Consider the following 56,485-nt stretch of genomic DNA (forward strand, 5'->3'; position numbering starts at 1 on the left):
AAAGTGCGTAACCGTTGCGCCGCTCGGTCAATTCAAAGAAAAAGCGTCCGGCAGAAAATGGGCGGGTATAAAGATGCAGGAACTCCCCGCCGTCTCCATCGCGGTCATAAAGAATCTGATGATTCTTCAAAAGGTTAACCTGAGCGTCTTCGCCAAACCGGGCCAGCAGATCGTCATAATAGTTCGCCGGGATGGGCAGCGCCTCGACCGCAATCTGCGGCAGGCTGGCGAGCGTGGCGGGTAAATCGCGGCAGGCAAACGCCGCGTGCTGTAAACCGGCGCCCTGATAACAGGCGACCGAACGGGCAATTTGCGTGGCGCGGCTTTGCGAAATATTGAGCGCGAGGCGAATGTCGCCCTGCGGACTGCGTACCGCCAGGCTGCGCACCAGCCCGTACGGATCGGGTAGCGTTTGTTCATGCTCGAGGATAAAGCCGAAAACGCTGCGGAAAAAAATGATCCAGTTATCGCGGCTGTCCGCTTCCATGCCGAGAGCCAGATGATCGATACCCTGATAATCGTCGCGCGGCGTGAGGTTCGCGCGCAGATGAAAATCGCGGGTATAGATGTCATCCCCCACCTCAATCAGATAAATAAGGCTGCCGTCCGGCGCGCAAACCGCCGGGATCGGGCTTTCATTCGGCCCGGCATCGCCCTGCCAGGTGGCGTAGCCGTATGCGCGGGCGCGTTCCACGATCGCCGCGCTCTGGCTGACGCGCAGCGCCATGGCGCAGAGGGAAACCCCATGACGCTGGTGAAAATGGTCGGCCCAGCTGTGCGGCTGGGCGTTGACTACCACCCGCGCCCCGCCGTTGCGCCAGAGGGAGACCCGTTTTGAGCGATGGCTCCCCTCCTCTGCAAAGCCGAGCTGCGCCAGTCTTTGTCCGAGCTCGCCCGCCTGCGCCGGCGCGGCGGCAAACTCGATAAACTCCAGCCCGGCGTAGAGGGGCAGTTCAACGGGAGCAAAAAGCGGCGCCCGGCTTTCCGGTAGCCGCTGACGGACCTGCTCTTCCAGCCACAGCAGCGAGCGATAGCCATCTTTCGCCGTCGCGCCGTTGGGCGACGCCCGGAAGCTGTCGTTGAAAATTTCCAGCGACCAGGGACCGCGATAGCCGCAGCGGGTAAGATCGCAGGCAAAATCCACCAGCGGCAGCTGCCCCTGAGCGGGAAAGCAGCGGAAGTGCCGGCTCCACTCCAGAATATCCATTTTCATCAGCGGCGCATCGGCCATCTGCACAAAGGTGATTTTCTCCGGCGGTACTTCCCCTAGCCGCTGCAGCGTGTCGCCGCGCGCCAGCACGTGGAAGCTATCGAGCACAATGCCCAGCGCCGGACTGTTGACGCTTTTGACCCGTGACCAGGCCTGATGCCAACGGTTGACGTGGGTGCCCCAGGCCAGCGCCTCGTAGCCGATGCGGATTTGTTCCTGCTCCGCCAGTTCAGCCAGGGCGCGCAAATCCGCGATCTGCAGCTCGACGTCGGCGGAACAGTCCGGCTGAACGTTGCTGCACAGCAGCATGGTGTCGCAGCCCAACTCATGCATAAGCGCAAATTTGCGCCTGGCGCGTTCCATATTGGCGGCGAACTGGCTGCGGCTGGCGCCTTCAAAATCACGAAACGGTTGAAAAAGCGTGATTTTTAGCCCTAAATCTGCCGCCAGGTGGCGGATATCAGCCGGGGTACCGGTATAATAGAGCAGATCGTTTTCGAAGATTTCGACGCCCTGATAGCCTGCCGCCGCGATGGCATGGAGCTTTTCGGGTAAGGTACCGGAGATCGAGACGGTGGCGATGGAGCGCAACATAGTGTCCTCGGGTCATTGGCTGAGGTAATGACCTGAATATGTATCATTTGGTTCAATCGCGCCATGGTTGGTTGCTAAATTGTGATCAATATGTGTATTTTTTGCATCTCAAGAAAAGGAGCCGTTATGTCCGTCGTTGCTCATGATGAAGCGCAGTCTCTGAAAGAGCGGATCTTCGCCGCCGCCATTACCGTTTTCGCCGAGCATGGACTGTCGGGGGCGCGGATGGAGCAAATCGCCACCGAAGCGCAGACCACCAAACGCATGGTGGTCTATTACTTCAAGACCAAAGAGCAGCTTTATCAGGCCGTGCTGCAGCACGTCTACGCAAGGATCCGCGAAACCGAGCAGCAGCTTGGGCTGGAAAACGTGCCGCCGGTCGAGGCGCTGGTGCAGCTGGTGAAGTGGAGCGTGCGCTATCACGCCACCCACGCCGACTATATGCGGGTCATCTGTATGGAAAACATGCAGCGCGGGAAGTGGCTGAAAAGCTCGGGCCAGCTGAAACCGCTAAACCGCACCGCCCTGTCGATTCTGGAAGATATTCTTCAGCGCGGTCAGCGGCAAGGCGTGTTTCAGGCGGGGCTGGAAGCGCGCGATGTGCATCGATTGATCAGCAGCTTTAGCTTCTATCAGGTGTCGAACTTTTATACCTTTAGCAGCCTGTACCTGGACGATCCGATGCCGGCGATCGATGATGAGGCCATGGTCGCCCACCACTGCGATATAGCGGTAAAAGCGGTGATCCGCTTCGTGATTTCCTGAAGCGCGCGGGTAGTGCCCTGAGGCGGCTAGCTTCCGGAAAGCGCGTGGACCACCTTCTCCATCGCTTCCTGCGTCAGGGCGGAACGTTTGACCTTTGGGTTCGCGAGGGCGGTACGCACCACGCCGGCGATAACGATATGCTTCGGCTCCTGGCCCAGGTCGCGCATCTCCAGCACGACTTTACCGACCACCCGGCACATTTCCTGATACAACGCCTCATCTTTGGCTGTGTTTCCCATCGTATTCTGCTCTCAAATTTTCATTATCAATCAAATCATTATTGATATATTTCCCGCTTAAAGCAAACCAGCGCGCCGTTTTCGCCTCAGAGACCGCTTTTCCCGGCCAAACTTGTGAATAAACCCGCGTTTCCACCCTCTTTATCTTGTCAGGTGATGAAAAAATGTGTTGCGCATAAGCATAGGATTAGTTTGCATTTTGTTAAGTATGTAACTATAGAAATGAAACATGGTTTTCATTTTCTTTTTTGGATTGGGCAACGTATAATGCCCAACAAATTCTTATTGAATGGTTTCAGCGCATTGGATTGCATGACTAAACGCATAACACGTTGCCTCTTTTCATGGGCTGAACCGCCAGCACACATTCTTCTGCACGCTCTTTTGTTGTCACCTATCCTTAGAGCGTGGCATAGCAACTTTCGTAATACAGGTTTAACTCTGCGGCAGTGCGCCCACGGAGTCAGATTCCCCATCCCTATCCTTCACAACTTAAAGATTAAACTGTCATGAAAAAGACCAAAATTGTTTGCACCATCGGTCCGAAAACCGAATCCGAAGAGATGTTGACCAAAATGCTGGACGCGGGCATGAACGTTATGCGTCTGAACTTCTCTCACGGTGACTATGCGGAACACGGTCAGCGCATCCAGAATCTGCGCAATGTGATGAGTAAAACCGGTAAGAAAGCGGCAATCCTGCTGGACACCAAAGGTCCGGAAATCCGTACCATTAAGCTGGAAGGCGGCAACGACGTCTCCCTGAAAGCGGGCCAGACCTTCACCTTCACCACCGATAAATCCGTTGTCGGTAATAACGAAATCGTTGCGGTGACCTATGAAGGCTTCACCAGCGACCTGAGCGTTGGCAACACGGTACTGGTTGACGATGGTCTGATCGGTATGGAAGTGACCGCTATCGAAGGCAACAAAGTTGTTTGTAAAGTGCTGAACAACGGCGACCTCGGCGAGAACAAAGGCGTTAACCTGCCGGGCGTATCTATCGCGCTGCCGGCGCTGGCTGAAAAAGACAAACAGGACCTGATCTTCGGTTGCGAACAGGGCGTTGACTTTGTTGCGGCATCCTTTATCCGTAAGCGTTCTGACGTTGTTGAAATCCGTGAGCACCTGAAAGCCCACGGCGGCGAGAAGATCCAGATCATCTCCAAAATCGAAAACCAGGAAGGCCTGAACAACTTCGACGAAATCCTCGAAGCCTCTGACGGCATCATGGTAGCCCGTGGCGACCTGGGCGTTGAAATCCCGGTTGAAGAAGTTATTTTCGCGCAGAAGATGATGATCGAGAAATGTATCCGCGCGCGTAAAGTCGTAATCACCGCGACCCAGATGCTGGATTCCATGATCAAAAACCCGCGTCCGACCCGTGCGGAAGCAGGCGACGTGGCCAACGCCATCCTCGACGGCACCGACGCAGTTATGCTGTCCGGCGAATCCGCGAAAGGTAAATACCCGCTGGAAGCGGTCACCATCATGGCGACCATCTGCGAACGTACCGACCGCGTCATGACCAGCCGTCTTGAGTACAACAACGACAACCGTAAGCTGCGCATCACCGAAGCGGTGTGCCGCGGTGCGGTAGAAACGGCTGAAAAACTGGAAGCGCCGCTGATCGTTGTGGCAACCCAGGGCGGTAAATCCGCGCGCGCCGTACGTAAATACTTCCCGGATGCCACTATCCTGGCACTGACCACCAACGAAACCACCGCGCGTCAGCTAGTGCTGAGCAAAGGCGTTGTGGCGCAGCTGGTTGAAGATATCTCCTCTACCGATGCGTTCTACATCCAGGGTAAAGAACTGGCGCTGCAGAGCGGCCTGGCGCGTAAAGGCGACGTGGTTGTTATGGTTTCCGGCGCGTTAGTCCCGAGCGGAACCACCAATACCGCTTCCGTGCACGTGCTGTAATAATTTACAGGTTAATTAGTATTTCCTTTAAAAGCGCCTCTCGGGGCGCTTTTTTTTATTCCGGCACTAGCCGCTATTAATAAAAATGCAAATCGGAATTTACTATTTAACGCGAGATTATCTAAGATGAATCCGATGGAAGCGCGCTGTTTTCACTCGCCTTTTTAAAGTTACGTGATGATTTCGATGCTTCTTTGAGCGAACGATCAAAAATAAGCGTATTCAGGTAAAAAAATATTCTCATCACAAAAAAGTTTGTGTAATACTTGTAACGCTACATGGAGATTAACTCAATCTAGAGGGTATTAATAATGAATCGTACTAAACTGGTACTGGGCGCGGTAATCCTGGGTTCTACTCTGCTGGCTGGTTGCTCCAGCAATGCTAAAATCGATCAGCTGTCTTCTGACGTTCAGACTCTGAACGCTAAAGTTGACCAGCTGAGCAACGACGTGAACGCAATGCGTTCCGACGTTCAGGCTGCTAAAGATGACGCAGCTCGCGCTAACCAGCGTCTGGACAACGCAGCTACTAAATACCGTAAGTAATAGTATCTGTGTAATAAAAATGGCGCACATTGTGCGCCATTTTTTTTGTCTTCCGCATCCCCGCCTACTGCACGCTTTTCGCTTCATCCAGCGGCGTATTCTGTACCGACAGGCCCGACGCGGCGCTTTCACCCGCGGAGATCGCCACCGGATAGCCTGCTCGTCTGGTCAGCGCGCGTTTAAGCTGCGCCTCATCAACCGCTTTATCCCCCGCAAACTGATGAAACTCCGCCGGAAGCGTATAGGCCATGGTCTGGGCGTTGCTGCTCTCATCCGGCGTCAGCGGGCGATGAACTTCAACATAGCGCTTACCGTCCGGCTCCACGGCGAATTTGACCGGCTGGTTGATTATCCGCACCGGGGTGCCGCTTTTCACCTGATTGAATAACGCCTGGATGTCCGCCGCGTTCATGCGCATGCAGCCGGAGCTTACGCGCAGACCGACGCTGTCCGGCGCGCTGGTGCCATGAATAAGATATTCACCGTTGCCGTACGCCAGACGCAGCGCATAGCGACCTAGCGGGTTATTCGGCCCTGCGGGCACCACCGGCGGCAGTTTAATCCCCTTCTCCAGCGAGCGGGCGCGGATGCCCGCCGTCGGCGTCCAGGTGGGGTTCGGGATTTTCTGCCCGATACGGGTGGTCATCTCCGGCGTCTCCAGCCCCTGCTGACCAATCCCCAGGGGATAAACCTGCACCTGATTCATTCCCGGCGGGAAGTAGTAGAGGCGCAGTTCCGCCAGGTTGACGACGATGCCCTCACGCGGCACGTCCGGTAGCAGCATCTGCGAGGGTATCAGCACCTGTGTACCCGGTTTAGGCTGCACCGGCGCAATGGTATCGTTCGCTTCGAGGATCAGCATCGCCGCCGTATCAAAACGACGGGCAATCGCCTGCAGGTTGCGGTCGCCCTCCTGTACCGTCCAGAACTGGTTCTCACCAATCAGACGACTATTGGCAGGAGGAAGGGGGTAATCAACGGCCCAGGCTGCGTGTGACGCGCTGAGGGCGCTCAGAAGAGCCAGGGTGATAAGAGAAGCGCGTTTCATACTGAGATTCCTTCTTTCGCTGATAAAACGCCAGGCCTGTTATGCACGACGGGAGGCTAGCCTCCCGTCGTGCATAACAGAATGAAATCTACTGTTTTATTCTAGCTAAGATTTGCAGCTTTCGCGCGAATTGCGCGGATCATGGCTTCCAGCCCTTGCGAGCGCGAGGGGGTAAGATGCTGCGTCAAGGCCATTTTTTCAAACCACGGGCGCACGTCAAAAGCGGTGATATCCTTAGCCGTCATCTGGTCATAAAGGATAAATACCACCGCGATAAGTCCTTTCACGATGGCCGCGTCGCTGTCGCCGCGAAGCGCAATAGCCCCACCCGGCTCCTGCGCCATCACGATCCACACCTGACTCTGGCAGCCCTGAATGATGTTCTGCGCGCTGTGTTCCTCCGGGCTCAGCGGCGCCAGGCGCTGTCCCAGTTCAATAATATAGAGATATTTCTCTTCCCAGTTCGCGCAACGGCTAAAGTTGCGCAGCAGTTTGTCTCTGTCCGGTAACGCCGCCATAGTCACTTCCTTTAGCTTAATAATTTGTGGATCCGCTGCAGGCCCGCTACCAGCCGGTCCACCTCTTCCGTGGTATTGTACATCGCCAGCGATGCCCGGCACATGGCAGGGACGCCGTAGAACGCCATGAGCGGCATGGCGCAGTGGTGCCCGGTCCGCACCGCGATGCCGTAGTTATCCAGGAAGCTGCCGACATCGTAGGCATGATGTTTGCCGAGATTAAAGGCAATCACTCCCAGGCGATTTGGCGGGCCGTACAGGGTTAAATCCGCCACGCTCTCCAGCGCCTGCAGCGCGTAGCGCATCAGAGTTTGTTCATATTCCGCGATTTGCGTCAGCCCCAGCGCGCTGACGTAATCCAGCGCCGCGCCCAGTCCAATGATGCCGCCGGTATTCGGCGTTCCCGCCTCGAAGCGCCACGGCGCTTTTGCCCAGGTGGTGCCTTCCGTCAGGCTGACGGTGGCGATCATCGATCCGCCCCCTTCCCACGGCGGCATCGCCTGCAAAATGTCCTGTTTGACGTAGAGTACGCCGATCCCGGTGGGGCCATACAGCTTGTGCGCGGAGAAGGCGTAAAAATCGCAGTCCAGCGCCTGAACATCAACCGGATGGTGCATGACCGCCTGCGCGCCGTCCACCAGCACCTTCGCGCCATGCTGATGGGCTAAAGCGGCCAGGGCGGCGATCGGGTTTTCGGTTCCCAGCACGTTAGACACCTGGGTGATGGCCAGCAGGCGGGTGCGATCGTCAAACAGGCCGGGGATCGCATCCAGCTGCAGGGTACCGTCCTGATTCAGCGGGATCACCCTCAGCTGCGCGCCTACTCTGGCGCACAGCATCTGCCATGGCACAATATTAGCGTGATGTTCCATCGCGCTGACGATGATATTGTCGCCGGCGCCGACGTTGGCGTTCCCCCAGCTGTTGGCCACGAGGTTAATGCCTTCCGTAGTGCCGCGAACAAACACTACCTCTTCCGCCGAGCTGGCGTTGAGGAACGTCGCCGCCTGCTGGCGCACCTGCTCCATGCGCGCCGTGGCTTCCGCGCTGAGCGTATGAATGCCGCGATGCACCGCCGCATAGCCGTGGCGGTAAAATCCCGCCTCGGCGTTAATTACCGCTTCCGGCTTCTGCGCGCTGGCGGCGCTATCGAGATAGGCTAGCGGCTGGCCGTTCACCTCGCGGTGGAGTAGCGGAAAATCCGCGCGCACGCGTTCCACTGAAAATGTCATAGGTTACCTCCCGGCAGACGCTGGCCGATACGCGCCAGTATCTGCTGCCTGAGCGCCTCATCGCCGATCGCTTCGGTGAGCTCGGCGGCAAAGGCGTAAAGAATCATCTGCTGCGCCGCCTGCTGCGTAATGCCGCGCGAGCGCAGATAAAACAGCTGTTCATCATCGATGCGCCCAATGGTCGCGCCGTGGCTGCACTTCACGTCATCAGCGTAAATCTCCAGCTGCGGTTTGGTATCCACTTCCGATAAGCGGCCAAGCAGCAGGTTGTTGTTGGTCATCTGGCCATCGGTTTTGATCGCATGCGGCGCGACGTTAATCAGGCCGTTAAACACCGCCCGCCCTTTGTCGTTGACGATGGTTTTATGCAGCTGGCGGCTGTTGCAGTATCCGACTTTATGATCGAGCCAGGTGCGGCTGTCGCAGACTTCGCCGTTGACCGGCATCGCCAGCGAGTTAATCCGCAGGTTACTGTTTTCCCCATTCAGCCGCGTGCTGGTGTGGTGGCGGAGCACCGCGCTCCCGAGGAGAAAACTGCTGCTGAAGGCGGAGCTGTCGCGCCCGAGCGCCAGGTCGTTGTGGGCAAAGTGGTAGCTTTGCGCATTCTCAAACGCCAGCTTGATATGCTGCAGGTGGGCGTTATCCGCCACGGTCATCGTCAGCCTTGCGCCGGTAAAGTGGCGCTGGTCGTTGAGGCTCAGATAGTGTTCGATGATGGTCGCCTGCGCGCCGCTCTCCAGCTCCAGATGATGGCGATAGTGGGCGGTATTCATTTCATCGCTCGCCAGCCCGCGCGTCAGGTGCATAATCAGCAGCGGTTTTTGCGGGCGCTGGTTGCGCCTGACCCGGATGTGGGTGACGGTGGTTGCCAGGCTTTCGGTCAAATGCAGAAAGACTTCGGGCTGAACGGCGTCAGGCAGATGCTGACGCTCGTTATCCACCTGCACTTCATAGCCGCTGGCGGCCAGATCGTCGCTCAGGCTGTCGCTAAACTGACCGTCGACAAACACCAGGCGCCATGCCTCCACCGTTAGCGCCTGCGCGTCTCGCTGGGCCGCCGTCAGCGCCTGCGGCTGAGCGGCGACAAAGGTCTGATTCAGTAACGCGTCCAGCGGCGTATATTTCCAGTTTTCATTTTTACGCGTCGGCAGGCCCAGCCGCAGCAGCTGTTGCAGATGCTGATGCGCCTGCGGGCTGCGCTGCCCGCTTTGCGACTCAAACAGATGGTGCCACTGCTGCAGCGCGTTACTGCTGTTCGGTAAGCCAGCCATAGCCCTGCTCCTCCAGTTGTTTGACCAGAGTAAAGTCGCCGGATTTGACGATCCGCCCCTGGTACAGCACGTGGACGTAATCCGGCTTGATATAGTCGAGAATGCGCTGATAGTGGGTGACGATAATAAACGCGCGCTTGCCGTCGCGCAGGGCGTTAACGCCGTCAGAGACAATCTTCAGCGCGTCGATATCCAGCCCGGAGTCGGACTCGTCGAGGATGCACAGCTCCGGTTCCAGTACCGCCATCTGCAGGATATCGTTGCGCTTTTTCTCGCCGCCGGAGAAGCCGACGTTAACCGAACGGGTCAGCAGATCCTCGGGCATTTTCAGCAGCTTAATTTTCTCTTCCATCAGGTCCTGGAAGTCAAAGCGGTCAAGCTGCTCCTGGCCGCGGTAGCGGCGCACGGCGTTGAGCGCGGTTTGCAGGAAAAACTGATTGCTGACGCCGGGAATTTCCACCGGATACTGGAAGGCCATAAAGATGCCTTCGCCGGCGCGATCCTCCGGGGCGAGCTCCAGCAGATCTTTGCCTTTAAACGCCACGCTACCGCCGGTCACTTCATAGTCTTCGCGTCCGGCCAGGGTGGCGGAGAGCGTACTTTTCCCGGAGCCGTTCGGCCCCATAATGGCGTGCACTTCGCCGGGGCGAACGTCCAGATTCAGTCCGCGCAGGATCTCTTTGTCTTCGACGGCGACCTGCAAATTTTTAATACTTAACATCTTATTTCCTTTGTTATCAGCCGACGCTGTGTTCAAGACTAATCGCCAGTAATTTCTGCGCTTCTACGGCAAACTCCAGCGGCAGCTCTGAGAAAACGTCCTTACAGAAACCGTTGACGATCATCGAAATCGCATCATCCTCGCTGATGCCGCGCTGCAGGCAGTAAAACAGCTGATCTTCGCCGATCCGCGACGTGGTCGCTTCATGCTCCAGCTGCGCGCTGTTGTTCCGGCATTCCACATAAGGGAAGGTATGCGCCCCGCTGTCCGGACCAATCAGCATCGAATCACACTGGGTGAAGTTGCGCGCGTTGGTTGCGGTGGGCATGATTTTGACCAGCCCGCGATAGCTGTTCTGGCTGTGGCCGGCAGAAATCCCCTTCGAGATAATCGTCGAGCGGGTGTTTTTACCGATATGGATCATCTTGGTCCCCGTATCCGCCTGCTGATGGCCGCTGGTCAGCGCCACCGAGAAGAACTCGCCGATGGAGTTATCCCCGCGCAGAATACAGCTTGGATATTTCCAGGTGATCGCCGAGCCGGTTTCCGACTGGGTCCACGACATTTTGCTGTTCTCGCCCTCGCACAGCGCGCGCTTGGTGACGAAGTTAAGGATCCCGCCGGTGTTGTTGTCGCCGGGGAACCAGTTTTGCACCGTGGAGTACTTCACCTCGGCGTCCTTATGAATGATCACTTCAACCACCGCCGCGTGCAGCTGGTAGCTATCGCGTACCGGCGCCGAGCAGCCTTCAATGTAGCTTACATAGCTGCCTTCGTCGGCGACCAGAATGGTGCGCTCGAACTGGCCGGTTTTTTCCGCGTTGATGCGGAAATAGGTCGACAGCTCCATCGGGCAGCGTACGCCTTTAGGAACATAGATAAAGGTCCCGTCGGAGGCCACCGCCGCGTTGAGGGCGGCAAAGAAGTTGTCGTTGCCCGGCACCACGGTGCCGAGGTATTTCTGCACCAGTTCCGGGTGCTCGTGGATCGCCTCGCCGAACGAACAGAAGATAATCCCCTGCTCCGCCAGCTTTTCGCGATAGGTGGTGGCGACGGAAACCGAGTCAAAAATGGCGTCGACCGCCACTTCCCGCCCCTCGCGCACCGGCACGCCGAGGAGATTGAACGCCTCTTCAACTTCATTGGTCAAAAACGCGCTGGAGCCCGTCTGCTGCAAAGCGCCAGGCTCAGAGGCGCAGGCGTCATCGCAGTTGCCGCAGGAAGGCGCCGAGTAATAGCTGTAATCCTGATAGTTCAGCTTGTCGTAGTGCGCCTTCAGCCAGTGCGGCTCTTCCATCGCCTGCCAGGCCTTAAACGCGTTCAGACGAAACTCCAGCATCCATTCCGGCTCATTGCGGCGCGCGGAAATCGCCCGAACCACCTCTTCGTTTATGCCTTTCGCCAGCTCATCGGTCTGCAGCTGCGTGAAAAAGCCTTCTTTATAGTTGAGTGGCCCGCCGCTCCAGGTTTTGACATCGTCGGTTGCTTCAGTATTACGAGACATAGTTACTCCGCCTGAACGCCAAAACTTTCGCCGCAGCCGCATTCGTGCTGGGCTTTTGGATTATGGAATTTGAAGATTTGATTTAAGCCTTCGCGAACGTAATCGAGTTCGGTGCCATCAATAAACGGCATGGCCTGCAGCGGCGCCCATAGCTTCGCGCCGTCGCGCTCAAAGAGCAGGTCGTCTTTCGCCGGTTCAGCGATTAATTCGAGAACGTAGCCAAAACCGGCGCAGCCGCTGGTTTTAACCCCCAGGCGCAGCCCCTGCATATCAGGCTGTTTGCGGACCAGATCGCGAATATGGGCGGCGGCGGCTGGAGTCATGACCAGCCCACGCCAGCTAAAATCTTCGGGATTGAAAGTTCCTGCATGTAAATTCATCGCTCTACCTCATAGGTTGACGCCATCGGGACATACCGCTATGTTAGTGATAATGATTATCACTTCAACCCATCCGAAGAAGGGGTATTCCCCCATCAGGCTCTTTTTATAAGCATAGACCCTGACAGGAGAGATATCGGAGATGGAATAAATTGTTCAATACTTTGATTAATAATGTATTTTATGGGGTGGAAGGCAGAAGTTGCTGGAAAATTAAAATATGCATCGAAAATACCTATTTTTGAGATAGATGATTTGCCTTGCATACAACCCGCCGTGAAGGCAACAGACTGACCGTCACCTCTTACGGGTAGAAAAGTGGGAGCTTTACCGGCTATGAGGCCGAAAAGGCCTGACTAACGGCGGGAATAGAACGACGCAGCGTCACGACGATTGCATAAAAAAATACGTAACCGGCGTCGCGCTGACACGGTTGCCGGTTTAATTGTACTGTAGCGTCATGACCACAACGGCACTCACGCTGCCGGGCGTCGCGCCCCCTGACATCGATTTAACCGAGGCCTGCATGGCCAGGGTGGCGGTTCTGTCTGCCGCGATGTTGCGCATAATACTGGAACCCGTCCCCTTTAGCGCGCCGCTGCCCGCTTCGCTCATCGCGATCGCCACGTTTGTTGCGGTACCGCTATTCATATAATAGTCAGGGCCGGCAACCGGATCCGGGTTTCCGGTGAAGGAGGCCGTTACGCTGCGCGTTCCCGCCGGGCAGTTGGTAAACAGCAAATTAAAGGCCACCGGGTCGGAGGATGACCCTGGCGTAACCATATTTGTTGCCTGAATATCGCCAAGATTGACATTGAGGTTGCTATTTCCGCCATTAAATATACAGGGCGAGGCAACAATATTTCCCGTTACGCCTACGCTCACGCTGTCGGCAGAAAACGCTTTCCAGCACAGAAAAGCCAGAAGAAGCATTTTTTTGTGGGGTATTTTCATTTTTTCACCTGTTACTGGTACGTCAAATTCAGCGTGGCGGTCGCGTTTGCCGAGCCTGACTCAACGGACGTTAAGGTCTGGTAATAACGGGCCGTCAACGGCAGCGTTTCCTGGCCGCCCGCAGAGCGTTTTAATAACAGCGGGCTATTGATAGCCAACGGAGCGCCGTTATATAAAAGCTGGACTCCCACGCCTTTTGCCGTCCCGGCGCTGCCCTGCCCCGTTAATGCCATGACGCTGGTATCGGCAACGTCCGGATGCTGTACGCCGCTCAGCGATACATTAATATTGGTTCCGGCGCTGCAGCTTAATCCCAGATTCTGCGTATTCTGCGCGCCCGCAGGCGTGGTGCCGACGGCCGAGCCGAACGTTGCCGCTGAAATATCGCCAATCGGGAAGGTCAGTTGAGACGTCGTGATATTGCAGGCCAGCGCGTTAATGGTCCCATCGGTGAGTTTGGTGGTCAGGCCGTCACGGTAGACGCCGTCGCTGCCCTGTAGCGTCACCACGCCGATCGTTCCCGGCGTTAATGCGCCCGACGACACCTGGCCGGTGACCACCAGCTCAATTTTTCCGCCCCACCACTCCACGTAGGAGGACTGCGCTTCATAAGAAAAGGTATTACTCGGGTTTTCAAAGTAATTCCCGGAAGAGAAGCGAATACCAATCCCCGCGACATTGGTGGCGTAAACATGATTACCGTAGCTACTCGGCGTCGCGCTAAGGTAGCGCATGCTAAACCCAAGCATTAATGGGTTGGTGCATCCGGTTAAATAAGAGCTGGTTATCGTCGCGTTACGAGAAAAAATAACCGTTCCGACCGGCGCATCACGCTGTACGGTAAGGGTTCCCACAGACAGCGTGGAGAGCTGCGGGATAATTGTCGTGCAGGTTCCGGCACGCGCGCTATTCCATCCGGCCATTAAGCCGAGCAAAATAACAGAATAAATCAATCTCATTTTTAACGTTCCTGATGACAACTGGCGCTAACTTCGGTTATTCCAGCGTAGGTTGATTGTTGCGGCAGGCTGAAATCAGCACGGCACTGTTGGCTGGACTGGCGGCCCCATGTTGCGACTATCGCCCCCTGTTCGGGCATTCCGCTTAAAAAAACCTGGCCGCGATCGCCGACGATAAAGCTGCTTTGATTACCATCAGCAAGCGTCACCACGGCGCCAAACGGCACAAAGTGGTTATTGTCCGTTAAGGTCATGAGTACCCGGCGCCCCACTTTTGCAAGGTAATCGGCCCTCACCACCGCGCCTCGCGTCGGCGTGACCGTATCGGTGTTGATCTCCAGCTCGACATCATCAGGCATACTTTGCGGGTCGAGCGTCAGGTCGTTTTTCCGATAGACGGAAATATTGCTGACCACCGTATATCCCCGGTAGTCGGTGCGCGCGCCGGGTTGATTGCGAATATTCAGGCCGTACGCGCCGGGAGCTTTGATTAAGACGTTGGTTTCACCGAGCGGTTGAGAAAGCGTGATGCCGTCGGCGTGGGCGATAACGCCGCCCTGTAGACGATAATTAAGCCGCTCGCTATTTCTGTCGTAGCTATAGCCCGCCGTCACTTCGCCGTACGTGGCTTTATAGTCACCGTTCATATTGCCGATGTAACCCACGCCATTCGTACCGTAACCCTGCTGTACGTTCCAGTTCAGCGAGTTGTTTTCCAGCGCGACGCCGTTGATGCCGATGTTGTGCGTCGTTCCGTTATTCTTGCTGGCGTTCATGCCATAGCTGGCCCACGTTTGCGGGAGGAATTTCTCCAGCGGTACGCTGACGTTAAACGCCAACTGCTGGTCATGGTCGCTCTTTCGCCCGCGCCCGCCGTCGTATGACGCAGCGCTGCCATTTCTGCTGTATGTCCAGGTCAGGCCGTAGCTAATATTGCGCCAGTAGTTGTTGTATCCGACGCTCCAGGAAGCCATCGACCTGGCGGAATTCCAGTAGTCTTCCCGCGCCGCGCTGAGGGTAAGCGACCCCAGCTCACGACTCAGAGTCTGGCTCATCGTCAGCTCCGCGCGGTTGCGCCTGCGCTCCTGCAGCGCGCTGCTGTCGCCATATGAATCGAGGACTTCCTGCATCCCGTAATAGCCGCTGGTCGAATAGCGGTAGCCCGCAATGGAAAAGTGGGTCCCGGTCCCGGCGAAGTTTTTGCTATAACGCGCTCGCCAGGATTGGCCCTGTGATTTTTCCGTTTTATCCGGCGTTGACCAGCCCTGAGTAACGTCGGCGGAGATAGCGCCTAACGCTCCCATATTTTTGCCCACGCCAAAGGCAAGCGACTGGTATTTGCTTGACTCTTGCAGGCCGCCATAGAGGGTAATGCCGTGCTGCAGACCATAAATTGCGGTGGCTTGCCCGAAAGGAATCTTATCCACGCTGCTGTTATAGGAGCGGTATTGCCCGCCGGTGATGGCGTATTTTAAGCGCCCTTCCCGCTGCAATACCGGCAGCGAGGCGTAGGGCAGCGTGAAGTGCTGTTCGCTGCCATCGGCTTCTTTAATCGTCACGTCGAGGTCGCCCGCGCCGCCGGTGGGATACATATCCCTAATCTCAAACGCCCCCGGCGCAACGTAGCTTTGGTAGATCTGATAGCCGTTCTGGCGCACCACGACCTGCGCATTGGTTCGAGCAATACCGCGCACCACGGGCGCATAGCCCTTAAGAGAATCCGGTAACATATCGTCATCTGACGCCAGCTGGCCGCCGCGAAACGGCATACTGTCAAACACATCGGCAGGCGCGGAGCTGTCCCCGACGGTAAGCTGGCCTTTCAGCGGAATAATGGCGCGCTGTGCGTAGGTATAAACGGTATCCCATTTATCCTGGCCGGAGGATTCCCGTGACCAGGTGGTGTAGTTGCGAAAACGCCACGGCCCGATATTGATACCCGGACGCAGGTTCGCATACTGGCTGTCGCTGCTGGCGCCTTGACCCGTTTTCGCCCAATTGTTTGCTCCGCTCAGGCTGTAATTGAGCATGGCCGCAGTAATCCCCTCATCCCACATTTCCGGCGGCACATAGCCCCTTGCCGGCAGGTCGATCGCCGCCTGGGGAATGCTGATGACCAGCCGCTGGGCGCCAAACTGAAAATCGGCGCTGGCCTGCGGAATCGCCTGGAGATTGGCGCAATCACTTTCTTCTACCGCCAACTGGGGAAAAAGATCGGTTTTCACGCCCCACTGTTTTAAGAGTTCAATGCTCAAACAGGGCTGTAATGCTTCACTACCGTCAGCGGTCTTTGCCATCGCAAATGGAATATCCCGGGTATCCATTAGCTGGTCATCAAGAATAATATCCACGTGGTATGTTCCCGGCGCCTGGGAGCCAGACTCGAAAGCCGATAAATCCGCTTTGCCCACCCCGGGGTTATCCAGTTCTACCAGCGCCGTATTAAACGAATCACTGGCATACAGCTCCTGTGAAATACCGGTAAACGCGAAGGCGATAAGCGTCGCCAGACGCGCAGGTCGCAATTTATTATTTTTTATTGTCATCGCTATTAACCTATTTAACGCAGGACGGGCCATGTGTTCAGGGGTTACAAGTTGGCTTGATGTGATGCTCCGGGGCTACCATAGTCATTAATGATTTTAAATGTCAGGGCATTACCGGCGGCCCCCTCCGGCAATGGGAACCGGGCTGTCGAAGCAGGCAAAACATACGACACCTGCGCCAGCGCTTTCCCGCCCACGCTAATTTCATTGAAGTTAATGACGTAAGGCGTTGGGTTATTCACCTGAAGTTCATCGCCGCTTCTTTGCCAGGTGAGCTTATTCGCCTGTTCTTCCGGCGTTGACCCACGAAGAGTGACGGGTCGGTAAATCAGTTTGATCCGCGTTTTCACGGCAATTTGCAGGGAGTTCATCTGCTTTGATGCCGAGGGAATTGCTTTAATATTCACCCAGAACAAGCTTTCTTGCGTTTGAGGCAGTGAACCTGTCGCGACAATTCGTTCAATATTTTTTTGTCCGCTATCCAGACGGTACAGCGGAGGCGTAATAATAAAAGGCGTTTTACCAGCCCCCCCGTCTCGCTCATCTATCCATGATTGAATTAAATAAGGCGTCGGGTCAGGATTATTAACGCTGATGGAGGCTTCTTTTTTCGCACCATCGAAAATGATCCGCGTGCCGCCAATAATAACTCCGGCGATAGCGCTCGCCTGCATCAGCGTTAATATTGTCATCGCCAGGCCAAATGTTCTGATAAAACGCATTGTATACCTCTTAAAACAAAGGGGCCGGGCCGGCCCCCTACTGATTACTGCAAAAAACTTAGTTATAAACTACGGAGAAGTTAGCGACCGAGTTAGCTGGACCGGCGACCACCGCCGCATTAGTCGATTGATATTGAGCATAAAAATTCAGCGTATTATCAGCGGTGCTGCTGAGAGTATAAGAATAACCGTTGCTGCCGTGCAGAGGCAGGTCGGCTTTATCCGCCGTCATTAGGTTAATTGCGACGCCGGTGGCAGCGCCAGGAACCGACGAATCAATTGCCAGCAGGCTGGAATTGCTTAAATCGGGGGTTCCATCGAAGCGCACTTTGGCATTGATAACAGTTGCCGGACAGTTTTTCAAAATAATATCGAATTTCGTCGCGGCGGTTCTGGAACCGGCTGCCGGGAATTCAGTTTTATAATAATCGCCCAACACCACGACCTGATTTTTAGACGCGACATCGACGTCGCAGGCGGCATCCAAAATATTGCCATTAAAATTAACGGTACCCGCTGCTGCGAAAGCATGACTCATAGATAATGCAGAACCTGCTGCAAGCATAGCAATAACAATTGTCTTTTTCATAACGCCATATCCTGTTTTACTTTATTGACATTCAGGCAAAACACTTAATGTCCGCATCTTGCCATTGCTTTAATATATTGCCGGGAACCAGTGGTATATCACTCACCACTGAAACGCTTTATTCAAACCGGATTACCCCTGCCGACGAGACAAAATTTATACAACTATTTTTCAGCACACAATCTATTTCGCGGTCTACCAGTAGACTCAAAGTTAACAAAAATAAAACAATTAAATTAAGGAACTCCTTAATCAAACATCTCCCAGTCTATTTTTGGACCAAAACACAAAAACAATTAAATCAATTAGTTAAGAGAAAATTCATGATCGGTCTATTAATAGACCTGACGTAAACATTCCCTGAAATGATGTTTTTTAAGATAATTCCCAACATCGATCAAAAAACGATCGCATAAGTTAGTGAGGTATCTTATGAATACGCGAATTATTCCTGAACTCTGCAATGAGCCTGCTGAGGTTCTGAGTATAAAACCCTTTAAGCACATTGAAAGGTTAATCGATAATATTCTGCCGCATGCCGAGAGGCGAATTGTATCAAAAGGCGATATCGTCCATTATTACGATAATGAAGTTCGGCAGTGTTTTTTACTTATCCACGGCAGCGTTGCTTTGCATCGTCGTGGCGATGGTATTGTTTTAAACTCCGAGTCATCGCCCTTTCTTCTCGGCGTATGTAGCCAGTTTTCCTCCGAACGCCTGTATGTCAGAGTTCTGGAAACATCGGAAATCGCGGCCGTTTCGCTGGACTGTTTTAATCGCGTGGTGGCGCAGCAAAATCTATGGGAGCATTTTTCAAAGCTGCTGATCTATACCGCATCACGGGTCTATGAACATTGCGCCCAGATATCGCAAATGTCGGCCTACGATATCATCCGCTTTCAACTTGTTGAATTAATGCAAGAGCCCGAAGCTATCAGGAAAAATACCACCGCGGCGGCCTATATCAAAAGCCGAACCTATCTTTCCCGCAGCGGCGTGATGCGCATTCTGGCGGAGCTAAGAACGGGTAAATACATAACGATGGAACGCGGCGTACTGATCGACATCCACCACCTACCGCGGAAATACTGATTGTGCAATTAACTGCGGGGGTGGCAAGAGATAAGCGCAAGGTTATAATAAGTCCGATCCTCTTCAGGAATTTCTGACTATGTCATCGGCAAAGCAAGCATTTCGCGGCTCACCTTACGCACAGGAGTTTATTTCTCATTTACAGCCATACTGCACTCCGTACAGTACAGGGCGTGGTGAGCGATTTGACCTTCAGGTGAAGGGTCAAGGGATGTGTTATCTCATTCTTGAAGGGACAATAGCGTTATACCGCAGAAGTGACGATATGATGCTTTCCACTTCGCGCAGCCCCGCGATTTTCGGCCTCGCTAACCTGACGGACATTTACTTCAATGATTATTTTAAAACCGTCACGCCGTGCCTGATTGGCGTTCTTACCACCGATCGCGTCGAGGAAATTATTAAAGAGAAGGCGCTATGGGGATTACTTTCTAAACAGCTGATGTTTGTCTATAACCGCCTCTATCACAACGTCATGCCCCAGGGGGCGCCAACGGCCTACGAGATGATTCGCCAGCAGTTGCTCAGGCTAATGGAGGAAGAAGCGGATTATCGGCACAGCGTGACGGCTGAACGTTATATCCGGGAGAAAACCCAGCTTTCCCGTAGCGGCGTTATGCGCATTCTGGCCGATCTAAAAACCGGCGGCTTCATCGAAATGGAAGAGGGAAAACTGATAAAAATCAACAAGCTTCCTGCTAAGTACTGATTAACAGGATTGAGCATGCGCTCTTCTCTCAATCCGGTCGCCAGCCCAATGCATTCATGAAACGAATTCTATTCGTTTTCATTATAAGTATTGCCGTTTCACAAAAATAAAGATTTATTCACTACTGGCTGGCTCATGTAGAATGCGCTGCTAAATTTCCTTCATCTTTTAACGCAATGTCGCAACGGCGACCGTTCGGGAACCTGTGTAGTACTGAATTATGGAAATAGAAACAGATGTCATGTCGATGTGTATGGTCGTATTGTTAATTATTAGCGTTTTGCTCGATTAACCTCTTCCCTCGAAAAAACCGTGAGCCTCGCCGTCGCCGGACAGATCTTTATATTGATGAAGGAACAGGCCCCGGCCGACGTCGTACCAGGCCGGTGAGCGCATATTGGGTCAAGGATTCAGAGAGGCGATATTGCCCGGACAGGCATTGGCAGGATATTAAAAAAGGCTGCCGACAATGGCGGCAGCCTCTTCACTTTATGGCATAGCTGATACGGAGCGCGAATTAGCTCCTGATCTTTCTGTAGATAAACAGGACCACCAGCGCGCCAATCACCGCCACGACAAAGCTGCCGAAATTAAAACCATCTACACGGCCAAAGCCGAAGAAAGTACTAATCCAACCCCCGACAACTGCACCGATGACACCGAGAATTACGGTAACGATAAATCCGCCGCCGTCTTTCCCCGGCATAATCCACTTGGCTAAAATACCGGCAATAAGGCCAAAAATGATCCATGAAATGATACCCATAGCTAACTCCATCCTCTCGTTACTTGTAAATCTCTGGTATATAAAAGATTAGCATAATTATTAGTGATGTTTGAGAAATTTATATTTGATATTTATATACTTGCCACCGGAGAGATAATGGTCTACGCCCTGCGAGCGTGGCGGTCAAATAAGCAGCACGCGTAGGCATCGCGCCGCGGGCTATTAAACTTGCGCGGAACGGAGATATACCAGGAATTTTCGTATGAATAGTTGAAGTGGCAACGCAATGAGGCTTAGTAAAAACGCCCGGGCGTTTCGATGATAGTTGTTCCGGGGATACAAAAGCTGTAAGGGGGGGAATCCCCCCTGGTTAACTTAGATCACGGCGGTGGTTAGCCGTGACGAACAGCAAAGGCGCCCCTGTTGATCAGAGATTTCGATTTGCCACACCTGGTGACGGGCGCCAACGTGCAGCGCCCGGCACACGCCGCGAACCCTGCCGCTGCGCACCGAACGAATGTGGTTGGCGTTCACCTCCAGCCCCACCACCTTCTGCTCGCCTTCGCTGCACAGATAGCCCGCGACCGAACCTAACGTTTCCGCTAAAACCACCGACGCGCCGCCGTGCAGCAAGCCAAACGGCTGATGGGTGCGGCTATCTACCGGCATGGTGGCAATGATGGCGTCGTCGGTTATCGCCTCGAAGCGGATATCCAGCAGACCGACCATGTTCCCCTCGCCCATCGCGTTCAGCTGTTCCAGGGTGCTGTGACGTTTCCAAATCATCCCATAATCTCCAGTAGCGCCTGCAGCGGGTGGCGTACGCCGCTGCCTTCAATACGCTTCACCTGGCTACGACAGGAGTAGCCGGTGACCAGGCAGCGATTGCGCGGCAACCGCTCCATCGCCTGCTGCCACGAGAGCGCGTAGATCGCCAGCGAGTTGGCGTGGTTCTTCACTTCATGACCGTAAGTACCTGCCATGCCGCAGCAGCCCACGCTGACGTTTTCCAGCTTCGCGCCAAAGCGGGCGAAGATATCCGCCCACTGCCGGGTGGACGCGGGAAGCGCCGTCACCTCGGTACAGTGGCCAAACAGATACCACGACTCGCCGCCTTTATCCTGGGCCGCGGTTTCCGACAGCGCCTGAGGCAGCCACTCGTGCACCAGCATGACGCGGAAATCGCCGCGCTTGTCGCCGAGGACCTGGTTATATTCATCGCGGTAGCAGAGCACCAGCGCCGGATCGACCCCCACCATCGGCATGCCGAGCTCGGCCACCCGGTTAAGGAAATCGGCGGTTTTCTGCGCGGTGCGCGCGAATCGCGTCAGGAAGCCCTTAATATGCTGCGCCTTACCGTTTGGCGAAAACGGCAGCAATACCGGCTGGTAGCCCACCTTCTCAACCAGGCGAACAAAATCGGCGACCACCTGCGCATCGTAGTAGCTGGTAAACGGATCCTGAACTACCAGCACCATTTTCGCTTTCTGCTCTGCGCTCAGTTCTTCCAACTGCTCCAGCGTGGTATTCGCCGAACGGTGGCCAACCATCTGCTGCTTCAGCGACGGCACGGAGAGCAGCGGGAGATCGACCATACCGATATGCTTTTCCGACAGCTTGCGCATCCACGGCTGGTTAATAAAGAAGTTAAAGGTCTTCGGCGCATGCGCCATCAGCGGCGCGTAGGATTCAACCGTCGCTACCAGATGGTCGCGGACCGGGCGCAAATAGCGGCTGTGGTAAAGCTGGAGGAAACGCGAACGAAACTCCGGGACGTCAATTTTAATCGGGCATTGGGTCGAGCAGGCTTTACAGGCCAAACAGCCGGACATCGCCTCCTTAACCTCATGAGAGAAATCGTACTCTCCCTTCCGCGCGTGCCAGCTATTGCGGGTACGTTCCACCAGGGTACGCAGGCTGGCGCGCTTTTCCGGCAGATCTTTTTCCAGCTGATTGGGGTCGATACCGCGGTCCGCCAGCAGCCGCAGCCATTCGCGCACCAGCGTAGCCCGGCCTTTCGGCGAATGGATACGGTGATTGCTGACCTTCATCGACGGACACATCGGGCTTTTGGCATCAAAGTTGAAGCACAGGCCGTTGCCGTTACACTCCATCGCCCCGCGCCATGAGCTGCGCACAGCGATGGGAATCTGCCGATCGAATGTGCCGCGCTTAACCGCATCCACCTTCATCATCGGCGCGTCAACGCCTTCAGGCGGGCAGATTTTACCCGGGTTAAGGCGGTTATCCGGGTCAAAGGCGGCTTTAATCTTGCGCAACTCGCCAAATAACGCTTCGCCAAAGAACGCCGGACTATATTCGGCGCGGAAGCCTTTCCCGTGTTCCCCCCACAGCAGGCCGCCATACTTAGCGGTTAACGCTACGACGTCATCGGAGATCCGCTTCATCAGCATCTCCTGCTGAGGATCGCACATATCCAGCGCCGGACGCACGTGCAGCACGCCGGCATCCACATGGCCAAACATGCCGTAGCTCAGCCCGTGGCCGTCGAGCAGCGCGCGAAATTCCGCAATATAGTCGGCCAGATGCTCCGGCGGCACGCAGGTATCTTCGGCGAACGGTATCGGCTTGGCGGCCCCTTTGGCATTACCCAGCAGGCCGACCGCTTTTTTACGCATCGCATAGATGCGCTCCACGCCGTCGAGATCGTGACAAACCTGCCAGCCGATGACGCCCGCTTCGTTGCGCGATATCAACTCATCCAGACGCTGGCACAGCGCCGTCACCTGGCTATCAATCAGCTCGACGTCGTCACCGGCGAATTCGACGATATTCAGCCCCAGCATCTCTTTATCCGCCACGTCGGTAATGAGCTCGCTGACCGAATGCCAGACAATATCTTCGCGCGCCAGATTAAGCACTTTCGAGTCGACGGTTTCGACCGAGAGCGCCCTGGCTTCAACCATAAACGGCGCGTTACGCAGCGCGGAGTTAAAGGAGTCGTACTTCACGTTGACCAGTCGACGCACTTTCGGCAAACGGGTGATATCCAGCCGCGCTTCGGTGATAAACGCCAGCGTCCCTTCGGAACCGGTCAGAATGCGGGTGAGATCGAATTCGCTCATCTCGTCATTAAAGACGTGGCGCAGATCGTAGCCCGTGAGGAAGCGGTTGAGTTTGGGAAATTTATCGATAACCAGCTGGCGCTGCGCTTTGCAGCGCTGATAGACAGTGCGGTAAATACGCCCGATAGCCGACTGCTGAGCGCTTAGCGTTTCCGCCAACGCTACCGGAATCGGCTGGGTATCAAGAATGTCGCCGCCGATCAGCACCGAGCGCACCCCCAGCACGTGGTCGGACGTTTTGCCGTAGACCAGCGAGCCCTGCCCGGAAGCATCGGTGTTGATCATCCCGCCAAGCGTGGCGCGGTTGCTGGTCGACAGCTCCGGCGCGAAAAAGTAACCGTATGGCTTAAGGAATTGATTAAGCTGGTCTTTAATGACCCCGGCTTCCACCCGCACCCACCCTTCTTCCGGGTTGATTTCTATAATGCGGTTCATATAGCGGGACATATCGACGATGATCCCGGCGTTCAGCGCCTGACCGTTGGTGCCGGTACCGCCCCCGCGCGGGGTAAAGATCAGTGATTTAAAACGTTCTTCCGCCGCCAGCCTGGCCAGCAGAGCCACGTCCGCCGTGGAACGAGGGAATATAATCGCATCCGGCAACAGTTGATATACACTGTTATCAGTCGCCATCGTTAGCCTGTCGGCATAGCTGGTGGCGGTATCCCCGGTAAAACCTTGTTGCTCCAGTACCTGCAAAAAATTCAGCACCAGTTGAACGACACCTGGCGCTTGAGAAATCTGTGGGATCATGACGCTCGACCCTGCCTGACTATGTTGTGTTGTAAGTGATTAAACGTTTGCGTAGTGCCCTCAACTTTTTATCACATTTTTTTCATATGCGCCCGCCAGAATTAAGGGCAAAATCAGGCGCGCGAACATATTGATATTATTATCAGTACATGGAATTACGCTGCGTCAGCCTTTTGACGCGACTGCAAAGGTAAAACTTCACTATGATTAACCCCAATCAGCCCCGGGACATACCGCAAGTTCTGCTGTCGGTGCTGTTTTTGTCCCTGATTATTATTTCCTGTCTGTGGGTCGTGCAGCCTTTTATCCTGTCATTCGCCTGGGCCGGTACCGTGGTTATCGCCACCTGGCCGGTACTTTTGCGCCTGCAGCGCCTGCTGTTCGGCAAGCGCGCCCTGGCGGTGCTGGTGATGACGCTACTGCTCTTTTTACTGTTCGTTATCCCCATTGCGCTGCTGGTCAACAGCCTGGTCGATAACAGCACGCCATTAATAAAAGTGATTACCAGCGGCAACTTTACGCCGCCGGACCTGGCGTGGCTAAATAGCGTTCCGCTAATCGGCGATAAGCTGTATACCGGCTGGCATAACTTACTGGAGATGGGGGGAACGGCGATTATGGTCAAAATTCGCCCCTATCTTGGCACCACCACCACGTGGTTTGTCGGCCAGGCGGCGCATATCGGCAAGCTGCTGGTCTATTGCGGACTGATGCTGCTGTTCAGCGCCCTGCTGTACTGGCGCGGCGAACAGGTCGCCTATGGCTTCCGTCATTTTGCCACCCGCCTGGCGTCCAAACGCGGCGACGCGGCGGTGATCCTCGCCGGACAGGCGATTCGCGCCGTAGCGCTGGGGGTGGTCGTTACCGCGCTGGCCCAGGCGGTGCTTGGCGGTATTGGCCTTGCGGTCAGCGGCGTGCCCTACGCCGCGCTGCTCACCGTGGTGATGATCTTCACCTGCCTCGTACAGCTGGGACCCCTGCTGGTCCTGGTACCGTCAATTATCTGGCTGTACTGGAGCGGCGATACCACCTGGGGCACCGTGCTGCTGGTCTGGAGCTGCGTCGTCGGCACCATGGATAACTTTATTCGTCCGCTGCTGATTCGCATGGGCGCCGACCTGCCGATGATTCTGATTCTTTCCGGCGTTATCGGCGGCCTGGTGGCGTTCGGCATGATAGGACTGTTTATCGGTCCGGTACTGCTGGCGGTCTCCTGGCGGCTGTACGATGCGTGGGTTAACGAAGCGCCGCCGCCGCCGAAAGACCCCGATCTGGTGCTTGAAGAACTGAGCGAGCTGAATACGCGAGCCTCGCAGGGTAAGTAAGCGAAAAGGCGGGGAAACCCGCCTTTCCCCATTACGCCCGTGATAACCATCGAGCGGGACAATCTAAAATATTAAGAAATACTAATCTATCTCTCACCACATCCCGCATTCCTCTGCCTGCTAACCCTATTTGCTGCACAGATTCTTTACCTTAATTTAACTATTGAGAGGAATCCGATCGACGCAAAAAGCCTCAGTGCCTAGTATTAGCTCACGGTTATAAATCAACATATTGATTTATAAGCATGGAAATCCCCTGAGTGAAACAACGAATTGCTGTGTGTAGTCTTTGCCCATCTCCCACGATGGGCTTTTTTTTGTCCGTTTTCTGCTCCCCCCCAAAAAAAATCCCCGCCACTGCTGACGGGGATGGTCTTTTTAGCGAGAATCCGGCGCGAACTTACTTATTCAATTCCGCCAGGCCGAGCCAGGTTTGCACGACCGTATCCGGGTTCAGAGACAGGCTATCGATCCCCTCTTCCATCAGCCAGGCGGCAAAATCTTCGTGGTCGGACGGACCCTGCCCGCAGATACCGACATATTTGCCCTGTTTCTTCGCCGCGCGAATGGCCATCGACAGCAGCGCTTTCACCGCATCGTTACGCTCATCGAACAGTTCGGAGACCACGCCGGAGTCACGGTCCAGGCCCAGCGCCAGCTGCGTCATATCGTTAGATCCGATAGAGAAGCCGTCGAAGTATTCGAGGAACTGTTCAGCCAGCAGCGCATTCGATGGGATTTCACACATCATAATCAGCTTCAGGCCGTTTTCGCCGCGCTTGAGGCCCTGGCGTTCCAGCTCTTCAACTACCGCTTTTGCCTGCGCGACGGTGCGGACAAACGGCACCATGATTTCGACGTTGGTCAGCCCCATGTCGTTACGCACCCGTTTAACCGCTTCACATTCCAACGCGAAGCAGTCGCGGAAGCTTTCGGACACATAGCGGCCGGCCCCGCGGAAGCCCAGCATCGGGTTCTCCTCTTCCGGCTCATAACGTTCGCCGCCGACCAGATTGGCGTATTCGTTAGATTTAAAGTCGGAAAGACGCACAATCACTCGTTTCGGGAAGAATGCCGCGCCCAGCGTCGAGATCCCTTCCGTCAGGCGACCGACGTAAAACTCTCTCGGCGAGTCGTAGCCTTTCATCAGCTCGCGGATTTCGTTCTGCAAACCCGGCTCCTGATCGTCAAACTCCAGCAACGCGCGCGGGTGGACGCCGATCATACGGTTGATGATGAACTCCAGTCGCGCCAGGCCTACGCCTTCGTTCGGCAGGCAGGCAAAGTCAAAGGCGCGGTCCGGGTTGCCGACGTTCATCATGATCTTCAGCGGCAGATCCGGCATCGCGCCAACGCTGGAGCTCTTCACGCTGAAATCGAGGATTTCGGCATACACGTAGCCGGTATCACCTTCCGCGCAGGAGACGGTCACGTTCTGGTTTTCCTGGATGCGATCGGTGGCGTTGCCGCAGCCAACCACCGCCGGGATCCCCAGCTCACGCGCGATAATCGCCGCATGACAGGTACGCCCGCCGCGGTTGGTGACGATCGCCGCCGCTTTTTTCATGATCGGTTCCCAGTCCGGGTCGGTCATGTCGGTCACCAGCACGTCGCCGGGCTCGATGCGGTTCATTTCGCTGATATCGTGAATGACCTTTACCGGACCCGCGCCGATGCGATGGCCGATAGCGCGCCCTTCCGAAATAATCTGTCCTTGCGCATGGAGGGTATAACGCTCCATGACCTGGCCGCGCGAACGGACGGTTTCCGGACGGGCCTGCACGATAAATAGCTTACCGGTATGACCATCCTTCGCCCACTCGATATCCATTGGGCGGTTGTAGTGTTTCTCGATTTGTAGCGCCTGCTGCGCCAGCTCCTGCACTTCCGCATCGGTCAACGAGAAAACGTCGCGCTGCGCCTGCGGCACGTCTTCGATACGCACCTGCTTGCCGTGCTCCTGGGTAGGGGCGTAAACCATGCGGATCTTTTTCGACCCCATGGTGCGGCGGACGATGGCCGGACGGCCCGCTTCCAGCGTCGGTTTATGGACGTAGAACTCATCGGGGTTGACCGCCCCCTGCACCACCATTTCGCCGAGTCCCCAGGCGGAGGTGATAAACACCACCTGGTCAAAACCGGATTCGGTATCGATGGAGAACATCACGCCGGACGAGGCCAGATCGGAACGGACCATCCTCTGCACCCCGGCGGAAAGCGCCACCCCGCGATGATCGTACCCCTGATGCACGCGGTAGGAAATGGCGCGATCGTTAAACAGCGAAGCAAACACGTGCTTCACCGCGACGAGCACGGCGTCAAAGCCCTGCACGTTAAGGAATGTCTCTTGCTGACCGGCGAAGGAAGCATCCGGCATATCTTCCGCCGTCGCCGAGGAGCGCACGGCAAAAGAGGCCTCAGCGTCATCGGCGGAGAGCTGGGTATAGGCATCACGAATCGCATTTTCCAGTTCGCTCTGGAACGGCGTATCGATGATCCACTGACGGATCTGTGCGCCCGCTTTCGCTAATGCGGAAACGTCGTCAATGTCGGTTTCATCCAGCAGTTCATAAATGCGCTGGTTAACACCGCTTTGGTCCAAAAACTGATTAAAGGCATCAGCGGTGGTGGCAAACCCGTTCGGTACGGAAACGCCCATACCCGACAGATTTGTAATCATTTCACCAAGGGAGGCATTTTTGCCCCCAACCCTGTCTACATCATTCATGCCGAGTTGGTTATACCAAAGCACCAGCGGTGACGAGCCATTGTTGGACATCGAGACAATCCTTTTGTGATTTAATACCAGTGATAAATAATTCACGATCGACTACGAGATTTATCCTGACATATTTATCCAGCTGAAAGAAACGGTGAATCGTTCAAGCAAATTATTTTTTCGTTTTTAGGATTTTTTGCCAGATATAGCTAAGCTAATGATTCTTCAGAAATCTGATGAAATTTGATACAAAAGATACGCGGTTGCGAAAAATGAACTCACCTTTTCATTAAAAATAAAAATAGCGTTTCATTTTTTAAATATGAGACAAAGCCTGGAGCGTTATGCTTAAATTTAATATCAGCTTTCAGACAATTAAACTCATTATACCGGATGGTCAAAATGGAAAGTGCTGTAGATCGCCACGTCTTTTATATTTCCGACGGTACCGCTATTACGGCGGAAGTTCTGGGTCATGCGGTCATGTCGCAATTCCCGGTCGCCACCAGCAGCGTAACCCTGCCGTTTGTCGAAAATATCAGCCGCGCGCGCGCCGTGAAGGAGCAAATTGACGCGATTTTCCAGCAGACCGGCATTCGACCGCTGGTGTTCTACTCCATCGTGCTGCCGGAAATCCGCGACATCATCATACAAAGCGAAGGCTTTTGTCAGGATATCGTTCAGGCGCTGGTGGCCCCCCTGCAGCAGGAATTGCGCCTTGACCCGACGCCCATCGCTCACCGAACCCACGGCCTGACGCCGGGCAACCTCAACAAATACGACGCGCGCATCGCCGCTATCGATTATACCCTTGCCCACGATGACGGCATTTCGCTGCGCAACCTCGACCAGGCCCAGGTGATCCTCCTCGGCGTTTCGCGCTGCGGGAAAACCCCTACCAGCCTGTACCTGGCGATGCAGTACGGTATCCGCGCCGCCAACTACCCGTTTATCGCCGATGATATGGACAATCTGATTCTTCCGGCCTCCCTCAAGCCGCTACAGCACAAGCTCTTCGGCTTAACGATCAATCCAGAGCGCCTGGCGGCCATCCGCGAAGAGCGACGCGAAAACAGCCGCTATGCTTCTATGCGTCAGTGCCGGATGGAAGTGACCGAAGTCGAAGCGCTTTACCGCAAAAACAAGATACCTTGCCTGAACAGTACCAACTATTCCGTGGAAGAGATCGCCACCAAAATCATGGATATTATGGGGTTAAGCCGCAGAATGTACTAACACACTAGTACATTATTAAAAATTTGTTTATGCTATCACCCGTGGCCTATACAGGATCATGCCCTGCTCTTGCAATAAGCGGGGATTGGTTTATCGTGATGCGCATCACTTCCCGGCATTTTCGCCGCGGAAGAAACAGATTTTTGAGACCCCAATGAATAAAACAGACGAATTGCGTACCGCGCGCATTGAAAGCCTGGTAACGCCCGCGGAACTGGCGCAACGGCATCCTGTGTCTGCCGAAGTAGCAGCTCACGTCTCCGCTTCGCGCCGCCGCATTGAGAGAATCCTCAACGGTGAGGACCGTCGCCTGCTGGTGGTGATCGGTCCGTGCTCCATCCACGACATTGATGCGGCGATGGAGTATGCGCGCCGCCTGCAGGGCATGCGCGAACGTTACCAGCCGCAGCTGGAAATCGTGATGCGCACCTATTTTGAGAAGCCGCGCACGGTGGTCGGCTGGAAGGGGCTGATCTCCGACCCCGACCTCAACGGCAGCTATCGGGTGAATCACGGCCTCGAGCTGGCGCGTAGCCTGCTGCTGCAGGTCAATGAACTGGGCGTACCGACCGCCACCGAGTTTCTCGATATGGTGACCGGGCAGTTTATTGCCGACTTGATAAGCTGGGGCGCTATTGGCGCGCGTACGACCGAGAGCCAAATCCACCGCGAAATGGCCTCGGCGCTCTCTTGCCCGGTGGGCTTTAAGAACGGTACCGATGGCAATACCCGTATCGCCGTAGACGCTATCCGCGCTTCCCGCGCCAGCCATATGTTCCTGTCGCCGGATAAGCAGGGGCAAATGACGATCTATCAGACCAGCGGTAATCCGTACGGCCATATCATTATGCGCGGCGGCAAAAAACCAAATTACCACGCTGCCGATATCGCCGCAGCCGGTCAAGCGCTGGCTGAGTTCGACCTGCCGGAACAGCTGGTGGTGGATTTTAGCCACGGCAATTGCCAGAAACAGCACCGCCGTCAGCTGGAGGTGTGCGCCGATATCTGCCAGCAGATCCGCGCCGGCTCGACCGCTATCGCCGGGATCATGGCCGAGAGTTTCCTTCAGGAAGGCACGCAGAAGGTGGTCGCAGGCCAGCCGCTGGCCTGGGGGCAGTCGATTACCGATCCCTGCCTGAGCTGGGACGATAGCGAACGGCTGCTGGATGAATTAGCCGCCGCAACCGCCACTCGCCTGTAGTTCCCCCCTCCCCGCCGTCTCCGCGGCGGGGTTATTTCTCGCCCTCGTCCGCTCGTTCACCGGCTAAATCGGCTATTTCGATAAATAATGCTTGCCGTGAAAAAAAACATTATTGATAATGATTATCATTGTTACCTTGATTTTTATTTTTAGTGCTATGACGCGTATGGATAACACTGCCACAGCAGAAAAAACTAAAGACAATGCCCCGTACCCTGTTCCGACGGACAGAGAGATAAGCAGCCGCACATTATTAGGCAGCGAGGGACGGGTAGTGATTGAACACGGCGGTCAGCGCTACCTGCTGCGCCAGACTCATTCAGGTAAGCTGATCCTGACCAAATAATTATCCCCGCCGATTAAGGCAGGGATAATAACGACTAGCTGGAACAGCTCACCTCAAGACGCCTTCCCCAGTCAGGAGGACGATTGACATAATCATCCGTCCTGTCGATAAAAGGCTGGGATAGCGCATTATGCAGACGTTCCAGCTCGCTCATATCTCCCTGCTCCGCCAGTTCAATTGCCCGCTGCGCCAGCCAGTTTCGCAGCACCAGCGCCGGATTCACGCTGCGCATCCGTGCCTGCCTTTGCGCATCGTCAACCTGTTCATCACGCAGGCGCGCGCGATAATCGGCAAACCAGCTATCGAAGGTCTCGCGGTCGATAAACTCATCGCGTAGCGGCGAAGCGGCGCTCTCTTGCTCGCTGGCGCTGAGCATTCGGAAGGTCCGCGTATAGTCGCTGCCTTCGCGCGCCATTAAGGCAAACAGACCGTCCAGCAGCTCGTTATCCCCTTTTTGCTGGGTAAACAGGCCAAGCTTGTCGCGCATGCGGCGGCCATATGCCGTGAGCAGCGCGTGCTGGTAACTATCCAGCGCGCCGTTCAATAACTCCGCGCTGATAAACGGCGACAGCGTCTGCGCCAGCCGTTGCAGATTCCATAGCCCTACCGCCGGCTGATTATCAAAGCTATAGCGCCCCTGATAATCGGAATGGTTACAGATAAATCCCGGCTGGAAATCGTCAAGGAAACCGTATGGACCGTAGTCCATCGTCAGGCCGAGGATCGACATGTTATCGGTATTCATTACCCCGTGCGCAAAGCCGACCGTTTGCCAGCTGGCAATCATTTCAGCCGTTCGGGCGACCACGTCGCTGAACCAGGCAATGTATTTATCCGCTTCATTTTGCAGATACGGCCAGTGGTGACGGATCACGTAATCCGCCAGCTGCTGCACTTTGAGCGGCTCGCGGCGGTAGTAGAAGTGCTCAAAATGGCCAAACCGTACGTGGCTTTCCGCCAGCCGCATCAGCATCGCCCCGCGTTCAACGGTTTCACGGTATACCGGGGTGTCGCTGGCCACTATCGCCAGCGCGCGAGTGGTGGGAATGCCCAGCGCATGCATTGCTTCCGAGGCCAGCCCCTCGCGGATCGTTGAGCGCAGCACCGCCCGTCCGTCCCCCATCCGTGAATAGGGAGTGAGCCCGGCGCCTTTCAGGTGCCAGTCAAAGCGACGACCGTCCGCGAGCTGCTGTTCGCCGAGCAGAATGCCGCGCCCGTCGCCGAGCTGCCCGGCCCAGGAGCCGAACTGGTGGCCGCTGTAGACCTGCGCCAGCGGCGACATTCCCGGCAGCAGCGTTTCGCCGCCCCATACGCCAGCGCCCTTCTCCGGGCTAAATAACGACTCGGCGACGCCCAGCGATCGCGCCAGCGGCGCGTTGTGCCAGACAAGCCGCGCATTCTCCAGCGGCGTGGGGGCTAAAGCAGTGTAAAAATCCGGCAGTTCATCACGCCAGTGGGTAGTAAAAGACAGGGTCATGGTTCCTCCTGCCTTCAGTGTAGTACTTTCAACAAATTATTAACACGGGGCGAGTACGGGGTTATTGCCATAATAAGCCGCACGGGGATTGTGCGCGCTTCTGCCATTGCCCGGTGGCGGCTGACGTTAGATCCTTCGCGCCTGCCAGAATTTTTTATGCCAGTAGACATTATCCAGCGATGAGCGCGTCACGCCCTGGCTGGTGGAGGCGTGGATAAACTGGTTGTCCGTGTCGTAAATACCGACGTGCAGACCGCTCTCTCCGGAGCCGGTCTTGAAAAAGACCAGATCGCCGGGCAGCAGTTCGCTCTTATCAATTTTGGTGCCGATCTCCGCCTGCTCGCGTGTCTCACGCGGTAGCTGCAGCGCGAACTTATCGCGAAAGGTCATTAACACAAACCCGGAGCAATCAACGCCGCGCGGCGACATGCCGCCGTAGCGATAAGGCGCTCCCCGCCAGTTCCTTAACTGCTCATTCAGGTTGGCCACAACGGTAATCGAATCAGCCAGCCGTGGATTTGGCGGCGGCGCCCGGTGACTGCTACAACCCGCCAGAAATAACGCAACACACAAAACGAGCCAGAAACGCATCTCAGACGAATCCTCTGTTCCTTATCCTGTTAGCAGAATAATTTAGCTTGTTTATCAATTCGCTGGCAAGCTGACTGCGTGCTACTGTGACGGAACGAGCATAAGATGACCAGCCACCTCGACTCTCTGGAAGTCCATGGCGTAGGCGGCGGTTAAGTTTTCTTCGTTAAGGACTTCAGCGGTACTACCGCAGGCGATGGTTTTCCCCCGGCAGATAAGCCAGGCTCGATGGGCATGCCGGAGGGTATGATTAAGGTCGTGGCTGCTCATCACAATAGCAACCCCGGATGCGCAGAGCTCATTTAATACGCGATCGAGCGCGGACTGCTGCGCCACGTCCAGGCTGTTCATTGGTTCATCCAGCAAGAGCAATTGCCCGGCCGGATTAGCCTGCCGATGAATCTGCAGTATTACCGCCGCCAGCCGCACGCGCTGCCACTCCCCACCAGAGATGTGATTCACCTGGCGCCCAAGCTTATCGCCTAAGCCCAGTTTCTCCGCGATAGCCGTCAGCAGGGCGTTTTGCGCGTCGTTATGCAGATGCAGCGACAGATAATGCCAGACCGGCATCGCGAAAGGCGGCATCTGGTGTTGACTTAAATAGGCCCGATGACGCGCCAGCTCCTGAGCAGGCCAATCCTTCAGAGGGCGTTCATTCAGTTTGACCCGCCCCGGTCCGGTAGAAAGTCCCGCCATACGCGCCAGCAGCGTGCTTTTCCCCGCGCCGTTTGGCCCTACCAGATGGATAATCTCTCCCGGCCGGATATCCCCTGAAAACGGCGCCAGCCGCCCCGCCTCTTCTACGTCCTGTAGCTGCATCAAAAACGGCATTATTTCGCTAAAGCTCCTTTAATGGCGGCCACCAGCTGGGGGTCATCCGGCGTCATATCCGGTGAGAAACGACCGATAACCTGTCCGTCCCGGCCAATGAGGAATTTTTCAAAGTTCCATAGAATATCATCGACATACAGCGGCGCCCTGCCTTTACTGGCCATGCGCTCATAAAAACCGCTGCCTTCCGGCGCGACGGCCTGCGGGGCGGCATCAACCAGCTTCTGATATAGAGGCGCGCGATGCTCGCCGTTGACGTCAATTTTGCTGAACATCGGGAAAGTGACGCCGTAGGTGGTGCTACAGAAGGTTTTAATCTCTTCTTCGCTGCCCGGCTCCTGCCCCAGGAACTGGTTGCACGGGAAGCCCAGCACGCTAAAACCTTCGCTTTCAAACGCTTTTTGCAGCGCTTCCAGCTGCTCATACTGCGGCGTCAGGCCGCATTTTGAAGCAACGTTAACGATCAGCAGCACTTTGCCCGCCCATGGGGCAAGCGTTGTGGTTTCACCATCGATGGTGGTGACTTCAGTATTGAGAATATCGTGTTGCATAGCCTTCCCTCAGTGAATAAACCGGTTTCTGCTTCAGGTGATCCCTATCTACTGTAGCGGATTCAGACCGGGTCATTCTACTTTGAATCCCCCGGGAGTGTCTCTTGATGTAACAGGCCACACAACATGAATTCATCTCAACACCGGGAGCGCGCAATTCAGTGTACAGTGATGAATGGATGTAATAGCATTTCGTTAATTGTTAATTTAAGAGAGTTTTATTGATGAAGAAGATGTTTAGCACGGTGTTAATTGCGGCCTCCGTCGCGCTGCTGGCGGCCTGCTCACCGGATGAAGATAATAAGATCAAAGTCGCCATTAATACCGGGCCGGATGAGGCTATCTGGAAAGTCGTAGAACAGGTGGCCAAAGAGAAATATAACCTCGACGTGGAGGTTATCTCATTTAATGATTACGTACTGCCGAACGAAGCGCTGAACAATAAAGACGTCGATGCTAACGCCTTCCAGACGCTGCCTTACCTTGAGGCGCAATCAAAAGAGCGCGGCTATAAGTTTGCGATTGTCGGTAAAACCTTCGTTTTCCCGATCGCCGCCTACTCGAAGAAAATCAAAAATATCAGCGAACTGCCTGACGGCGCGACGATTTCCATTTCTAACGAAACCACAACCCTGGGTCGCAGCCTGCTGCTGCTGCAGGCGCAAGGTTTAATCAAGCTAAAAGAAGGGACAGGCTATCTGCCTACAACGCTGGATATTATCGACAATCCTAAACAGCTAAAAATCGTCGAAGTCGACACGCCGCAGCTGACCCGTACCCTTGACGACCCGAATGTCGCCCTGTCGATTATTAACACCAACTTCTCTGCCCAGGCCGGCCTGTCGGCCGCCCGCGATGGTTTATTTATGGAAGGTCCGGATTCGCCGTACGTCAACGCCATCGTTTCACGCGAAGAGAATAAAGACAGCAAAAAGGTTCAGGAGCTGAAAGAGGCCTTCCAGACTCAAGCGGTTGCCGACAAGGCAGCGGAAGTCTACAAAGGCGATGCGATTAAGGGCTGGTAATTAGCCACCGCTTACGGCCGCCCGTCACTGCGGGCGGCCTGATTTTAATAATAACCAGATGAACACCGGCGCACCCAGGGTGGCGGTGACCACGCCAATCGGCAATTCCGCCGCCGAGAGCGCCAGACGCGCGACGATATCCGCCCCCAGCAGAGCGCTGGCTCCCGCTAACAGACAGGCCGGAAGCAGCGCGCGGTGATCGCTCAAACCACATAGCCGCAAAATATGCGGAATAACCAGACCGATAAAGCCAATCGCTCCCGCCAGCGCCACGCTGACGCCCACCAGCCAACCGGTAGCGACCACCAGCACTTTACGCCATAGCCATAGCGGCAACCCCAGCTGACGTGCGGAAACCTCCCCCAGCGCTAACAGATTGAGCGGCTGCGATTGCAGACACACCCAGGCCAGCACCGGCAGCAGCGCCAGCATCAGCCACAGCTGCTGCCAGTCCACGCCGCCAAAGCCGCCCATCATCCAGTACATCAGTTGGCGGAGATCGAAAGAGGTGGAGAAATAGACCGCCCAGGTCATCAGGGCGCTACAAATGATGCCGAGCGCGACCCCCGCCAGCAGCAGGCGACTGGTTGAGAGATGCCGCCGGGCAAAACGCAGTAAAATAAAGGTAATAACCAGCGCGCCAGCAATCGCGCATAGCCCGAGCGCCCAGCCTGGAAGCATGCCTTTTCCCAGCAAGACGGCAGCTATCAGGCCAACCCCAGCCCCGTTTGATACCCCTAGCAGCCCAGGCTCCGCCAGCGGATTTTCAAACAGCGCCTGCATAATCGCCCCGGACAGCGCCAGCGCGGCCCCCACCAGCAGGACGGCCAGGGTGCGCGGCAGACGAATCTGCCAGATAAACAGCTCACCTTTGGCGCTAAACCATTCGCCGGGGCCAATCCACTGGTCGCCGGCGCACAGGCTGATGGTCGACGTGACCAGCAGCAGCAACGTTAATACCGCAAGCCAGCGCCGGTTCCGGCGCCGTTGAATTTGAGCAAAGGTCAGCATAGATTTCTGAATCGAGAAAAAGGATGTGGTTGATTTTACGGTATTCGGCCAGGAAAAGAAAAAAGGCCGCATAGCGGCCTTTTTAGTTAGTTCAGATTACTTATCTCTGGGTGACGCATTTTCGACACGGCTTTTTAGCTTCTGGCCAGGTCTGAAAGTCACCACTCGCCGGGCTGTAATAGGGATATCCTCTCCCGTTTTCGGGTTACGGCCCGGGCGTTGGTTCTTATCTCGCAAATCGAAATTGCCGAACCCGGAGAGTTTTACCTGCTCTCCGTTTTCCAGAGCGCGACGGACCTCTTCGAAAAATAACTCTACCAGCTCTTTGGCATCCCGCTTGCTAAGCCCAAGCTTATCAAACAGATATTCTGACATTTCAGCTTTTGTAAGCGCCATAGGTTCAATCCCTCAATGATGCCTGGAATCGCTCTTTCAATGCCTCTACACATTTGGCGACGGTAGCGGCAATCTCCTCTTCTTCGAGTGTACGGCTGGTATCCTGGAGGATAAGGCTGATAGCGAGGCTCTTGAAACCCTCTGCTACGCCCTTGCCGCGGTACACGTCAAATAAGTTTACGCCAACTACCTGATTTACGCCAACTTTCTTACACTCGGCTAAAACATCGGCAGCGGGAACGTTTTCTGCCACAACGACGGCGATGTCGCGACGGTTCGCCGGGAAGCGAGAAACTTCACGCGCCTGAGGCACCACGCGGTCTGCAAGCTTGCTCCACTCCAGTTCAAAGACCAACGTGCGACCGTTCAAATCCAGCTTACGTTCCAGCTCAGGATGAACAACCCCAATAAAACCAATACGTTCACCTTTCAGATAAATCGCCGCCGACTGACCCGGATGAAGCGCATTATTGGCTTCGATGCGAAATTCAATGTCGGACAGCTTGCCGGTGAGGTCGAGGACCGACTCCAGATCGCCTTTTAAATCATAGAAATCGACGGTTTCTTTTGCCAGGTTCCAGTGTTCTTCGTAACGGTTACCGCAAATCACGCCGGCCAGCATCACATCCTGACGAATGCCCAGCGGAGCCTGAGTATCAGGAACAAAGCGTAAACCGCTCTCAAAGATGCGTACGCGGCTCTGCTGACGGTTCTGGTTGTAGACCACCGTCCCTAACAGGCCGGTCCACAATGACAGGCGCATCGCCGACATTTCGCTGGAGATCGGGCTCGGCAGAATCAGCGCTTCTTCGCCGGGGTGGATCCACTGCTGTACTTTCGGATCAACGAAGCTGTAGGTAATCACTTCCTGATAGCCTTTGTCGTTGAGCAGCGTTTTCACGCGCTTAAGCGACAGATCCGCTTCGCGGTGGGTGCCCATGATCAGGCCCGCTTGCACCGGTTCGTCAGGAATATTGTTATAACCATAGACGCGGGCGACTTCTTCGACCAGGTCCTCTTCGATGGCAATATCGAAACGCCAGCTCGGCGCGACGGCTTGCCACTCGTCCTGGCCTTCGGTGACGTCACAGCCCAGACGACGCAGAATATCGCTAACCTGCGCATCCTCAACGTGGTGACCAATCAGACGATCCAACTTGCTGCGGCGAAGCTGGATGGTCGCAGGCTTCGGCAGGGTCGCTTCGTTGGTGACGTCAATGATCGGGCCAGCTTCGCCGCCGCAAATATCCATCAGCAGGCGGGTCGCACGCTCCATCGCCTGATACTGCAACGCGGAGTCCACGCCGCGCTCGTAGCGGTGGGAAGCATCGGTATGCAGGCCATGACGGCGGGCGCGCCCGGTAATGGACAGCGGGCTAAAGAACGCGCATTCCAGCAGAACGTTTTGCGTTTCATCGTTTACGCCGGAGTGCTCGCCGCCGAAAATCCCCCCCATGGCCAGAGCTTTCTGATGGTCAGCAATCACCAGAGTATCGGTGTCCAGCTTAGCCTCGGAGCCGTCCAGCAGGACCAGGGGTTCTCCTTCATGCGCCATACGCACGACAATTCCGCCTTCAATGCGGTCTTTATCGAAGGCGTGCATCGGCTGGCCCAGCTCGAGCAGGACGTAGTTGGTCACGTCAACCACCGCATCGATGGAGCGAATACCGCAGCGGCGCAGCTTCTCTTTCATCCATAACGGGGTCGGCGCTTTGACATTAATGCCTTTTACCACGCGCCCCAGATAGCGCGGACACGCTTCCGGCGCATCGACCTGGATTGGCAGAACGTCATTGACGGTGGCGGCTACCGGGGGTATTTCCGGGACATTCAACGGCGCCTTGTTGAGCACGGCGACATCGCGGGCCACGCCGATAATACCGAGACAGTCGGCACGGTTCGGCGTGACGCTGATTTCGATAGTGTTATCGTCGAGCTTCAGATATTCACGGATATCGGTACCCAACGGCGCATCGGCGGGCAGTTCAATAATGCCGCTGTGATCGTCGGAAATACCCAGTTCGGAGAAGGAGCACAGCATGCCTTCCGACGGCTCACCGCGCAGCTTTGCCGCTTTAATTTTAAAATCGCCCGGCAGGACGGCGCCGATGGTCGCCACGGCAACCTTCAGGCCCTGACGGCAGTTCGGCGCGCCGCAGACGATATCCAGCAGACGTTCGCCGCCGACGTTGATTTTTGTCACGCGCAGTTTGTCGGCATTAGGGTGCTGAGCGCACTCGACCACTTCGCCAACAACAACGCCGTTGAAGCTGCCCGCGACCGGCTCAACGCCGTCAACCTCAAGCCCGGCCATCGTTATCTGGTCCGACAGCGCTTCGCTATCGATAGCTGGGTTAACCCACTCGCGTAACCACAGTTCACTGAATTTCATTGTTCTGTCCTGCCCTTATTTAAACTGTTTGAGGAAACGCAGATCGTTTTCGAAGAACGCGCGTAAGTCGGTCACGCCGTAGCGCAGCATGGTCAGACGCTCCATGCCCATGCCGAAGGCAAAGCCGGAATAGATTTCCGGATCGATACCCACGTTGCGCAGTACGTTTGGATGCACCATACCGCAGCCGAGCACTTCCAGCCATTTGCCGTTTTTGCCCATGACGTCAACTTCCGCAGAGGGCTCGGTGAACGGGAAATAGGACGGACGAAAACGAATCTGCAGATCTTCTTCAAAGAAGTTACGCAGGAAATCGTGCAGCGTTCCCTTCAGATTGGTAAAGCTGATGTTGGTATCAACGATCAGGCCTTCCATCTGATGGAACATTGGGGTGTGGGTCTGATCGTAGTCGTTACGATACACGCGGCCTGGCGCAATAATGCGGATCGGCGGCTGCTGGTTAGCCATGGTACGGATCTGCACACCTGAAGTTTGCGTACGCAAGAGGCGCGTCGCATCGAACCAGAAAGTGTCGTGGTCAGCGCGTGCCGGATGGTGGCCAGGGATATTCAGCGCATCGAAGTTGTGGTAGTCATCTTCGATTTCCGGGCCGGTCGCGACGGTAAAGCCGAGCTCACCGAAGAAACTTTCGATACGGTCGATGGTGCGGGTAACCGGGTGCAGTCCGCCGTTCTCAATACGACGTCCCGGCAGAGAGACATCAATGGTTTCCGAGGCCAGGCGCGCGTTAAGCGCTGCGCTTTCGAGCTCGGTCTTACGCGCGTTAAGCGCCTGCTGGACCTGCTCTTTGGCTTCGTTGATAACCGCGCCGGCTGCCGGGCGCTCTTCAGCAGGCAGCTCGCGCAGGGTGGTCATCTGAAGGGTCAGAAGCCCTTTTTTACCCAGGTATTCCACGCGGACGTTGTCCAGCGCAGCAACATCTGATGCCTCGTTAATGGCTGCCTTCGCACTGGCAACCAGCTCTGCGAGATGTGACATGGTTTTCCTCATTATGTCGGTGCAGACACCGGTTATGGTTATTATTTTGCTCTCACAATTTCGAGCCGCAGACCGTAGGTACTCCTTCAGTTGACCGAATGATTCAGGTCAACCCACGCGTCTGGAGCTTGAAATAGAACGAGCCAGTTCAGATACAAAAAAAGCCTCCACAGGGGGAGGCTTTTTGGCGCTGTTTTCCGTTTCTTCTTTCACGCGCTAGCCTCCTGAGTTCAGGTGCTAAAGTAAAAAAAGAAGCGGAAAATAGCAGCATTCATGCTTGCATTACCTTGTCTGGTAAAAAACGTAAGACCGATATTGAAATGCTTACGCGGATAAAAGTCAATGTATTGATAGCCTTGAAACGAAAAGAGGGAGACAAGCTCCCTCTTTCAACTGGCTTATGCCAGAGCTGCTTTCGCTTTTTCGACCAGCGCGGTGAACGCTAATTTGTCGAATACTGCGATGTCAGCCAGGATCTTACGGTCGATTTCAACAGAGGCTTTTTTCAGGCCGTTGATGAATTTGCTGTAAGAAATACCGTTCTGACGTGCTGCTGCGTTGATACGCGCAATCCACAGTTGACGGAACTGACGCTTTTTCTGACGACGGTCACGATAAGCGTACTGACCAGCTTTGATAACAGCCTGGAAGGCAACGCGGTATACGCGAGAACGCGCACCGTAGTAGCCTTTAGCTTGTTTCAAAATTTTCTTGTGACGTGCACGGGCAACTACACCACGTTTTACGCGAGCCATATGTGCTCTCCTGTATCTATTCTAATTAAAAAGTTAAAAGGGTTAACGACTTATGCGTACGGCAGGCACGCGATGACCAGGCCCAGATCGCCTTTGGAAACCATGGCTTTCGGACGCAGGTGACGTTTACGCTTAGTAGCTTTTTTGGTCAGAATGTGACGCAGGTTAGCGTGCTTGTGCTTAAAACCACCTTTACCGGTTTTTTTGAAGCGCTTAGCAGCACCGCGTACGGTCTTAATTTTTGGCATTTTAATAACTTCCACTTCGCATTGTTAATAAACGAAACATAGGCGAACAACAGCTGCGGAACCTAAAGGCTCCACAGACATTGCTACTTGAAGGCCTTACTGTTTCTTCTTAGGAGCGAGCACCATGATCATCTGGCGGCCTTCGATCTTCGTTGGGAAGGATTCGACTACTGCCAGTTCACTCAGATCGTCACGGACGCGGGTAAGCACTTCCATCCCGATCTGCTGGTGAGCCATCTCACGGCCGCGGAAACGCAGCGTGATCTTAGCTTTATCACCCTCTTCCAGAAAGCGAACCAGGCTGCGGAGTTTTACCTGGTAGTCGCCATCATCGGTGCCAGGTCGGAATTTGATTTCCTTGACCTGAATAACTTTTTGCTTTTTCTTCTGTTCCTTAGAAGACTTGCTCTTTTCATAAAGGAACTTGCCGTAGTCCATGATACGACAAACTGGCGGTTCGGCGTTAGGGCTGATTTCAACTAAATCTACTCCAGCTTCTTCAGCTTTTTCGATAGCTTCTCTCAGACTCACAATACCCAAAGCTTCGCCTTCCAGACCTGTTAAGCGAACTTCCAGGGCGCGAATCTCGCCATTGATACGATTCGGACGTGCCGTTTGAACTCGTTTTCCGCCTTTAATACCTTATTCCTCCAGTTGTTTTAGACTGCGGCTGCGAATCTCTTGTTGCAGCTTCTCGATAACTTCATTTACGTCCAGGCTGCCCAAGTCTTTGCCACGACGGGTACGCACGGCAACTTTGCCAGCTTCTACCTCTTTGTCGCCACAGACCAACATGTAAGGGACACGACGTAAAGTGTGCTCGCGGATTTTAAAGCCTATCTTCTCATTTCTCAAGTCTGCTTTTACGCGAATGCCCGCATTTTGTAGTTTACGCGTCAATTCGTTAACGTATTCAGCCTGAGAATCAGTAATATTCATGATCACAACCTGCACCGGCGCAAGCCAGCTTGGGAAGAAGCCGGCAAACTCTTCGGTCAGGATGCCAATAAAGCGCTCCAGCGAACCAAGAATCGCACGGTGAATCATTACCGGTACCTGTCGTTCGTTATTTTCGCCAACATAGGAGGCGCTTAAACGCTGCGGCAGGGAGAAGTCCAGCTGTACAGTACCGCACTGCCATGCACGATCGAGGCAGTCATACAGGGTAAATTCAATTTTCGGACCGTAGAAGGCGCCTTCACCCAGTTGATATTCAAACGGGATATTGTTCTCTTCCAGCGCCACCGCCAGATCCGCTTCAGCACGATCCCATGTCTCATCACTACCGATGCGTTTTTCCGGGCGAGTTGACAGCTTGACGACGATTTTCTCGAAGCCGAAGGTGCTGTACATATCGTAGACCATACGAATACAGGCGTTAACTTCATCACGAACCTGATCTTCAGTACAGAAAATATGGGCATCGTCCTGAGTAAACCCGCGTACGCGCATCAGGCCATGCAGCGCGCCTGACGGCTCATTGCGATGGCAGCTACCGAATTCAGCCATACGTAATGGCAGATCGCGGTAGGATTTCAGGCCCTGGTTGAAGATCTGCACGTGACCCGGGCAGTTCATCGGCTTGATGCAGTATTCACGGTTCTCGGAAGAAGTGGTAAACATCGCATCTTTATAGTTGTCCCAGTGGCCGGTTTTTTCCCACAGCACACGGTCCATCATAAACGGGCCTTTAACTTCCTGATACTGGTACTCTTTCAGCTTAGAACGCACAAAAGTTTCCAGTTCGCGGAAGATAGTCCATCCATCATTATGCCAGAACACCATACCCGGCGCCTCTTCCTGCATATGATACAGGTCGAGCTGCTTACCGATTTTACGGTGATCGCGCTTAGCGGCTTCTTCCAGGCGCTGCAGATAGGCATTCAGCGCTTTTTTATCTGCCCAGGCGGTACCGTAGATGCGCTGCAGCATTTTATTATTGCTATCGCCGCGCCAGTAGGCGCCAGCGGTCTTCATCAGTTTGAAGTGATGGCAGAAACGCATATTCGGCACATGCGGCCCACGGCACATGTCGACATATTCTTCGTGATGATACAAGCCAGGCTTGTCATCATGAGCAATGTTTTCATCAAGAATAGAGACTTTATAGCTCTCGCCACGCTTCACAAAGGTTTCACGCGCTTCGTGCCAGCTGACTTTCTTCTTAATAACGTCGTAGTTTTTCTCGGCGAGCTCATGCATACGTTTTTCGAGCGCGTCGATATCTTCCTGGGTCAGGGTATGGTCCAGATCGACATCGTAGTAGAAACCATTGTCGACAACCGGGCCGATCGCCATTTTGGTATTTGGCCACAGCTGTTTAATCGCATGCCCCAAAAGGTGCGCACAGGAGTGACGAATAATCTCAAGACCATCTTCATCTTTCGCGGTGATGATAGAGAGCGTTGCGTCGTTTTCAATTAAGTCACAGGCGTCAACCAGCTCGCCGTTGACACGACCAGCGATAGTGGCTTTCGCCAGACCGGGGCCAATATCCAGAGCGACGTCCATCGGGCTCACAGCGTGATCAAAATGGCGTTGGCTGCCATCAGGAAGCGTAATTACAGGCATTTCATGTCCTTATTTGCAGTGGTGCCCCGCACGAAAGAGCACATACAAAACAATATAATCATAATTATCAACAAGTTCAGACCCAGTTCCCGCTTCACTCTGCGAAAATATGTGCACGCTCGTTCACCGACACGTCCCCACCTGCAGCCGCCTGTTGATAACACCGAGGGTTAGTTTACACATCATTAGTGCGTGATAAAAGTCACATAAGACTAAATGGTTATTGTTGATGGAAAAAAAAGGGGGCGGCGTAACAAACGCTGCATAATTGCTTCAGCGATAGATCGGAAGAAACGACGACAGCGCGATATGACGCATATAGAATATTTATGATTTCACATAAATTATGACGATTTAACACCAAACGCGGAAAGCGAAACCGGTACAGCATTACCCGGTTTACTGCTTGACGAAATAATAAAAGAGAAGTTATGAATGGTGTTTAAATATCAGGACCATTCGCCGGCGACAAGTTTATGAACATCAAACGCGTCGTTCATTGACTGTCCGGTTGATTGTGAGCCCGGAGCAATGTTGGAGCCCGCTTCGACATCGGTCGCTTTGGCAATGCCCACTGGCGTACGATCGTGATTACCCGGCTGCGGTGCGGGAGCGGCGGCAAATGCGCCAAAAGACAGCGTGCACAGCATCACGGCCACGAGTGCGATTTTGCTATTTCTCATGATAGTCATTCTCTTATTTGTTGCAGATAATAGAACGGATTCGTTATCTCCGCCTGTGTTGAACAGTATAGATCCAGATCACATTTTTGTCCGACCCAATATTTATCTTTTCGTGTCAAATTGACTGCATATTTGTCAGCAAAATAGCAATTATGAGGAAATTATGGAGACCATTTCTTTTTATAAAAAACAAAACAAGAGACCAAAAATAATAATGCCACTTATTGCTAAATTTAAAACAATCAGGCCGGAATATCCGGCCTGAAAATATTACATTTTATAACCGAGCGATAGCGTGGTGCGGCGATCGGTATGTTCCGGCGCCGATGACGGCGGTTCAGAGTTCCACGTCAGGTTATAGGCTACTTTGAGGGCAAAGTGCGCGTTAATCGCAACGTTTAACGCACTTTCAGAGTTCAGCGTCGTATCTTCAGCGCCGAATACCGAGACGCCTTGGGTAAATTTGGCGTTATCGGTCATCTGCCAGGCGTAGGTACCGGAAGCATAGCCCAACGGCTGAGTATCATTATCACCATCGGTATACTCGTCATAGCGTACGCCAGGACCAAATTCAAAACGCAGGCTGTGTACCGGGCCGTTCATGATCTGACGACCATAACCCGCGGTGAACACATCACGCTGCTGATAACCATTGTAACGATCCGTCAGCCAGCTCGCCTGACCAAAAAGATAATTCTGGTCGGTCAGGTTATAACGGCTACGTCCGCCCACCGCGTACTTTTCCGAAGAGCGCTGATCGTTTGACGACGTATTGCTGGCATTTCCCCACAGCGACCATGCGGTGGTATCGCCATACCAGGTCAACGTGGAGTCGGCGGTCATTGAGGAACTTTTCGTATTGCCGGACTGCGCCAGATAACCGGCGTTAACAGTACCTTCGAAAGGTTTTTTTGCAGAAGAAGGGTCATCCATGACAGTAAAAACGGAATCATCGGCCATTGCGCACGCAGACGCAAAGAGCCCTCCCGCCAGCATCACCGCTGCGGGTACTGTCTTCAAAAGCTTCATTTAATTTTAAGTCCGTACAACCTATAAGGAGACCAGGAGGGTCCCGGGAACTTTCGCGAGGATCGCTAATAGCCGGTCCTAAGAAAGGGAGTAAATTATAAAAAAGCACGATTAACTTAGCAATCAATTACTCTTTCGTTTTTTGTATAAGACGCTTCGCAAAACAATTTTTATTTCATAAAGATAAAAAGGGGTACCGGGGCATAAGCTAGTCGTCGCTTCCCCTTACCTCCTTTAAGTGCCATGCTTAAAATCAGAGCAGCTAAATTCGTATTATGGAGGAAACCGGATGACCAAAATCTATACGCTCACGTTAGCCCCCTCTCTCGACAGCGCCACGCAAACCCCGCAAATTTACCCGGAAGGCAAGCTACGCTGTAGCGCCCCCGTATTTGAACCCGGAGGCGGCGGTATTAACGTGGCGCGAGCCATCACTTTTCTTGGCGGCAGCGCCACGGCTATCTTTCCCGTCGGCGGCGCAACGGGTGAACACCTGACAGCGCTGCTGACGGATGAACACGTTCCCGTCGATACGGTAGAGACTCACGACTGGACGCGGCAGAATCTTCACGTTCATGTGAACGCCAGCGGCGAGCAATATCGTTTCGTGATGCCTGGCGCCGCATTAACTGCGGATGAGCTCCGCCTCATTGAGGAAAAAGTTCTCACTATCGCCCCCGGCTCGCTGCTGGTAATTAGCGGCAGTCTGCCGCCGGGCATCAGCGTCGAAAACCTGACGCAGCTGGTGAAAAACGCGCAGCGGCATGGATTGCGCTGTATTGTTGATAGTTCCGGCGATGCTCTCGCCGCAGCGCTTGATGTCGGCAATATTGAACTGGTTAAACCGAACCAGAAAGAGCTGAGCGCGCTGGTCCAGCGGGATCTGAGCCAGCCGGATGATGTGCGGCTCGCCGCGCAAGAGTTAATTCGTTCCGGCAAAGTCCAGCGCGTCGTCGTCTCCCTGGGAGCACAGGGAGCGCTTGGTGTTGACGCCGATGGTAGCGTTCAGGTCGTACCGCCGCCGATGAAAAGCCAGAGTACCGTCGGCGCCGGTGACAGCATGGTTGGCGCGATGACCTTAAGGCTGGCGGAAAATGCCTCGCTTGAAGATATGGTTCGCTTTGGCGTCGCGGCGGGTAGCGCGGCCACCATCAATCAGGGCACCCGCCTTTGCTCGCAGGAAAATACGCAAAAAATCTACGATTATCTGCGCGGTTTATAATCTCCTTCTCTCCCTCTGGCAAAACGGAGGGAGTCGCCAAATCAGCATGATGGTCTATGCTAAAAATGCCATGGATAACAACGGGGTGAAAAATGAGTAGCGAAATTACCGCCTGGGTCGTCACGGTTCGTTTCCACGAAGAGACGTTAACGGAAATTAACGAACTCAGTAATCATCTCACTCGCGCCGGGTTTACCCTTGTCTTAAACGATGATGAAGGGAACGTCCACGAGCTCGGCACCAATACCTTCGGCCTGCTTTCCATGCAGAATGCCGATGAAGTTAAAGCGTTAAGCGCGGGTTTGGCCGAAACCGCGCTGGGAAGAGCCGTTGACGTCACCGTGTCAACATTCAGCGAGTGGATAAAAGCTCAATAAGTGCGATTGACGCAACGGAAAACGTTCAGTTGTGCGTCAGTTCGAATTTTACGCCGGGGTTATGCGCTAACCTTATGAAATGTTGGAAGACATGGGGAGAGACGGCATGTGGCAAGCTATCAGCAATTTGTTAAGCGATTTGCATACCGAAGCAGCTGAAATCGAACTGCGAAACGAACTACCCGGTGGAGAGATCCACGCCGCCTGGCATTTACGCTTTGGCGGACGCGATTACTTCGTAAAATGCGACGAACGTGAGCTTTTACCCATCTTCACGGCCGAGGCAGACCAGCTTGAGCTGCTGTCGCGAAGTAAAACCGTGAACGTACCGCAGGTTTTTGCCGTAGGCAGCGATCGTGATTATAGTTTTCTGGTCATGGAATATCTCCCCCCTCGCCCGCTGGATGCGCACAACGCTTTCCTGTTAGGCCAGCAAATCGCCCATTTGCATCAATGGAGCGATCAGCCGCAGTTTGGTCTGGATTTTGACAATGACCTTTCCACGACTCCCCAGCCGAACGCCTGGCAGCGTCGCTGGTCCACGTTCTTTGCCGAACAGCGCATCGGCTGGCAGCTCGAGCTCGCCGCCGAGAAAGGCCTGCATTTTGGCGATATCGATAGCCTTGTTGATATTATTCAGCAGCGGTTGAGCAATCATCAGCCGCAGCCGTCGCTGCTCCACGGTGATTTATGGTCCGGTAACTGCGCGCTTGGGCCAAACGGACCCTATATTTTCGACCCCGCTTGCTACTGGGGCGATCGCGAATGCGATCTGGCGATGCTCCCGCTGCATCCGGAACAGCCGCCGCAAATCTATGATGGCTATCAATCCGTTTCGCCGCTACCGTCCGGGTTTCTTGAGCGGCAACCCATCTACCAGCTCTATACGCTGCTGAATCGCGCAATTCTGTTTGGCGGACAACATCTGGTGACGGCGCAGAAAGCGCTTGATGACGTGTTCATGGATAAGGCCCCGTAAGGGGCCTTGCTTATGCGGATTAGCTGATTTGTACGCCTTTCAGGCGGAACTGAATGGTCATGGTAATGCCGGTTCCTGGTTTACCCGGTTCATAGCGCCATTTACGTAAAGCGTTTTTCACTTCACGCTCAAACATGTTGGCCGGCTGGGCAGAGAGGATCTGCACGTTATCCACGCGCCCTTCCGCCGTGACGTCGAACTTAACCCGAACATTCCCTTCAATGCGCAGCGCCTGCGCACGAGCAGGATAGCTCGGTTCTCCACGGCTTAACGCCCGCGGTCCGGTCGGCGCCGTGACGGTCGGTTTAGCGTTCGCGGTTGAGGTGCTCGGCGCGGTGCGCGCTGGCGCCGTATTTGTATTTTCAAACGGCGAGGCCGGGCGCGTTTCCGCCGGTTTTACATCACGCTTCGGTTGCTCAACCTTTTTTTCCGGCTTCGGTTTAGGCTTTGGCTTCGGTTTAGGTTTCGGTTTATGGATAACGACCGGCGCCTCTTTTGGCGGTTCAGGAATCACTTCCGATTCCGGCTCTGGTTCCGGTTCAACGATGGGTTCAACGACCGGCTGAGCCGCCTGAGGCGGTTCCAGATCTGCCGGGGCCACCATAGTAATCTCAATGGGCTGTGAGGGTGACGGCCGTTCAATAACCTGATGTACCGAAGTATAGAGCAGCGCCGCGACAACACCGCCGTGGATAACCACAGACAGTAGCGTGGGCCACGGAAAGCGGCGAGGTAAATCAAAGGTCATTGCGCTCATAGTCGTTTCTGTTGAAAAATGATGCCCCGATTTTAAATGCAAATAGCAATCATATTCAACTAGGGTTGTTGGCTTGTATCAAAATTTGCCCTGATTTATGACAAAAAGCCGCCGGGACGTGGCATTCTGGGGATCGTGAGCATCTTTGCATTGCAGTCAACGACGGTTTCACTTAACGTGATTCGCCAATTTATTGATAAGGAGCCATGCCGTGCTTTACGTTATCTACGCTGAAGATATCGCCGACTCTCTGGAAAAACGGACGTCGGTACGTCCCGCCCACCTGGCGCGTTTGCAATTATTACATGATGAAGGTCGTTTACTGACCGCCGGCCCAATGCCCGCAGTCGACAGTAATGAACCCGGCGCGGCGGGCTTCACCGGCTCAACGGTAATTGCGGAATTTGAATCACTGGAAGCGGCGCAATCATGGGCCAATGACGATCCGTATATCGCCGCAGGGGTTTATCAGAAAGTATCTGTAAAACCGTATAAAAAAGTATTCTAAAGAACCAAATGTTGGCAAAAAACAGAGGCACCGCGAGCGGTGCCTTTTGTTTCGACTCTCAAAACTCAGAGAAGGTGAACAGCAGAGAGTGTCGTTGCCGCTTAACCAGCTCTTTTCTGATGGCGAGGATGCGCATATTACGACGCGACTGGCCTTCCAGCCAGCGTGCTTTACGGCGGCTCACCTGCCGAAGCATGCGCCAGCGCCCTACTTCCGTTCTACTACGCTTCATTACAACTACTCTACGAGTGAAAACAGCCTGCATTATAGACCGATGAATCTGGCTAACCAACGCTTTCGCTGCGTTTTTATTTGCCAGATGGATGTTGATGCGTAAACTCATGTCATCAAGTCATTCAAAAGGATTTTTCATCTATGACAACCTTTTACACGGTGGTGAACTGGCTGGTTATACTTGGTTACTGGCTACTTATCGCCGGTGTAACATTACGGATATTAATGAAAAGACGCGCGGTCCCGTCAGCGATGGCCTGGCTGCTTGTCATTTATATTCTTCCGCTGGTGGGAATTATCGCCTATCTCTCGTTCGGCGAACTGCATCTGGGTAAACGCCGCGCCGAGCGCGCGCGGGCCATGTGGCCCTCGACGGCCAAGTGGTTAAAAGATCTCAAAGCCTGCAAGCATATCTTTGCCGATGATAATAGCCCGGTCGCCGAATCGTTGTTCAAACTCTGCGAACGCCGTCAGGGAATTGGCGGCGTCAAAGGAAACCAGCTCCAGCTGCTCACCGAGTCCGATGACGTCATGCAAGCGCTCATCCGCGATATCCAGCTCGCCCGGCACAATATTGAGATGGTCTTCTATATCTGGCAGCCTGGCGGCATGGCCGACCAGGTCGCCGAATCATTAATGGCGGCGGCCAGACGCGGTGTACATTGCCGGCTGATGCTCGACTCCGCCGGGAGCGTGGCCTTTTTCCGCAGCCCCTGGGCTGCGATGATGCGTAATGCCGGCATTGAAGTCGTCGAAGCGCTGAAGGTCAACCTGATGCGCGTCTTCCTGCGCCGTATGGACCTGCGTCAGCACCGTAAAATGGTCATGATCGATAACTATATTGCCTATACCGGCAGTATGAATCTGGTTGATCCGCGTTTCTTTAAGCAGGACTCCGGCGTTGGCCAGTGGATCGATCTGATGGCGCGAATGGAAGGGCCTGTAGCGACAGCCATGGGCATTGTCTACTCCTGCGACTGGGAGATTGAAACCGGTAAACGTATTTTACCGCCGCCGCCGGACGCGAACATTATGCCGTTCGAAGAGGCCAGCGGGCACACGATTCACACTATCGCCTCGGGCCCGGGCTTTCCGGAAGATTTGATCCATCAGGCTCTGCTCACTGCCGCCTACGCGGCCAAAGAGCATTTGATCATGACGACTCCCTACTTTGTGCCCAGTGACGATCTTCTGCATGCCATCTGCACCGCCGCCCAGCGCGGCGTCGATGTCAGCATCATCCTGCCGCGCAAGAACGACTCGCTGCTGGTGGGCTGGGCCAGCCGCGCCTTCTTTACCGAACTGCTGGCTGCCGGGGTGAAGATCTACCAGTTTGAAGGCGGCCTGCTGCATACCAAGAGCGTGCTGGTTGACGGCGAGCTCAGCCTGGTGGGCACCGTTAACCTCGACATGCGCAGCCTGTGGTTGAACTTCGAGATTACGCTGGTGATTGACGATGCCGGATTTGGCAGCGATCTGGCCGCGGTGCAGGATGATTATATCTCCCGCTCGCGCCTGCTGGACGCCAGGCTATGGTTAAAACGTCCGCTGTGGCAGCGGATCGCCGAGCGACTGTTTTACTTCTTCAGTCCGTTGCTGTAAAACGTGCCAATCAGATGTTTAATGGGTAGCAATCATGGATATGGATTTAAACAATCGCCTGACCGAAGACGAAACGCTTGAACAGGCTTACGACATTTTCCTCGAGCTGGCCGTCGACAACCTCGACCCGGCGGATGTCATTCTGTTCAATCTGCAGTTTGAAGAACGCGGCGGCGCTGAGCTCTTTGACCCGGCGCCTGACTGGGAAGAGCACGTCGATTTTGACCTCAACCCTGACTTCTTCGCGGAAGTGGTCATTGGCCTGGCCGATGAAGATGGCGGCGAGATTAACGATATTTTTGCGCGCGTGCTGCTGTGCCGTGAAAAAGACCACAAGCTCTGTCATATCCTGTGGCGCGAATAAAATCTTTCTTAAGTAAATAACGATACAGAATAAGCCTGCCGGGTTTAACCAGAGCAGGCTTTTTTATTTATTCGGGTAGTTTACTGCCGCAGGCGTTGCAGTAGCGGGCGTCTTTTTCATGATTTGCATGCTGACAATTCGAACATATGCGCTGAGTACGGCGATTCTGAAAGGTCGTGGTCATATGGGTGGTAATTAAGCCGGTGGGAATCGCAATAATTGAGTAGCCGATTAAGATAAGGATGGAGGCCAGAATTCGCCCGAGCGGCGTATGCGGCGTGATGTCGCCATATCCCACCGTGGTTATCGTCACAATCGCCCAGTAAACCGACGCATTCAGCGTAGTAAACCCATATCGCGGCCCCTCAACCAGATACATCAGGGCGCCAAAAATCACCATCACGATGGCAATAAAAGAGTAGAACAGAATCAACTGGTGGCGAGCGCTGACGATGGCGGTCCAGAAAATATTCAGCGACGGCATAAAACGCAGCAGTTTAAGAATACGCAGAGCGCGAATCGCGCGCATGGCCCGCCAGGCGAACACGTACTCAATACTGATCTCAGGCCATAGCCACATTACGTAGAGCGGTAAGATAGTGGCAAGATCAATAATTCCCCAAAAGCTGAAAATATACTTTAGCGGATTCGGCCAACTGATAATGCGCAGAATATACTCGCAGGTAAAAACCGCGGTGACAATAAGCTCAAGCCAGACAAAGACATGCCATTCATCTACCGTCAGATGATATTGCGTTCCCAATCCGGACTCGATAAATATCACCAGCACGCTAAGCAGCGCAAAGAGGCCGCAGAATCCCTCAAAATGCCGGCCGGTGCGACGGTTTTGATCGAAGAGTAAATGATACAGCCGCAGACGAGCGGCATGAATATGAAAAGCCACGTTAACCTCGCTAAAAAAAGGGCTGACCTGCGTCAGCCCCAGAGATTATAACGGGTCTACCTTCAGGCAGGAAACCGCGTGTCGGAAACTGCCCTCCAGCACCGGTCGCGTCTTAGCGCACTCCGGCCCGGCAATCGGGCACCGCGTGCGAAATACGCATCCCGACGGCGGGTTAATCGGCGATGGCAATTCCCCCTCCAGCAGTTGGATAGTTTTATTCTTCTCTTTATCGGGGTCCGGCACCGGCACCGCCGACATCAGCGCTTTGGTATAAGGATGCAGCGGATTATGGTACACCTCATCGTAGGTGCCCAGTTCCACGGCATGCCCGAGATACATCACCAGTACGCGGTCAGAAATGTGCTTCACCACCGCCAGATCGTGGGCGATAAAAATCAGCGATAGTCCCATTTCACGCTGCAGCTGCTGCAGCAGATTCACTACCTGCGCCTGAATCGACACATCCAGCGCCGAAACCGGCTCATCGCAAATAATGAGCTTCGGCTCAAGAATGAGCGCACGGGCAATACCGATGCGCTGACACTGGCCGCCGGAGAACTCATGCGGGTAGCGGTTAATCAGGTTCGGCAGCAGCCCCACTTTCATCATCATCGCCTTAACGCGATCGCGAACTTCCTGACGCGGCATTTTCGGATGATAGGTACGCAGCGGCTCGGCGATAATTTCCCCGATAGTCATGCGCGGGTTTAGCGACGCCAGCGGATCCTGAAAGATCATCTGAATATCGCTGCGCACGTCGCGCCATTCGTCGGCCTTCATTCCCAGCAAATCTTTACCTAGCCAGGCGACTTTACCGTCGGTGGCTTTGACCAGACCAATGATCGCGCGCGCGAAGGTCGATTTTCCGCATCCGGACTCGCCGACCACGCCCAGGGTTTCACCTTCATACAGACGCAGCGTTACGCCATCCACCGCTTTCAGCGTTTTCGACGGCTGCCAGAACCACTGTTTACCGTCTTTAATATCAAAGTGCACTTTCAGATCGGCGATTTCGAGCAGGACTTTTCTTTGTTCCGTTACGGCGTTCATAGCAAATCCCCCACCGGTTGAAAGCAGGCGCGCAGGCGGCCCGGTGCAAACTCCTCCAGAGGCGGAGCGCTATTGCAAATTTCCATCGCATGCGGACAGCGCGGCTGGAACGGACAGCCCTTCGGCAGCCGCAGCAGGTTCGGCGGATTGCCCGGAATCGTTAACAGAGCATCGCCTTCCGCATCCAGCCGCGGCACCGCATTGAGCAGACCGATAGAATAAGGGTGCGATGGTTGATAAAAGACGTCGCGCGCCTGACCATATTCCATCGTACGCCCGGCGTACATTACCAGCACCTTATCGCAGATCCCGGCGACGACGCCGAGATCGTGGGTAATCATAATGATCGCCGTATTGAACTCGCGCTTGAGCTCATTAAGCAGCGTCATGATTTGCGCCTGTACGGTCACGTCCAGCGCCGTTGTCGGCTCATCGGCAATCAGCAGCTTAGGCCGGCACAGCAGCGCCATCGCAATCATTACGCGCTGGCGCATGCCGCCGGAAAATTCGTGCGGATACATTTTCATCCGTTTACGCGCTTCGGGCATTTTGACCGCGTCCAGCATTTTCACCGACTCTTCAAAGGCTTCGGCTTTGCTCAACGCTTTATGCAGCATCAGGACTTCCATCAGCTGCTCCCCTACCCGCATATACGGATTCAGCGAGGTCATCGGGTCCTGAAAAATCATTGAGATCTGCTCGGCGCGCAGCTTATTCAGTTCGCGCTCCGGAAGGTTGAGGATCTGCTTACCGTTAAAGGTCGCAGAACCGCCGATGCGACCGTTCGCCGCCAGCAGGCCCATCAGCGCAAAAGCGGTCTGCGATTTGCCGGAACCGGACTCGCCCACGATGCCTAAGGTTTCCCCTGCCCGCAGATTAAAATTGAGATCGTTGACCGCGGTCACATCACCATCGGGAGTACCAAAGGTGACGCGGAGATCTTTCACATCCAGAAGCAGTCCGGATTGTTGTGCTGCCTGCGGCGCTTTCGCCGTTTCCATCGTACTCATGTCGGCGCTCCTTAGCGGTCTTTCGGGTCGAGGGCATCACGCAGGCCATCGCCGATAAAGTTAAAACAAAACAGCGTTACCACCAGGAAACCGGCAGGAAACAGAAGTAGCCACGGCGAAACTTCCATCGAGTTGGCGCCATCGCTGAGCAGCGCGCCCCAGCTGCTTAACGGCTCCTGGGTACCCAGGCCGAGGAAGCTCAGGAAGGATTCGAACAAAATCATGCTCGGCACCAGCAGTGAGGCATACACCACGACCACGCCAAGCACGTTAGGCACGATATGGCGGATAACGATATTGCCCGTTGAAACGCCGCCAACCTGCGCAGCTTCAATAAACTCTTTACGCTTCAGGCTCAGGGTCTGGCCGCGAACGATACGCGCCATATCCAGCCAGGAGACCATCCCGATGGCAACGAAAATCAGCAGGATATTCTGACCAAAAAAGGTCACCAGCAGGATGACGAAGAACATAAACGGGAAGGAGTTGAGGATTTCCAGCAGACGCATCATTACCGAATCCACTTTGCCGCCAAGATAGCCGGAAAGCGACCCGTAAAGCGTTCCCAGAATCACCGCCACCAGCGCAGCGGCCACGCCGACCATTAATGAGATACGCCCGCCAATCGCCACCCGCACCAGCAGGTCGCGGCCGGAAGAGTCGGTACCAAAGTAGTGCCCGGACTCCGTATCGGGCGCGCTGGACATCATGCCCCAATCGGTATCGTAATAGGAAAACTGCGATACCATCGGCGCGATGGTGACAAACAGCGCAATAATCACCAGCACAATCAGGCTGGCGACGGCAGCGCGGTTATGCATAAAGCGGCGGCGAGCGTCCTGCCAGAGGCTGCGTCCCTCGACTTCCAGCTTTTCACTGAAGTTTTCCAGCGCCTCGTTGTTTTTCTTACTTAACATCATGGCGAACCCCAGCGTTAGTAACGGATCTTCGGATCGATAACGGCGTACAGCACGTCAACAATCGCGTTAAACAGAATGGTCAATGCGCCCACCAGAATGGTCAGACTAAGGACCAGCGAGTAGTCGCGGTTCAGCGCGCCGTTGACGAACAGTTGACCGATTCCCGGCAGGCCATAGATGGTTTCGATAACCATTGAGCCGGTAATAATGCCGACAAAGGCGGGCCCCATATAGGAGAGCACCGGCAGCAGCGCGGGCTTTAATGCATGGCGCAGAATAATGCGCCGCATCGGTAAGCCTTTTGCCCGGGCGGTGCGAATGAAGTTAGAGTGGAGAACTTCGATCATAGAGCCACGGGTAATACGCGCGATGCTGGCGATATAGGCCAACGACAGGGCGACCATCGGCAAAATCATATATTGCAGCGCCCCGCCGTTCCATCCGCCGCCCGGCAGCCAGTGCAGGGTGATAGCAAATATCATGACCAGTAACGGCGCGACCACGAAACTCGGTATCACCACCCCGGTCATTGCCACCCCCATCACGGCAAAATCCCATTTTGTATTTTGCTTCAAAGCCGCAATCACCCCGGCGCTCACGCCAAGCACAACCGCCAGAAAAAACGCGGCGAAGCCTAATTTGGCTGACACCGGGAAGCTGGAAGCGACCAGATCGTTAACCGAGTAATCTTTATATTTAAAGGAAGGACCGAAATCACCGTGCGCCAGCTGCTTCAGGTAATTGAAGTACTGGGTCATGATGGGGTCGTTTAAATGGTATTTTGCTTCAATATTCGCCATGACTTCCGGCGGCAGCGTACGTTCACCGGTAAAAGGGCTTCCCGGTGCAAGACGCATCATGAAGAAAGAGATAGTAATAAGAATAAATAGCGTCGGAATCGCTTCCAGACAGCGACGAAAGATGAATTTTAACATTGCCCGTACCTTCTGGCCTGTGCCTTTAATAGTGCGATGAAATAAGACACCGTGAGGCAAGCGTTAACGCCTGCCCCACGTATTGCCATTAGTGCTTCACAATGTACATATTTCTTGTATAGGTATTATCCAGCGGGTCTTTGCCTGT

General features: G+C 54.6%; 57 protein-coding genes, 1 other RNA gene and 1 other annotated feature (2 of these 59 only partly in view). Of the genes, 17 read left to right on the forward strand and 41 right to left on the reverse strand.

What is annotated here, in order from left to right:
* Nucleotides 1–1,804: the 5' portion of a bifunctional sugar phosphate isomerase/epimerase/4-hydroxyphenylpyruvate dioxygenase family protein gene (locus CMQ96_RS00250; RefSeq protein WP_098065640.1), read on the reverse strand. The gene continues 50 nt to the left of window position 1, outside the view; the window shows 1,804 of its 1,854 coding nt (coding positions 1–1,804); the start codon lies at nt 1,802–1,804; its stop codon lies off the left edge, out of view.
* Nucleotides 1,805–1,930: 126 nt separating this feature from the next.
* Here CMQ96_RS00250 and CMQ96_RS00255 point away from each other — a divergent pair, with 126 nt between their 5' ends.
* Entirely contained in the window at nt 1,931–2,569 is a 639-nt protein-coding gene (locus CMQ96_RS00255) for a TetR/AcrR family transcriptional regulator (RefSeq protein WP_004132404.1), read from the forward strand.
* Between the two features lie 26 nt (nt 2,570–2,595).
* Here the strand turns inward: CMQ96_RS00255 and fumD are convergent, their stop codons facing one another.
* Complete coding sequence (fumD, locus tag CMQ96_RS00260) at nt 2,596–2,808, reverse strand: fumarate hydratase FumD (RefSeq protein WP_004132406.1); 213 nt, start codon at nt 2,806–2,808, stop codon at nt 2,596–2,598.
* Between the two features lie 509 nt (nt 2,809–3,317).
* Here fumD and pykF point away from each other — a divergent pair.
* On the forward strand, nt 3,318–4,730 hold the full coding sequence (gene pykF, locus CMQ96_RS00265) for a pyruvate kinase PykF (RefSeq protein ID WP_004119183.1): 1,413 nt from the start codon (nt 3,318–3,320) through the stop codon (nt 4,728–4,730).
* 311 nt (nt 4,731–5,041) lie between these two features.
* The gene (gene lpp, locus CMQ96_RS00270; protein WP_003029373.1) at nt 5,042–5,278 is read left to right on the forward strand and encodes a murein lipoprotein Lpp; all 237 of its coding nucleotides are present in this window, start codon (nt 5,042–5,044) and stop codon (nt 5,276–5,278) included.
* Between the two features lie 64 nt (nt 5,279–5,342).
* Here lpp and CMQ96_RS00275 read toward each other — a convergent pair whose 3' ends face one another.
* From CMQ96_RS00275 to CMQ96_RS00330, 12 genes are all read right to left on the reverse strand, one after another.
* Nucleotides 5,343–6,326 (reverse strand): L,D-transpeptidase family protein, encoded by a 984-nt coding sequence (locus CMQ96_RS00275; RefSeq protein ID WP_049086017.1) that lies wholly within the window; start codon nt 6,324–6,326, stop codon nt 5,343–5,345.
* A 101-nt stretch (nt 6,327–6,427) separates the two neighbouring features.
* Nucleotides 6,428–6,844, reverse strand: coding sequence for a cysteine desulfuration protein SufE (gene sufE / locus CMQ96_RS00280; protein WP_024357900.1), 417 nt, complete (start codon nt 6,842–6,844; stop codon nt 6,428–6,430).
* An 11-nt stretch (nt 6,845–6,855) separates the two neighbouring features.
* Nucleotides 6,856–8,076: a cysteine desulfurase SufS gene (gene sufS / locus CMQ96_RS00285; protein WP_024357899.1), complete on the reverse strand. Its 1,221-nt coding sequence runs from the start codon at nt 8,074–8,076 to the stop codon at nt 6,856–6,858.
* Entirely contained in the window at nt 8,073–9,347 is a 1,275-nt protein-coding gene (gene sufD, locus CMQ96_RS00290; protein ID WP_049085412.1) for a Fe-S cluster assembly protein SufD, read from the reverse strand. The genes sufS and sufD overlap by 4 nt, the downstream gene beginning before the upstream one ends.
* Nucleotides 9,322–10,068 carry a Fe-S cluster assembly ATPase SufC gene (gene sufC, locus CMQ96_RS00295; RefSeq protein ID WP_004132414.1) on the reverse strand — a complete coding sequence of 249 codons (747 nt, stop codon included), beginning with the start codon at nt 10,066–10,068 and terminating at the stop codon, nt 9,322–9,324. Before sufC ends, sufD begins: the two co-directional genes overlap by 26 nt.
* Before the next feature lie 16 nt (nt 10,069–10,084).
* Entirely contained in the window at nt 10,085–11,572 is a 1,488-nt protein-coding gene (sufB, locus tag CMQ96_RS00300) for a Fe-S cluster assembly protein SufB (protein ID WP_024357897.1), read from the reverse strand.
* 2 nt (nt 11,573–11,574) lie between these two features.
* A complete protein-coding gene (sufA, locus tag CMQ96_RS00305) occupies nt 11,575–11,952 on the reverse strand; it encodes a Fe-S cluster assembly scaffold SufA (protein WP_098065642.1) in 378 nt (125 codons plus the stop codon).
* Between the two features lie 441 nt (nt 11,953–12,393).
* A complete protein-coding gene (locus tag CMQ96_RS00310) occupies nt 12,394–12,906 on the reverse strand; it encodes a fimbrial protein (protein WP_098065645.1) in 513 nt (170 codons plus the stop codon).
* An 11-nt stretch (nt 12,907–12,917) separates the two neighbouring features.
* On the reverse strand, nt 12,918–13,865 hold the full coding sequence (locus CMQ96_RS00315) for a fimbrial protein (RefSeq protein WP_049130945.1): 948 nt from the start codon (nt 13,863–13,865) through the stop codon (nt 12,918–12,920).
* A 2-nt stretch (nt 13,866–13,867) separates the two neighbouring features.
* Nucleotides 13,868–16,411, reverse strand: coding sequence for a fimbria/pilus outer membrane usher protein (locus CMQ96_RS00320; protein ID WP_098065647.1), 2,544 nt, complete (start codon nt 16,409–16,411; stop codon nt 13,868–13,870).
* 44 nt (nt 16,412–16,455) lie between these two features.
* The gene (locus CMQ96_RS00325; RefSeq protein WP_004132913.1) at nt 16,456–17,133 is read right to left on the reverse strand and encodes a molecular chaperone; all 678 of its coding nucleotides are present in this window, start codon (nt 17,131–17,133) and stop codon (nt 16,456–16,458) included.
* Nucleotides 17,134–17,191: 58 nt separating this feature from the next.
* On the reverse strand, nt 17,192–17,722 hold the full coding sequence (locus tag CMQ96_RS00330; protein WP_004132911.1) for a fimbrial protein: 531 nt from the start codon (nt 17,720–17,722) through the stop codon (nt 17,192–17,194).
* 432 nt (nt 17,723–18,154) lie between these two features.
* Here CMQ96_RS00330 and CMQ96_RS00335 point away from each other — a divergent pair, with 432 nt between their 5' ends.
* Complete coding sequence (locus tag CMQ96_RS00335) at nt 18,155–18,814, forward strand: winged helix-turn-helix transcriptional regulator (protein WP_004132909.1); 660 nt, start codon at nt 18,155–18,157, stop codon at nt 18,812–18,814.
* 79 nt (nt 18,815–18,893) lie between these two features.
* Nucleotides 18,894–19,523 (forward strand): helix-turn-helix domain-containing protein, encoded by a 630-nt coding sequence (locus CMQ96_RS00340; RefSeq protein WP_004132907.1) that lies wholly within the window; start codon nt 18,894–18,896, stop codon nt 19,521–19,523.
* A gap of 517 nt (nt 19,524–20,040) precedes the next feature.
* Here CMQ96_RS00340 and CMQ96_RS00345 read toward each other — a convergent pair.
* From CMQ96_RS00345 to CMQ96_RS00355, 3 genes are all read right to left on the reverse strand, one after another.
* Nucleotides 20,041–20,289 carry a GlsB/YeaQ/YmgE family stress response membrane protein gene (locus CMQ96_RS00345; protein ID WP_004102935.1) on the reverse strand — a complete coding sequence of 83 codons (249 nt, stop codon included), beginning with the start codon at nt 20,287–20,289 and terminating at the stop codon, nt 20,041–20,043.
* A gap of 336 nt (nt 20,290–20,625) precedes the next feature.
* A complete protein-coding gene (gene menI / locus CMQ96_RS00350) occupies nt 20,626–21,036 on the reverse strand; it encodes a 1,4-dihydroxy-2-naphthoyl-CoA hydrolase (protein ID WP_004132130.1) in 411 nt (136 codons plus the stop codon).
* The gene (locus CMQ96_RS00355) at nt 21,033–24,089 is read right to left on the reverse strand and encodes an FAD-binding and (Fe-S)-binding domain-containing protein (RefSeq protein ID WP_024357892.1); all 3,057 of its coding nucleotides are present in this window, start codon (nt 24,087–24,089) and stop codon (nt 21,033–21,035) included. The genes menI and CMQ96_RS00355 overlap by 4 nt, the downstream gene beginning before the upstream one ends.
* Nucleotides 24,090–24,292: 203 nt before the next feature.
* Here CMQ96_RS00355 and ydiK point away from each other — a divergent pair, with 203 nt between their 5' ends.
* Both ydiK and rprA read left to right on the forward strand, forming a co-directional pair.
* Nucleotides 24,293–25,414, forward strand: coding sequence for an AI-2E family transporter YdiK (gene ydiK, locus CMQ96_RS00360; protein WP_024357891.1), 1,122 nt, complete (start codon nt 24,293–24,295; stop codon nt 25,412–25,414).
* 213 nt (nt 25,415–25,627) lie between these two features.
* An RNA gene (gene rprA, locus CMQ96_RS00365) (antisense sRNA RprA) lies at nt 25,628–25,735 on the forward strand.
* A 79-nt stretch (nt 25,736–25,814) separates the two neighbouring features.
* On the opposite strand, the gene ppsA is transcribed toward rprA, so the two are convergent.
* Complete coding sequence (gene ppsA, locus CMQ96_RS00370; protein WP_024357890.1) at nt 25,815–28,193, reverse strand: phosphoenolpyruvate synthase; 2,379 nt, start codon at nt 28,191–28,193, stop codon at nt 25,815–25,817.
* A 342-nt stretch (nt 28,194–28,535) separates the two neighbouring features.
* On the opposite strand from ppsA, the gene CMQ96_RS00375 reads away from it, so the two are divergent.
* The 3 genes from CMQ96_RS00375 (at nt 28,536) to hemP (ending at nt 30,916) form a co-directional block, all read left to right on the forward strand.
* Nucleotides 28,536–29,369 carry a pyruvate, water dikinase regulatory protein gene (locus tag CMQ96_RS00375; RefSeq protein WP_004119141.1) on the forward strand — a complete coding sequence of 278 codons (834 nt, stop codon included), beginning with the start codon at nt 28,536–28,538 and terminating at the stop codon, nt 29,367–29,369.
* Nucleotides 29,370–29,523: 154 nt separating this feature from the next.
* Complete coding sequence (gene aroH / locus CMQ96_RS00380; RefSeq protein WP_024357889.1) at nt 29,524–30,570, forward strand: 3-deoxy-7-phosphoheptulonate synthase AroH; 1,047 nt, start codon at nt 29,524–29,526, stop codon at nt 30,568–30,570.
* Nucleotides 30,571–30,736: 166 nt separating this feature from the next.
* Nucleotides 30,737–30,916, forward strand: coding sequence for a hemin uptake protein HemP (gene hemP / locus CMQ96_RS00385; protein WP_162685329.1), 180 nt, complete (start codon nt 30,737–30,739; stop codon nt 30,914–30,916).
* A gap of 34 nt (nt 30,917–30,950) precedes the next feature.
* Here the strand turns inward: hemP and selO are convergent, their stop codons facing one another.
* From selO to CMQ96_RS00405, 4 genes are all read right to left on the reverse strand, one after another.
* On the reverse strand, nt 30,951–32,393 hold the full coding sequence (gene selO / locus CMQ96_RS00390) for a protein adenylyltransferase SelO (protein WP_049088740.1): 1,443 nt from the start codon (nt 32,391–32,393) through the stop codon (nt 30,951–30,953).
* Between the two features lie 126 nt (nt 32,394–32,519).
* Nucleotides 32,520–32,984 (reverse strand): NlpC/P60 family protein, encoded by a 465-nt coding sequence (locus CMQ96_RS00395; protein ID WP_004134084.1) that lies wholly within the window; start codon nt 32,982–32,984, stop codon nt 32,520–32,522.
* Nucleotides 32,985–33,065: 81 nt separating this feature from the next.
* Nucleotides 33,066–33,815: a vitamin B12 ABC transporter ATP-binding protein BtuD gene (gene btuD / locus CMQ96_RS00400; protein WP_098065649.1), complete on the reverse strand. Its 750-nt coding sequence runs from the start codon at nt 33,813–33,815 to the stop codon at nt 33,066–33,068.
* Complete coding sequence (locus CMQ96_RS00405) at nt 33,815–34,366, reverse strand: glutathione peroxidase (protein WP_004134072.1); 552 nt, start codon at nt 34,364–34,366, stop codon at nt 33,815–33,817. Before CMQ96_RS00405 ends, btuD begins: the two co-directional genes overlap by 1 nt.
* Nucleotides 34,367–34,590: 224 nt before the next feature.
* Between CMQ96_RS00405 and CMQ96_RS00410 the strand changes: the two genes are divergently transcribed.
* A complete protein-coding gene (locus CMQ96_RS00410) occupies nt 34,591–35,391 on the forward strand; it encodes a MetQ/NlpA family ABC transporter substrate-binding protein (RefSeq protein ID WP_004119129.1) in 801 nt (266 codons plus the stop codon).
* 24 nt (nt 35,392–35,415) lie between these two features.
* Here CMQ96_RS00410 and btuC read toward each other — a convergent pair whose 3' ends face one another.
* From btuC to CMQ96_RS00465, 11 genes are all read right to left on the reverse strand, one after another.
* The gene (gene btuC / locus CMQ96_RS00415) at nt 35,416–36,402 is read right to left on the reverse strand and encodes a vitamin B12 ABC transporter permease BtuC (RefSeq protein WP_004134071.1); all 987 of its coding nucleotides are present in this window, start codon (nt 36,400–36,402) and stop codon (nt 35,416–35,418) included.
* A 96-nt stretch (nt 36,403–36,498) separates the two neighbouring features.
* Nucleotides 36,499–36,798, reverse strand: a complete 300-nt coding sequence (gene ihfA / locus CMQ96_RS00420) for an integration host factor subunit alpha (protein WP_004102960.1) — start codon at nt 36,796–36,798, stop codon at nt 36,499–36,501.
* 4 nt (nt 36,799–36,802) lie between these two features.
* Nucleotides 36,803–39,190 carry a phenylalanine--tRNA ligase subunit beta gene (gene pheT, locus CMQ96_RS00425; RefSeq protein ID WP_098065650.1) on the reverse strand — a complete coding sequence of 796 codons (2,388 nt, stop codon included), beginning with the start codon at nt 39,188–39,190 and terminating at the stop codon, nt 36,803–36,805.
* 15 nt (nt 39,191–39,205) lie between these two features.
* The gene (gene pheS / locus CMQ96_RS00430; protein ID WP_004134066.1) at nt 39,206–40,189 is read right to left on the reverse strand and encodes a phenylalanine--tRNA ligase subunit alpha; all 984 of its coding nucleotides are present in this window, start codon (nt 40,187–40,189) and stop codon (nt 39,206–39,208) included.
* A gap of 154 nt (nt 40,190–40,343) precedes the next feature.
* Nucleotides 40,344–40,469, reverse strand: a sequence feature (Phe leader region).
* Complete coding sequence (gene pheM / locus CMQ96_RS28590; protein ID WP_001386830.1) at nt 40,420–40,464, reverse strand: pheST operon leader peptide PheM; 45 nt, start codon at nt 40,462–40,464, stop codon at nt 40,420–40,422. It overlaps the preceding feature by 45 nt.
* A gap of 118 nt (nt 40,470–40,587) precedes the next feature.
* Nucleotides 40,588–40,944 (reverse strand): 50S ribosomal protein L20, encoded by a 357-nt coding sequence (gene rplT / locus CMQ96_RS00435; protein ID WP_004102963.1) that lies wholly within the window; start codon nt 40,942–40,944, stop codon nt 40,588–40,590.
* A 50-nt stretch (nt 40,945–40,994) separates the two neighbouring features.
* The gene (gene rpmI / locus CMQ96_RS00440; protein ID WP_001124225.1) at nt 40,995–41,192 is read right to left on the reverse strand and encodes a 50S ribosomal protein L35; all 198 of its coding nucleotides are present in this window, start codon (nt 41,190–41,192) and stop codon (nt 40,995–40,997) included.
* 96 nt (nt 41,193–41,288) lie between these two features.
* Nucleotides 41,289–41,831 (reverse strand): translation initiation factor IF-3, encoded by a 543-nt coding sequence (infC, locus tag CMQ96_RS00445; protein WP_071830666.1) that lies wholly within the window; start codon nt 41,829–41,831, stop codon nt 41,289–41,291.
* A gap of 3 nt (nt 41,832–41,834) precedes the next feature.
* A complete protein-coding gene (thrS, locus tag CMQ96_RS00450) occupies nt 41,835–43,763 on the reverse strand; it encodes a threonine--tRNA ligase (protein WP_024357882.1) in 1,929 nt (642 codons plus the stop codon).
* A gap of 449 nt (nt 43,764–44,212) precedes the next feature.
* Complete coding sequence (locus CMQ96_RS00460) at nt 44,213–44,446, reverse strand: hypothetical protein (RefSeq protein WP_098065652.1); 234 nt, start codon at nt 44,444–44,446, stop codon at nt 44,213–44,215.
* A 270-nt stretch (nt 44,447–44,716) separates the two neighbouring features.
* Nucleotides 44,717–45,475, reverse strand: a complete 759-nt coding sequence (locus CMQ96_RS00465) for a YdiY family protein (protein ID WP_004121674.1) — start codon at nt 45,473–45,475, stop codon at nt 44,717–44,719.
* 289 nt (nt 45,476–45,764) lie between these two features.
* Between CMQ96_RS00465 and pfkB the strand changes: the two genes are divergently transcribed.
* From pfkB to CMQ96_RS00480, 3 genes are all read left to right on the forward strand, one after another.
* Complete coding sequence (pfkB, locus tag CMQ96_RS00470) at nt 45,765–46,697, forward strand: 6-phosphofructokinase II (protein ID WP_024357880.1); 933 nt, start codon at nt 45,765–45,767, stop codon at nt 46,695–46,697.
* 92 nt (nt 46,698–46,789) lie between these two features.
* Complete coding sequence (ghoS, locus tag CMQ96_RS00475; protein ID WP_004134059.1) at nt 46,790–47,074, forward strand: type V toxin-antitoxin system endoribonuclease antitoxin GhoS; 285 nt, start codon at nt 46,790–46,792, stop codon at nt 47,072–47,074.
* 106 nt (nt 47,075–47,180) lie between these two features.
* Complete coding sequence (locus tag CMQ96_RS00480; protein WP_024357879.1) at nt 47,181–48,053, forward strand: fructosamine kinase family protein; 873 nt, start codon at nt 47,181–47,183, stop codon at nt 48,051–48,053.
* Between the two features lie 19 nt (nt 48,054–48,072).
* Here the strand turns inward: CMQ96_RS00480 and tonB are convergent, their stop codons facing one another.
* A complete protein-coding gene (gene tonB / locus CMQ96_RS00485; protein WP_217993227.1) occupies nt 48,073–48,801 on the reverse strand; it encodes a TonB system transport protein TonB in 729 nt (242 codons plus the stop codon).
* A gap of 220 nt (nt 48,802–49,021) precedes the next feature.
* Here tonB and CMQ96_RS00490 point away from each other — a divergent pair, with 220 nt between their 5' ends.
* Nucleotides 49,022–49,318: a YciI family protein gene (locus CMQ96_RS00490; protein ID WP_004103089.1), complete on the forward strand. Its 297-nt coding sequence runs from the start codon at nt 49,022–49,024 to the stop codon at nt 49,316–49,318.
* A 58-nt stretch (nt 49,319–49,376) separates the two neighbouring features.
* On the opposite strand, the gene CMQ96_RS28240 is transcribed toward CMQ96_RS00490, so the two are convergent.
* Nucleotides 49,377–49,550: a YciY family protein gene (locus CMQ96_RS28240; protein ID WP_004121687.1), complete on the reverse strand. Its 174-nt coding sequence runs from the start codon at nt 49,548–49,550 to the stop codon at nt 49,377–49,379.
* Nucleotides 49,551–49,693: 143 nt separating this feature from the next.
* On the opposite strand from CMQ96_RS28240, the gene cls reads away from it, so the two are divergent.
* Both cls and CMQ96_RS00505 read left to right on the forward strand, forming a co-directional pair.
* Nucleotides 49,694–51,154, forward strand: coding sequence for a cardiolipin synthase (gene cls, locus CMQ96_RS00500; RefSeq protein WP_004134054.1), 1,461 nt, complete (start codon nt 49,694–49,696; stop codon nt 51,152–51,154).
* A 34-nt stretch (nt 51,155–51,188) separates the two neighbouring features.
* Nucleotides 51,189–51,518 carry an HI1450 family dsDNA-mimic protein gene (locus tag CMQ96_RS00505; protein WP_004103097.1) on the forward strand — a complete coding sequence of 110 codons (330 nt, stop codon included), beginning with the start codon at nt 51,189–51,191 and terminating at the stop codon, nt 51,516–51,518.
* 67 nt (nt 51,519–51,585) lie between these two features.
* On the opposite strand, the gene CMQ96_RS00510 is transcribed toward CMQ96_RS00505, so the two are convergent.
* The 6 genes from CMQ96_RS00510 to oppA all read right to left on the reverse strand — a co-directional run.
* Nucleotides 51,586–52,422, reverse strand: a complete 837-nt coding sequence (locus CMQ96_RS00510) for an ion transporter (RefSeq protein WP_098065656.1) — start codon at nt 52,420–52,422, stop codon at nt 51,586–51,588.
* 45 nt (nt 52,423–52,467) lie between these two features.
* The gene (oppF, locus tag CMQ96_RS00515) at nt 52,468–53,472 is read right to left on the reverse strand and encodes a murein tripeptide/oligopeptide ABC transporter ATP-binding protein OppF (protein WP_004121693.1); all 1,005 of its coding nucleotides are present in this window, start codon (nt 53,470–53,472) and stop codon (nt 52,468–52,470) included.
* A complete protein-coding gene (locus tag CMQ96_RS00520; protein WP_024357876.1) occupies nt 53,469–54,482 on the reverse strand; it encodes an ABC transporter ATP-binding protein in 1,014 nt (337 codons plus the stop codon). The genes oppF and CMQ96_RS00520 overlap by 4 nt, the downstream gene beginning before the upstream one ends.
* 11 nt (nt 54,483–54,493) lie before the next feature.
* Nucleotides 54,494–55,402 (reverse strand): oligopeptide ABC transporter permease OppC, encoded by a 909-nt coding sequence (gene oppC / locus CMQ96_RS00525; RefSeq protein WP_049085441.1) that lies wholly within the window; start codon nt 55,400–55,402, stop codon nt 54,494–54,496.
* 14 nt (nt 55,403–55,416) lie between these two features.
* The gene (gene oppB, locus CMQ96_RS00530) at nt 55,417–56,337 is read right to left on the reverse strand and encodes an oligopeptide ABC transporter permease OppB (protein WP_004121700.1); all 921 of its coding nucleotides are present in this window, start codon (nt 56,335–56,337) and stop codon (nt 55,417–55,419) included.
* 88 nt (nt 56,338–56,425) lie between these two features.
* Nucleotides 56,426–56,485 carry the end of an oligopeptide ABC transporter substrate-binding protein OppA gene (gene oppA, locus CMQ96_RS00535; protein WP_004134042.1) on the reverse strand. 1,572 nt of this gene lie beyond the right edge of the window, so 60 of the gene's 1,632 nt are visible here — the last part of the coding sequence; its start codon lies beyond the right edge, outside the window; the stop codon is at nt 56,426–56,428.

This window comes from Klebsiella sp. MBT K-1, from assembly GCF_002556465.1.
Classification (GTDB): Bacteria; Pseudomonadota; Gammaproteobacteria; order Enterobacterales; family Enterobacteriaceae; genus Klebsiella; species Klebsiella grimontii.

Bases quoted from the DNA above. Each gene is read 5' to 3' on its own strand.
- CMQ96_RS00520 (WP_024357876.1), bottom strand. From the start codon at position 54,482: ATGAGTACGATGGAAACGGCGAAAGCGCCGCAGGCAGCACAACAATCC.
- CMQ96_RS00315 (WP_049130945.1), bottom strand. From the start codon at position 13,865: ATGAGATTGATTTATTCTGTTATTTTGCTCGGCTTAATGGCCGGATGG.
- CMQ96_RS00310 (WP_098065645.1), bottom strand. From the start codon at position 12,906: ATGAAAATACCCCACAAAAAAATGCTTCTTCTGGCTTTTCTGTGCTGG.
- pfkB (WP_024357880.1), top strand. From the start codon at position 45,765: ATGACCAAAATCTATACGCTCACGTTAGCCCCCTCTCTCGACAGCGCC.
- CMQ96_RS00325 (WP_004132913.1), bottom strand. From the start codon at position 17,133: ATGCGTTTTATCAGAACATTTGGCCTGGCGATGACAATATTAACGCTG.
- thrS (WP_024357882.1), bottom strand. From the start codon at position 43,763: ATGCCTGTAATTACGCTTCCTGATGGCAGCCAACGCCATTTTGATCAC.
- CMQ96_RS00320 (WP_098065647.1), bottom strand. From the start codon at position 16,411: ATGACAATAAAAAATAATAAATTGCGACCTGCGCGTCTGGCGACGCTT.
- CMQ96_RS00375 (WP_004119141.1), top strand. From the start codon at position 28,536: ATGGAAAGTGCTGTAGATCGCCACGTCTTTTATATTTCCGACGGTACC.
- sufS (WP_024357899.1), bottom strand. From the start codon at position 8,076: ATGACATTTTCAGTGGAACGCGTGCGCGCGGATTTTCCGCTACTCCAC.
- aroH (WP_024357889.1), top strand. From the start codon at position 29,524: ATGAATAAAACAGACGAATTGCGTACCGCGCGCATTGAAAGCCTGGTA.
- btuD (WP_098065649.1), bottom strand. From the start codon at position 33,815: ATGCCGTTTTTGATGCAGCTACAGGACGTAGAAGAGGCGGGGCGGCTG.
- lpp (WP_003029373.1), top strand. From the start codon at position 5,042: ATGAATCGTACTAAACTGGTACTGGGCGCGGTAATCCTGGGTTCTACT.
- CMQ96_RS00480 (WP_024357879.1), top strand. From the start codon at position 47,181: ATGTGGCAAGCTATCAGCAATTTGTTAAGCGATTTGCATACCGAAGCA.
- btuC (WP_004134071.1), bottom strand. From the start codon at position 36,402: ATGCTGACCTTTGCTCAAATTCAACGGCGCCGGAACCGGCGCTGGCTT.
- pheS (WP_004134066.1), bottom strand. From the start codon at position 40,189: ATGTCACATCTCGCAGAGCTGGTTGCCAGTGCGAAGGCAGCCATTAAC.
- cls (WP_004134054.1), top strand. From the start codon at position 49,694: ATGACAACCTTTTACACGGTGGTGAACTGGCTGGTTATACTTGGTTAC.
- CMQ96_RS00340 (WP_004132907.1), top strand. From the start codon at position 18,894: ATGTCATCGGCAAAGCAAGCATTTCGCGGCTCACCTTACGCACAGGAG.
- CMQ96_RS00395 (WP_004134084.1), bottom strand. From the start codon at position 32,984: ATGCGTTTCTGGCTCGTTTTGTGTGTTGCGTTATTTCTGGCGGGTTGT.
- sufA (WP_098065642.1), bottom strand. From the start codon at position 11,952: ATGAATTTACATGCAGGAACTTTCAATCCCGAAGATTTTAGCTGGCGT.
- oppB (WP_004121700.1), bottom strand. From the start codon at position 56,337: ATGTTAAAATTCATCTTTCGTCGCTGTCTGGAAGCGATTCCGACGCTA.
- sufE (WP_024357900.1), bottom strand. From the start codon at position 6,844: ATGGCGGCGTTACCGGACAGAGACAAACTGCTGCGCAACTTTAGCCGT.
- CMQ96_RS00335 (WP_004132909.1), top strand. From the start codon at position 18,155: ATGAATACGCGAATTATTCCTGAACTCTGCAATGAGCCTGCTGAGGTT.
- CMQ96_RS00330 (WP_004132911.1), bottom strand. From the start codon at position 17,722: ATGAAAAAGACAATTGTTATTGCTATGCTTGCAGCAGGTTCTGCATTA.
- CMQ96_RS28240 (WP_004121687.1), bottom strand. From the start codon at position 49,550: ATGAAGCGTAGTAGAACGGAAGTAGGGCGCTGGCGCATGCTTCGGCAG.
- oppF (WP_004121693.1), bottom strand. From the start codon at position 53,472: ATGAACGCCGTAACGGAACAAAGAAAAGTCCTGCTCGAAATCGCCGAT.
- pheT (WP_098065650.1), bottom strand. From the start codon at position 39,190: ATGAAATTCAGTGAACTGTGGTTACGCGAGTGGGTTAACCCAGCTATC.
- CMQ96_RS00405 (WP_004134072.1), bottom strand. From the start codon at position 34,366: ATGCAACACGATATTCTCAATACTGAAGTCACCACCATCGATGGTGAA.
- CMQ96_RS00460 (WP_098065652.1), bottom strand. From the start codon at position 44,446: ATGAGAAATAGCAAAATCGCACTCGTGGCCGTGATGCTGTGCACGCTG.
- CMQ96_RS00255 (WP_004132404.1), top strand. From the start codon at position 1,931: ATGTCCGTCGTTGCTCATGATGAAGCGCAGTCTCTGAAAGAGCGGATC.
- CMQ96_RS00410 (WP_004119129.1), top strand. From the start codon at position 34,591: ATGAAGAAGATGTTTAGCACGGTGTTAATTGCGGCCTCCGTCGCGCTG.
- CMQ96_RS00465 (WP_004121674.1), bottom strand. From the start codon at position 45,475: ATGAAGCTTTTGAAGACAGTACCCGCAGCGGTGATGCTGGCGGGAGGG.
- rplT (WP_004102963.1), bottom strand. From the start codon at position 40,944: ATGGCTCGCGTAAAACGTGGTGTAGTTGCCCGTGCACGTCACAAGAAA.
- CMQ96_RS00275 (WP_049086017.1), bottom strand. From the start codon at position 6,326: ATGAAACGCGCTTCTCTTATCACCCTGGCTCTTCTGAGCGCCCTCAGC.
- rpmI (WP_001124225.1), bottom strand. From the start codon at position 41,192: ATGCCAAAAATTAAGACCGTACGCGGTGCTGCTAAGCGCTTCAAAAAA.
- selO (WP_049088740.1), bottom strand. From the start codon at position 32,393: ATGACCCTGTCTTTTACTACCCACTGGCGTGATGAACTGCCGGATTTT.
- tonB (WP_217993227.1), bottom strand. From the start codon at position 48,801: ATGACCTTTGATTTACCTCGCCGCTTTCCGTGGCCCACGCTACTGTCT.
- sufB (WP_024357897.1), bottom strand. From the start codon at position 11,572: ATGTCTCGTAATACTGAAGCAACCGACGATGTCAAAACCTGGAGCGGC.
- ppsA (WP_024357890.1), bottom strand. From the start codon at position 28,193: ATGTCCAACAATGGCTCGTCACCGCTGGTGCTTTGGTATAACCAACTC.
- ihfA (WP_004102960.1), bottom strand. From the start codon at position 36,798: ATGGCGCTTACAAAAGCTGAAATGTCAGAATATCTGTTTGATAAGCTT.
- menI (WP_004132130.1), bottom strand. From the start codon at position 21,036: ATGATTTGGAAACGTCACAGCACCCTGGAACAGCTGAACGCGATGGGC.
- CMQ96_RS00355 (WP_024357892.1), bottom strand. From the start codon at position 24,089: ATGATCCCACAGATTTCTCAAGCGCCAGGTGTCGTTCAACTGGTGCTG.
- ydiK (WP_024357891.1), top strand. From the start codon at position 24,293: ATGATTAACCCCAATCAGCCCCGGGACATACCGCAAGTTCTGCTGTCG.
- CMQ96_RS00505 (WP_004103097.1), top strand. From the start codon at position 51,189: ATGGATATGGATTTAAACAATCGCCTGACCGAAGACGAAACGCTTGAA.
- CMQ96_RS00345 (WP_004102935.1), bottom strand. From the start codon at position 20,289: ATGGGTATCATTTCATGGATCATTTTTGGCCTTATTGCCGGTATTTTA.
- pykF (WP_004119183.1), top strand. From the start codon at position 3,318: ATGAAAAAGACCAAAATTGTTTGCACCATCGGTCCGAAAACCGAATCC.
- oppC (WP_049085441.1), bottom strand. From the start codon at position 55,402: ATGATGTTAAGTAAGAAAAACAACGAGGCGCTGGAAAACTTCAGTGAA.
- hemP (WP_162685329.1), top strand. From the start codon at position 30,737: ATGGATAACACTGCCACAGCAGAAAAAACTAAAGACAATGCCCCGTAC.
- ghoS (WP_004134059.1), top strand. From the start codon at position 46,790: ATGAGTAGCGAAATTACCGCCTGGGTCGTCACGGTTCGTTTCCACGAA.
- sufC (WP_004132414.1), bottom strand. From the start codon at position 10,068: ATGTTAAGTATTAAAAATTTGCAGGTCGCCGTCGAAGACAAAGAGATC.
- fumD (WP_004132406.1), bottom strand. From the start codon at position 2,808: ATGGGAAACACAGCCAAAGATGAGGCGTTGTATCAGGAAATGTGCCGG.
- sufD (WP_049085412.1), bottom strand. From the start codon at position 9,347: ATGGCTGGCTTACCGAACAGCAGTAACGCGCTGCAGCAGTGGCACCAT.